The organism is Streptomyces sp. NRRL F-5727, from assembly GCF_000719555.1.
Taxonomy (GTDB): Bacteria; Actinomycetota; Actinomycetes; order Streptomycetales; family Streptomycetaceae; genus Streptomyces.
Genome location: NZ_JOGX01000038.1, coordinates 1 through 56,164 on the forward strand (window position 1 = coordinate 1; position 56,164 = coordinate 56,164).

Genomic DNA, 56,164 nt, shown 5'->3' on the forward strand with positions numbered 1-56,164 from the left:
CCGCCCCGCCCGCGCCGGCCCCCGCCCCCGCGCCCGCCCCCGTACAGGCGCCGGCGCCCGCCCGGCAGGCCGCGCCCGCGCAGGCTCCCGCGCCCGCTCCCGCCCCCGTACAGCACCAGCCGCAGCCGCAGCCGGTGGCGCCCGAGGACGACGTGCCGGAGGAGGACGATCCGGACCTCGTGGAGTCGGCGCTCTCCGGGCACGAGCTGATCGTGCGCGAGCTCGGCGCCACCGTTGTGGAGGAATACACGAACGACTAGGGCCGTCTCGCTCGGTGGCCCGCACAAGGACCTTCCCGGCCATCGGGCTACCCTGGCTGGCGTGAAGGTCCTCGTCATCGGCGGCGGCGCCCGCGAACACGCCCTGTGCCGCTCTCTCTCCCTCGATCCCGACGTCACCGCTCTGCACTGCGCGCCCGGCAACGCCGGAATCGCCGAGGTCGCCGAGCTGCACCCGGTCGACCAGCTGGACGGCGGCGCGGTCGCCGCGCTGGCCGGCGAGCTCGGCGCCGACCTGGTCGTCGTCGGCCCGGAGGCCCCGCTCGTCGCCGGTGTCGCCGACGCCGTCCGCGCCGCCGGCATCCCGGTCTTCGGCCCCTCCCAGGAGGCGGCGCTGCTGGAGGGCTCCAAGGCGTTCGCCAAGGACGTCATGGCCGGCGCCGGTGTGCCCACCGCCCGCAGCTACGTCTGCACGACCCCCGCCGAGATCGACGAGGCCCTCGACGCCTTCGGCGCCCCGTACGTCGTCAAGGACGACGGTCTCGCGGCCGGCAAGGGCGTCGTCGTCACCGAGGACGTCGAGGCGGCCCGCGCCCACGCGCTGGCCTGCGACCGCGTGGTCATCGAGGAGTACCTGGACGGCCCCGAGGTCTCCCTCTTCGCGATCACCGACGGCACCACCGTCCTCCCGCTCCAGCCCGCGCAGGACTTCAAGCGCGCGCTCGACGGCGACGAGGGCCCCAACACCGGCGGCATGGGCGCCTACTCGCCGCTGCCGTGGGCCGACCCGAAGCTGGTCGACGAGGTCATGGAGACCGTCCTCCAGCCGACCGTCGACGAGCTGCGCCGCCGCGGCACCCCCTTCTCCGGCCTGCTGTACGCCGGTCTGGCGATCACCAGCCGCGGTGTGCGGGTCATCGAGTTCAACGCCCGCTTCGGCGACCCCGAGACGCAGGTCGTCCTGGCCCGTCTGAAGACCCCGCTCGCGGGCGTCCTGCTGCACTCCGCCAACGGCACGCTCGCCGACCAGGCGCCGCTGGCCTGGCGCGACGACGCCGCCGTCACCGTGGTCGTCGCCTCGCACAACTACCCGGGCACCCCGCGCACCGGCGACCCCATCGAGGGTCTCGCCGAGGTCGCGGAGCAGGACGCGCCGCACGCGTACGTGCTGCACGCCGGCACCAAGCGGGACGGCGACGCGGTCGTCAGCGCCGGCGGGCGGGTCCTCTCCGTCACCGCCACCGGTTCGGACCTGGCCGAGGCCCGCGAGCGCGCCTACGCGGCAGTCGGCCGCATCCGCCTTGACGGTTCGCAGCACCGTACGGACATCGCGCTCAAGGCCGCCCAAGGCTGACCCGGACGGGAGCGCGGGCGCGGCCGGGAAGTCAAGCGACCGGCCGCGCCACCGGCACCACCTTTACCCAAAGCCATTCGATCGAGTGACGGCTCGGCCATCTGGATGACGCCCGCCGAAGCCCCAACTAGGGTGCGGCGCAGGCGTTCCGGCACTTGGCCCACCGGCATTGCGATGTCAGTGACGGGTGCCACAGTGGGGGAGTGAGCAACACCACCACGGGTAGTCCCGTCCTGGACGGGCAGAGGGGGTGAGGTACGGCGTGTCCGGCAGCGGCTTCGGAAACGGCGGCAGCGACAGCGGCCTCGGCGAGGAGTGGGGCGTGCGCGCCGCGCGCTCCCGCGCCCTCGCGGTCCTCCGCGTCCGGGGGCGGGCGCTCGGCGCCGCGATCCTCCCCGCCGCCGTCGCCGTCGTGCTGTACGCGGGCGAGGTCACCGGCCACTTCACGGGGTCGGGATGGGCCACCGCCCGCTGGATCGTGACCGTCCTCGCCGTCCTCGTCCTGCTCGCCGCCGCGGCCGTCGCCCTCGTCGTCGCCCGCGCCCGTCCGGCCGTGACGCCGACGGTGGAGCTCACCGAGACCGCGGCCCCCGATCTGCACCGCCTGGTGCGGGACCTGGCCGACCGGCTCGACGTGCCCGCGCCCTCCGCGATAGCCCTGACCCCGGACTGCGACAGCTGGCTGGAGGACCGCTCCCATCCGGCGCACGGGCGGGCGGCCGTCCCCGCCGGCAGCGGTCCCGTCCTCGTCATAGGCTCCCCGTTCCTCTGGTGGATGCGGGTCGGCGAGCTGCGGGCGGTCCTGGCCCCGGTCGTCGCCGGCACCGGCCCGGCCGCCGATCCCGACATAGCCGCCGCCCGCCGCTTCGTCCGCGGGCTCGACGCGGCCGTCGCCGTCCCCGGCGAGCCCGGCCTCGGAGCGCTGCGCCGGCTCGGCGCCCGGGGCGTCGGCCGGGTGGCCCGGCTGCTGCTGCGGGCCTGCGGCACGCACGCCGCCGAGATGGAGCGCGGGGTCGCCGCCGCCGGATCCGAGCGCGCCCAGGCCGTGGACCACGGGGCCCGGATCGTCGCCCAGGAGCAGGTCGGCCTCGCCTACGCGGGCTGGGACCGGCTCCTCACCCGGGTCGCGCTGCCCGCCTGGCGGATGGGCCGCTGGCCCTCCGGACTCGACGCCGGCGTGGTCTCCGCGCTGACCGAGCTGTCGAACCGCGACCGGCTCGCGGAGGGCTTCTCCTCCCGGCTCGGCGAGCGCCCGGCCTGCGACCTCCTGGAGGAGCCCGGCGCCGTGGACGAGGCCGCCTCGCTGCTCGCCGCCCGGCTCTTCCACGGCGGCCCGGCCGAGCCCGGCCCGGACTGGGCCCCGGTCGAGTGGAGCCGGTACCCGGAGGAGGTCGTCGACCGGAAGTGGCGCGCCGAGGCCGCCCGCCTCCACGACGTCCTCGACCGCATGGGGACGGGCACCGCACCCGGCGCCGCCGAGGGCCCCACCCTCACCCGCGTCCTCACCCACCTGACGGCCCCGCCCCCTGCCGCCGCGCCGGAGAAGGCCGCCGCCGTCACCCCGCACACCGGCGAGGCCGACGAGGACGACGACGAGGTCGGCAACCCCGCCGCCGACGCGCTCGCCGCCGCGCTCAGCGCCCAGGTGGCGCGCGAGGAGGCCCAGCGGGAGGCCAGAGCCGCGGCCGCCGCCCCGGCGGGCGGGGGCATCGCCGGCTTCTCCGGCCCCGACGGGCCCTGGCCGCTCTGTCCGCTGCTCCCGCCCCGAACCGGCCGGGACCTGCTCGCCGACCACGTGACCGCGCTGGTCTGCTGCGCCGCCGTCGACTCCACCGGTGCCGCGCCCGGCCTCGACTGGCTCGACGGGCCCGCGCTGCTCGTCGGCGGCGAGCGGGCGGCGGACCTCGGGCCGCGGGTGCTGGCCCTGGTCGAGGAGGGCGACCCGGCGCCGCTGCGGGCCTGGCTCAGCACCACCGGCGTCCGCCCGGAGAAGCCCGTCCGGCTCCTCTGACGCGCGCGCAGGACGACGCCTCCCGGACGGCCCGCCCGGACCGCCCTCCCGGACGGCCCTCGCGGACCGCCCCGGTACCGACTACCGGAGCGTCGTGTTCCACCTTCAACGATTTCACGACGAACGGTGACGGAGTGCGTGCGTTATGTGATGTGCTGGAGACCGGCACTGACAGAGGCACCATCCGCGGGCAGGGGCCCGCGGCACTGACCGGGGGAGTCGAGGGAGGGGCGCGCCATGGGGGCGGAGCAGATCAGGCGCTGGGAGTCGGGTGCGCTCGCGCACGCGGTCTCCGATCCCTTCGGCCAGGGCCCGCTGCCCTGGCTGCGCGGTTCGGAGAACTACTTCGACGACACGGGGCAGATGGTGCCCTGGTACGCGGACGAGACGCTGGCCCGCGGCGGCGCGGGCGGGCCCCGCACCGCCGACGACGTACGCCGCCAGATCAAGGGCTTCGCCTCCGGCGGCGCCGTGGCGCCCGGCGAGTCGATCGACTTCCACGTCACGGTGGACCCGCCGCAGCCGTTCTCGGTCGACGTCTACCGGATCGGGCACTACGGCGGCGACGGCGCCGCGAAGATCACCACCAGCCCGCGGCTCTCCGGCATCGTCCAGCCGCCGCCGCTCACCGCCGACCGCACGGTCTCCTGCCACCACTGGTGGCAGTCCTGGCGGCTCCAGGTCCCGAGCTACTGGTCGATCGGCGCGTACGTCGCCGTCCTCACGACCGCCGACGGCTACCGCTCCCACATCCCCTTCACGGTCCGCGACTCCCACCCGGCGGACCTCCTCCTCGTCCTCCCGGACGTGACCTGGCAGGCGTACAACCTCTACCCGGAGGACGGGCGCACCGGCGCCAGCCTCTACCACGCGTGGGACGAGGAGGGCCGGCTGCTCGGCGAGGAGGAGGCGGCGATCACCGTCTCCTTCGACCGGCCGTACGCGGGCGCGGGCCTGCCCCTGCACGTGGGCCACGCCTACGACTTCATCCGCTGGGCGGAGCGGTACGGCTACGACCTGGCGTACGCGGAGACCCGCGACCTGCACGCCGGCCGGATCGACCCGACCCGCTACCGGGGCCTGGTCTTCCCCGGCCACGACGAGTACTGGTCGGCGCCGATGCGGAAGGCCGCCGAGCGCGCCCGCGACCAGGGCACCTCGCTGGTCTTCCTCTCCGCCAACACCATGTACTGGCACGTGGAGCTGGGCCCCTCGCCGTCCGGCGTGCCGGACCGGCTCCTCACCTGCCGCAAGCGCCGCGGCCCCGGCCGCCCCGCCCTCTGGCGCGAGGTGGACCGTCCCGAGCAGCAGCTCCTCGGCATCCAGTACGCCGGCCGGGTGCCCGAACCGCACCCGCTCGTCGTGCGGAACGCGGAGCACTGGCTCTGGGAGGCGACCGGCGCCGGCGACGGCGACGAGCTGCCCGGCCTGGTCGCCGGCGAGGCGGACCGCTACTTCCCGCGCACCCCGCTCCCCGAGCACGACAGCCGCATCCTGCTCGCCCACTCGCCCTACCGGGACGGCGACGGGGTGCTGCGGCACCAGGAGACCAGCCTCTACCGGGCGCCGTCGGGCGCCTGGGTCTTCGCCTCCGGCACCTTCGCCTGGTCGCCGGCGCTGGACCGGCCGGGCCATGTGGACCCCCAGGTGCAGCGCGCCACCGCCAACCTCCTCGACCGGATCTGTAAGAGGGACTGACCGGGGCGAGCCCGCCCCGGTCGGCGGGCCCGCTCGCGCGTGCGAGAGAATCGGACCGTTCCTGGATCAACCTACGCGGAGGAACCGTGTCCGGATTCGTAGAAAAGCCCGAGCCCGTCGAGGTCCCGGGCCTGACCCACCTGCACACGGGCAAGGTGCGCGACCTGTACCGGAACGGGGCCGGCGAGCTCGTCATGGTGGCGAGCGACCGCATGTCCGCGTACGACTGGGTCCTGCCCACCGAGATCCCGGACAAGGGCCGCGTCCTCACCCAGCTCTCGCTGTGGTGGTTCGACCAGCTCTCCGACCTGGCCCCTAACCACGTGCTCTCCACCGAGCTGCCGGCCGGCGCCCCCGCCGACTGGGCGGGCCGGACCCTGATCTGCAAGTCCCTGGACATGGTCCCGGTCGAGTGCGTCGCCCGCGGCTACCTGACCGGCTCCGGCCTGGTCGAGTACGACGAGTCCCGCACGGTCTGCGGCCTCGCGCTCCCCGAGGGGCTGACCGACGGCTCCGAGCTGCCCGCGCCGATCTTCACCCCGGCGACCAAGGCCGCCGTCGGCGACCACGACGAGAACGTCTCGTACGAGGAGGTGGCCCGCCAGGTCGGCGCCGAGACCGCCGCCCTGCTGCGCCAGACCACCCTCGCCGTCTACGGCCGGGCCCGGGACATCGCCCGGGAGCGCGGGATCATCCTCGCCGACACCAAGTTCGAGTTCGGCTTCGAGGGCGGGACCCTCGTCCTCGCCGACGAGGTGCTGACCCCGGACTCCTCGCGCTTCTGGCCGGCCGACCAGTGGCAGCCGGGCCGCGCCCAGCCCTCGTACGACAAGCAGTTCGTCCGGGACTGGCTGACCTCCCCGGCCTCCGGCTGGGACCGGAAGAGCGAGCAGCCGCCGCCGGCCCTCCCGCAGGAGATCGTGGCCGCCACCCGCGCCAAGTACGTGGAGGCGTACGAGCTGCTGACCGGCAGGTCCTGGTCCGACAGCTTCTAGCCGCGCCCGGCCGTACGGGTCCCCTCGCCGGGGCCCGTACGGCTCCGGCTGTGTGGCCGCGCACACGAAGAAGGCCCCGGTTCCTGAGAACCGGGGCCTTCACGCTGAGCGGACGACGAGATTCGAACTCGCGACCCTCACCTTGGCAAGGTGATGCTCTACCAACTGAGCCACGTCCGCCTGCGCCGTAGCGCGCTGCTAACTATACCCAACCTTTCGACCGCGCGAGACGCACCGCGGCATGACGGTTCTCGGCACCGAGCTTCGCGGCGGCGGAGGAGAGGTAGTTCCGGACCGTGCCGGGGGAGAGCGCGGCCCGCCGGGCGATCTCCGTGACGGGGGCGCCGTCGGCGGCGAGTTCGAGCACCTCGGCCTCCCGGGCGGTCAGCGGGGAGTCGCCGGCCGCGATCGCGTCGGCCGCCAACTCCGGGTCCACGTAACGGTTTCCGGCGTGCACGGTACGGATCAGCTCGGCCAGCCGCTGGGCGCTGACGGTCTTCGGGGCGAAGCCGCGGACGCCCGCCGCGAGGGCCCGCTTGAGGTGGCCGGGGCGGCCGTGGCTGGTCACGATCATCGTGCGGCAGTCGGGCAGTTCGTCCCGGATCGATGTGGCCACCGTCACACCGTCCGCCCCCGGCATCTGGAGGTCGAGGACGGCGACGTCGGGCCGGTGGGCGCGGGCCATGGCGAGCGCCTCGGGGCCGGTCGCCGCCTCGGCGACGACGACCAGGTCGTCCTCCAGGGCGAGCAGGGCGGCGAGCGCGCCCCGGATCAGGTGCTCGTCGTCGGCGAGCAGCACGCGTACGGGCTCGGTCACGCGACCGTCTCCCTCTCCTGTCGGGTGCCGGTGTTCTCCGGCACGGCCAGCGGCACCCGGGCGGTGACGCGGAAGGAGTGCGGGTCCGCGAACCCGGCCTCCAGGGTGCCGCCCACCGCCCCGAGCCGTTCGCGCAGCCCGGCGAGGCCGGAGCCGGTACGGCCGGGGGCGCCGGCCCCGTCCCGTACGGAGGCCCCGTCGTTCTCGACGGTCAGCAGCACCTCGTCCGCCGTCCGCCGCAGGGCGATCGCGCAGCGGCGGGCGTCGCCGTGCCGCAGCACGTTGGTGGTGGTCTCGCGGACGACCCAGCCGAGCGCGGACTGCACCCCGGAGGGCAGGTCGAGGGCGGGGGCGTCGACGGCGCAGTCGATGCCGGCGGCGTCGAGGACGCCCCGGGCGCCCTCCAGCTCGACCCGCAGATCGGCCTCCCGGTAGCCGCGGACGACCTCCCGGACCTCCCGCTGGGACTCCTGGGCGATCCGCTGGACCTCGACCATCTGGTCCACGCCCTCGGGGCGGCCGCGCCGGGCGAGCTGGACGGCCAGCTCGCTCTTGAGCGCGATCACCGAGAGGTTGCGGCCCATGACGTCGTGCAGGTCGCGGCCGAAGCGGAGCCGTTCCTCGGCGACGGCGAGGCGGGCCTTCAGGTCGCGGGAGCGCTCCAGCTCCTGGACGACGCCGAGCAGCCAGGAGGAGAAGCCGCAGGCGCCGGCGGTCCCGCAGCCGCCGACGGCGACGGCGAGGACGGTGGCGGCGCCGGGCAGCAGGCCGTGGCCGAGCAGGACGACGGGCAGCGCGGTGACGAGTCCGGCGGCGCCCGCCACGTACAGCATCCGCCGGACGCCGTCGACGCAGAGGGCGAGCGTGCCCACGGTGAAGACGGCGGTGCCGACGATCACGCTCGCGTTGATGGAGGCGTCGGGCAGCACCCCGGCCGTCCACAGCACGACGACGATCAGGTTGCCCGTCGCGGTCGTGGCGGCGACGCCGGTCGCGAGCCGGACGGGCCGGGGCCGGATGCCGGTGGTGTGGTCGAGGCTGCGGGAGGCGAGGAAGCCGCAGAGCAGCGCGTGGACGAGGACCCACAGGCAGAGCCCGACGGCGCCGGCGGTGGAGAGCGGGCTGTCGTCGGAGCGGGAGAGCGGGATGCCTCCGAAGGCGAACAGCTCGATCGGTACGAAGAGGTGGAAGGTCCAGCGGGTGTACAGCTCGACCTTCCCGGCGACGCTGCGCCGTGACCACCATCCCGTCATCGCGGACATCCGTCCCCGTCTCCCCTCCGGTCCCGCCCTAGCGCCGCGGTTCCCAGCGGAACCAGTGGCGGACCGCCCACCCCGTCAGGACGCCCCAGGCCACTGTATTGAGCGCGGCGGTGAGCAGGCTGCCCGCGTGGGCGGTGCCGAGCCAGCCGGCCCGGACGAACTCCATGACGCCGCTGAGCGGGAGCAGCTGGGCGAGGTCGGCGGCGAGGCCGGGCAGGGCGTCGCGGGGGACGAAGAGACCGGAGCCGAAGGAGGAGACGAGGAAGAGCGGCAGGGTGGTGAGGCCGGCGCTCTCGACGGTGCGGGTGATGGTGGTGGTGACGGCGGCGAGCCCGGCGAGCAGCGCGATCGCGGCGGCGAGGCCGAGGACGAGCAGGTCGGGGCGGGCGGGGGCGTCGAGGTCGAGGAGGGCGACGCCGCCGACGGTGAGGATCGCGCACTGGGCGAGGGCGATGGCGGTGGCGGGCAGCGCGGCGCCGGCGAGGATCTCGGGGTCGGTGGCCTCGCCGGTGCGCAGCCGCTTGAGGACGAGTTCCTCGCGGCGGGCGGTGAGGCTGGAGGTGAGGCTCATGTAGACGACGAGCAGCAGGACCATGCCGGTGCCGCCGATGAGGGTGGCGGCGCCGAGGGAGATGCCGAGGGTGGCCTCGTCGACGCCCTTGAGGGAGGACCGCAGCAGGAAGATCATCAGCAGCGGCATGGCGGCCGCGACGAAGAGGTTGTTGCGGTTGCGGCCGAGGAGGGTGAGTTCGGCCCGGCCGAGGGCGGCGAGCCGGGTGAGGGTGGTGGACGGGCGGCCGGTGGCGGGTGCGGTGGTCTGTGGCGTGTTCATCGGGTCGCGGTCTCCTTCGGTCCGGCGCCGGCCGGGGCGTCCTCCGTGCGGGAGGCGATGTCGAGGAACGCCTCTTCGAGGGAGGCGGAGCGGGCGTCGAGTCCGTCGAGCCGGACGCCGTGGTCGCGGGCCCAGTCGAGGAGCGCGGTGAGGTCGTCCTGGAGGGCGTGGGTGCGGATCTCGACGCGGTCGGCGTCCTCGGCGGCCTTCAGCGCGAGCGGCAGCCGGGCGGCGGGCACGCCCGCGGGGAGGGCGAAGCGGATCCGGGCGGGCTGGGCGGCGGTGACCTCGGCGGGGGTGCCGGAGAGGACGATCCGGCCGCGGTGCATGATCGCGAGCCGGTCGGCGAGCGTCTCGGCCTCCTCCAGGTAGTGGGTGGTGAGGAGGACGGTGGTGCCCTGGTCGCGCAGGGCGCGGACGAGTTCCCAGGTGTCGCGGCGGCCCTCGGCGTCGAGCCCGGTGGTGGGTTCGTCGAGGAAGAGGACCTCGGGGCGGCCGAGGAGGGCGCAGGCGAGGTCGAGGCGGCGGCGCTCGCCGCCGGACAGCTGCTTGATCCGCACCTTCTCGCGGCCGGTGAGGCCGACGGCGCCGAGCGCCTCGGCGGCGGGCCGGGCGCCGCTGGTGCAGCCGGCCCACATGCGTACGGTCTCGGCCACGGTGAGGTCGGAGGGGAAGCCGCCCTCCTGGAGCATGACGCCGATCCGGGGGCGGACGGCGGCGCGTTCGCGGTACGGGTCGTGACCGAGGACGCGGGCGGTGCCGCCGGTCGGGGCGGCGAGGCCCTCCAGGAGTTCGACGGTGGAGGTCTTTCCGGCGCCGTTGGTGCCGAGGAGGGCGAAGATCTCGCCCCGGGGCACCGAGAGGGAGAGGCCGCGCACCGCCTCGAAGCCGCCGGCGTAGGTGCGGCGCAGGTCGGTCGCCTCGATCGCGTGAGTCATGGCTCCAGCCTTCCGCCCGGACGCGGCGGAGGGCAGTGCGCGCTGTCATCACCCCGACTGACAAATGTCATGGCCGGTATCCGGTATCCGGAAACGCAGAAGGACCCGGTTCCTGAGAACCGGGTCCTTCACGCTGAGCGGACGACGAGATTCGAACTCGCGACCCTCACCTTGGCAAGGTGATGCTCTACCAACTGAGCCACGTCCGCATTGCTCCCGACAGGCTTTCGCCGGTCGGTGCGAGCACCACTCTACCTGATCCACCGGAGTGGTCGGTAACCGTGATGCAGAGCGGGTGACAGGGATCGCACACTGCGCCTTCCCCCTGGAAGGGGGACGTTCTACTACTGAACTACACCCGCACGCTGCGTGGGACTCGGCTTTTCGGCCTCGCCCCTCGGCGTGATCCAGACTCTAGCCGATCAAGGGGGGTGGAACGCAAATCCGTTCCGCCCGCCCTCTCCGGCGGCGTCAGCTCGCCTCGCGGAAGGCCTCGTAGACCCGCTTGGGGATGCGGCCCCGGGCCGGCACGTCCATCTTGTTGGACTGCGCCCAGGCGCGGACCGCCGCCGGGTCGGGGGCGAGGGCCGTGTGCCTGTGCGGGGCGGCGGTGGTTCCGGTCACACCGGACGCCGCCTTGCCCGTCTGCTTCCGCCCGGCCGCGAGGTAGGGCGCGAGGGCCTTGCGGAGTTTCTTTGCATTGGCAGCATTCAGGTCGATCTCGTACATCTTCCCGTCGAGCCCGAACGCGACCGTTTCCGCCGCTTCTCCGCCGTCGATGTCGTCGGAGAGGGTGACCACCACTCGCTGCGCCACGGATATCGGTCCTTTCCTGTGGCCCGCCACCTGTCAACGGCTATGGGTACGCCTCTGACGTGCGGTGACACCAGGCCGCTGGCTGCCCGGGGACAATGCTGTTTCCCTCTGGATTCCTTTGTACAGCGACGGGTGTCGCATTGTGAAGCCCCGTCAATTGTCTCAGCGTGTCCCGGGGCAAAGGGGAACGCAATATTTCACGTGCATTTCATGTGCGGCCCGGGTGCGGGGGCTTTGGAGTGGATCAACGGGGTGCGTGGCTTCCGGCCTGGGCATTTGTAGGATCCTTCAGATCTCTACCCGCGTAGAATTTGGAGGCAGGTACGCTGAGGGAACCGCCCACGCAACACACCACCGGGAGTGCCAGTGGCACGCGTCGTAGTCGACGTCATGCTCAAGCCGGAGATCCTCGACCCGCAGGGACAGGCGGTGCAGCGTGCACTGCCCCGCCTCGGGTTCGCCGGGATCGCCGACGTCCGTCAGGGGAAGCGCTTCGAGCTGGAGGTGGAGGGACCGGTCGACGACGCCGCCCTCGCCCGCATCCATGAGATGGCCGAAACCTTCCTCGCCAACACCGTGATCGAAGACTTCGTCGTGAAGGTCGAGTCGTGACCGCTCGCATCGGCGTCGTCACCTTCCCCGGCACGCTCGACGACCAGGACGCGCTGCGCGCCGCCCGCCTCGCGGGCGCCGAGCCGGTCTCGCTGTGGCACCGCGACAAGGACCTCAAGCAGGTCGACGCCGTGGTCCTCGCCGGCGGCTTCTCCTACGGCGACTACCTGCGGGCCGGCGCCATCTCGCGCTTCTCGCCGGTGATGGAGACCATCATCGAGCAGGCGAAGGCCGGCATGCCGGTCCTCGGCATCTGCAACGGCTTCCAGATCCTCACCGAGGCCCACCTGCTGCCGGGCGCGATGCTCCGCAACAACCACCTCCACTTCATCTGCCGCGACCAGAAGCTGCGGGTGGAGAACGCGGAGACCGCCTGGACCTCGGACTACGTCCGGGGCCAGGAGATCGAGGTCCCGCTCAAGAACATGGACGGCCGGTACGTCGCCGACGAGCGCACGCTCGACGAGCTGGAGGCCGAGGGGCGGGTGGCCTTCCGCTACCTGGACATGAACCCCAACGGCTCGCTCCGCGACATCGCGGGCATCACCAACGCCGCGGGCAACGTGGTCGGCCTCATGCCGCACCCCGAGCACGCCGTCGAGCCGCTGATCGGCACCGGCAAGACGGACGGTCTCGGTTTCTTCACCTCGATCCTCAAGAAGCTGGTCAACGCCTGATGAGCCTCGACACCGTCAAGCACGCGAGCGAGACGCCGGACAGCGAGCAGCCCTGGAAGGAGCTCGGCCTCAAGGAGGACGAGTACGCGCGCATCCGCGAGATCCTCGGCCGCCGTCCCACCGGCGCCGAGCTCGCCATGTACTCGGTCATGTGGTCCGAGCACTGCTCCTACAAGAGCAGCAAGGTCCACCTGAAGCAGTTCGGCGAGAAGACCCCGCAGAACGACGCCATGCTCGTCGGCATCGGCGAGAACGCCGGCGTCGTCGACGTGGGCCAGGGGTACGCGGTCACCTTCAAGGTCGAGTCGCACAACCACCCCTCGTACATCGAGCCCTACCAGGGCGCGGCCACCGGCGTCGGCGGCATCGTCCGCGACATCCTCGCCATGGGCGCCCGCCCGGTCGCGGTCGTCGACCCGCTCCGCTTCGGCGCGGCCGACCACCCCGACACCAAGCGCGTGCTGCCCGGTGTCGTCGCCGGCATCGGCGGATACGGCAACTGCCTGGGCCTGCCCAACATCGGCGGCGAGGTCGTCTTCGACTCCTGCTACCAGGGCAACCCCCTGGTCAACGCCGGCTGCATCGGCGTGATGAAGCACGAGGACATCCACCTCGCCAAGGCGTCAGGACCCGGCAACAAGGTCATCCTGTACGGCGCCCGCACGGGCGGCGACGGCATCGGCGGCGTCTCGGTCCTCGCGTCCGAGACCTTCGACGACACCAAGCCCACCAAGCGCCCCGCCGTCCAGGTCGGCGACCCGTTCCAGGAGAAGCTCCTCATCGAGTGCACCCTGGAGATCTTCCAGGAGAAGCTCGTCGCGGGCATCCAGGACCTCGGCGGCGCCGGGCTCTCCTGCGCCACGTCCGAGCTGGCCTCCGCCGGCTCCGGCGGCATGCGCGTGGACCTCGACAAGGTGCACCTGCGCGACGCGACGCTCTCGCCCGAGGAGATCCTCATGAGCGAGTCGCAGGAGCGCATGTGCGCGATCGTCGAGCCGCAGCACGTCGACCGCTTCCTGGAGATCTGCGAGAAGTGGGACGTCATCGCGGTCGTCATCGGTGAGGTCACCGAGGGCGAGCGCCTGGAGATCTTCTGGCACGGCGAGCAGATCGTCGACGTGCCGCCGCGCTCCGTCGCCCACGAGGGCCCGACCTACCACCGGCCGTACGCCCGCCCGGAGTGGCAGGACGCGCTCCAGGCCGACGACGCCGGCAAGCTGCCCCGGCCGCAGAACGGCGCCGAGCTGAAGGACCAGGTCCTCAAGCTCGTCTCCTCGCCGAACCAGGCGTCGAAGTCCTGGATCACGGACCAGTACGACCGGTTCGTGCAGGGCAACACGGTCCTGGCGCAGCCCGAGGACGCCGGCATGGTCCGCATCGACGAGGAGACCAACCTCGGCGTGGCCATGGCGACCGACGGCAACGGCCGGTACGCCAAGCTCGACCCGTACACCGGCGCGCAGCTCGCCCTCGCGGAGGCGTACCGCAACGTCGCCGCCTCCGGCGCCAAGCCGCTCGCCATCTCGGACTGCCTGAACTTCGGTTCGCCCGAGGACCCGGCCGTGATGTGGCAGTTCGCCGAGGCCACCCGCGGTCTCGCCGACGGCTGCTTCCAGCTGGGCACCCCGGTGACCGGCGGCAACGTCTCCCTCTACAACCAGACCGGTGAGGTCGCCATCCACCCGACGCCCGTCGTGGCCGTCCTCGGTGTGATCGACGACGTCAACCGCCGCACTCCGATCGCCTTCGCGGAAGAGGGCCAGCTCCTCTACCTGCTCGGCGACACCAAGGAGGAGTTCGGCGGCTCGGCCTGGTCCGAGGTGATCCACCAGCACCTCGGCGGCATGCCGCCGGCCGTGGACCTCGACCGGGAGAAGCTGCTCGGCGAGATCCTGATCTCGGCCTCCCGCGACGGCATGATCGACGCGGCGCACGACCTGTCCGACGGCGGTCTCGTGCAGGCGGTCGTCGAGTCCTGCCTGCGCGGCGGGAACGGCGCGCGCCTGGTCGTCCCGGAGGGCCTGGACGCCTTCACGTTCCTCTTCAGCGAGTCGGCCGGCCGTGCGGTCGTCGCCGTCCCGCGCAGCGAGGAGCTCCGCTTCACCGACATGTGCGGCGCCCGCGGCCTGCCGGCGACCCGCATCGGTGTCGTCGACGGCGACGCGGTCGACGTGCAGGGCGAGTTCGCGCTCTCCCTCGCGGAGCTGCGCGAGGCGCACGAGGCGACCATCCCGGGCCTGCTGGCCTGACGTCCGTACGTGACACGGCCCCCGTCCCGAAGAGGGCGGGGGCCGTTCGCGTTCACTCGGCGGGGCCCCAGAAGGCGTCGGACTCGGTGATGTCCGCGACGCACTCGTCCACGTCGGTGATCTTGCCGCCGACCATGGTGAACCAGAGGCCGCCGTCCATCTCGATGCCCCGGTCACCCCGGTCGGCGTGCCACTTGTGGACGGACATGACGTGGCCCCTGCCGTCCGGGTAGATGCCCTTGAGCTCCACGCGGAAGGTGCCGTCGGTCAGCTCCATGAGCCTGCCGAAGTGGGCCAGGACGTTGTCGCGTCCCTTGAAGTGCCCGGACATCTGGCTCTCGCCGGGCGAGTGGTGCGTGCAGTCGCCGGTCATGAGGGAGGCGAGTGTCTCCGTGTCGCCGGCGGTGAACGCCTCGTACCCTCGGCGCACCAGAGCCGCGTCGGGGTGCTCGTGATGGGTCATGGTCCCGCCACTGCCTTTCGTGAGGGTTCGGCCCCCTCCTCCAAGTCTCGGCGTTAGCCTCGGCGCATGCCACCCGCCAGGAAACGCGCCCGCAGCTACGACCCCGCCAAGATCCGCGCCGCCGTCACCGCCCAGTTCGGGCACGTACGGGACGCGGTCCTCGCCCTGCCGCCGGAAGCCCTCGACGGGCCCACGCGACTGGGGCAGTGGACGGTACGGGAGCTGGCCGGGCACGTGACGATGGCGCTCGGCTCGGTCGTCCGCGGCCTGGAGGGCCCGGAGCCCGCCCGCCGCGAACTCGTCCTGCTGGACTGGCCCCTGGCCACCGCCACCGCCGCCGCGCGGATCGACGAGGACGTCCGGGCCCTGGACACCGCCGACCTGGCCGGGCTGTACGCGCGCGTGGCGGACGATTTCGCGAAGGCGCTGGCCGGCGCGGACGGCGAGCGGCTCGTCCCGACCCGCTTCGGCGCCATGACCCTCGCCGACTTCCTCGTCACCCGCACCGTCGAGCTGGTCGTCCACACCGACGACCTCGCCGCGGCGACCGGGGCGGAGATCCCGTACGACCGGCAGGCGCTCGCCGCCTGCACCCGGCTGCTCGCCGACGCCCTCGCCGTGAAGGCCCCCGGCGGCTCGGTCGAGGTGCGGATCCCGCCGTACGCGGTGGTGCAGTGCGTGGAGGGCCCCCGGCACACCCGGGGCACCCCGCCGAACGTCGTCGAGACGGACCCGCTGACCTGGATCCGGCTGGCCACCGGGCGTACCGGATGGGCGGCCGAGCGGGACGCGGCCCGGATCGCCGCCAGCGGCGAACGGGCCGATCTGGCGGGGCTGCTCCCCGTGATGGGCTGAGTCCGGGCCCCGGAGGGAACCCGGCACCGGCCGGCCGCGTCCCACCGGCATGCCGAAGCCGCGCAGCACCACCCTCGCCGCCGCCACCGCCCTCCTCGCCGCCCTCACCGCCCTCACCGCCTGCGCCCGGCAGGGGGACGCGGGCGGCGGCGCGGGCGATCCCGACCTGCCGCTCACCGGCACCCACTGGACGGTCGACGCGGTCACCGTCGACGGCGGGCGGTCGGCCGCCCCCGACGGGGCCCGGGTGGACTTCGCCGAGGGGGGCCGCGCCCAGGGCGACACCGGCTGCAACCACTTCGGCGCGTCCTTCGCCGTGGACGGCGCCACCGTCACCGTCTCCTCGGAGGAGGTCACCGAACGGGGCTGCCCCGACGACCTGCAGCGCTTCGAGAAAGCCTTCCTCGCCGCCTTCACCGGCCCCCTGAAGGGCACGCTGAAGGACGGGGCGCTCACCCTCGCCTCCGCGGACGGCAAGCGGAAGGTCGAGCTGACCGCCGAGCCGTCCGCCCCGCTCCGCGGCACCACCTGGAAGGTCGAAGGACTGGTCTCCCAGGACTCCGCCGCCTCCCTCCCGGCCGGCGCGGGGGAAAAGGCGCGCCTGGTGATCGGTGCGGACGGCAGGGTCACCGGCAATCTCGGCTGCAACGGCTTCTCCGCGACGGCGACGATCGACGAGAAGGCCCGCACCCTCACCGTCGACGGCCCGGCCGCGACGACCCGGATGATGTGCACCGGCCCCCAGATGGCGCTGGAGACGAAGCTCTACGAGCTCCTCGACGGCCCCCTCTCCTACCGGGTCGACCACCGGACCCTGACCCTCACCGACGGCGGCGGCGAGGGCCTGACCGCCCGGGCGGAGCCGGCTCAGTAGCGCAGCAGCCCCGCGTCGATCCGCTCCCACGCGGCCCGCAGCACGGCGAGCCGCTCCTGCTCGAAGGGCGCCCGGTCGGCCTGCTCGCGGGTGTCCTCGGCGAGGTGGAAGAGCTGGTCGCGGCCGGACTTGCCCCGGTAGTACTTCCAGTCGCCGCGGCGCAGCGCCCGCTCGCCCCGCACCCGCCAGAACAGGTCCCGTTCCGGCACGGGCTCGCCGCGCAGCAGGTGCCCGGCGAGGCTGGTGCCGTCGAGCGGATAGGCGGGGTGGGGGCGGGCGCCGGCCAGGTCGAGCAGGGTCGCCGTCCAGTCGGGGGTGAAGACCGGCAGGTCGCTGACCTGGCCGCCGTCGATCCGGGCGGGCCAGCGCAGGAGGGAGGGGACGCGGATGCCGCCCTCCTGGAGGGAGCCCTTGTGGCCGGCGAGCGGCCAGTTGTAGGAGAAGCGCTCGCCGCCGTTGTCGCTGGCGAAGAAGACGAGGGTGTCCTGCTCCTGGCCGGAGCGCCGGAGTGCGGCCAGGACCTGTCCGACGGAGCGGTCGAGGTCCTCGACCATCTCCTTGTACTTCTCGACCGAGCCGCCGTCCTGGTGCCAGAGCGCGGAGCGGTCGCCGGCCCTGATCCGGCGGACCAGCTCGGCGCTCTGCTCCTCGTCGCCGTCGGCGATCCACGGCCAGTGCGGGGTGGTGAAGTTCAGGTTGAGCAGCCACGGCCGCTCGTGGTCCCGGCTCACGTACTCGCTCGCCCGCTCGGTGAGGATCCGGGTGTAGTAGCGCAGGTCCTTGTAGGTGGCGTCCCCCTCGTAGAGGTCGTACTCGCCGCCACCGCTGAGCTTGGAGTAGTACTCCAGGGCCCCGCCGAAGTTGCCGAAGAACTCGTCCCAGCCGGACTTGGTGGGGGAGTGGTCGGGGAGGTAGCCGCAGTGCCACTTCCCGATGAGGGCGGTGGCGTAGCCGGAGTCGCGGAGCAGCGAGGCGAGGGTGGGGTGGGTGGGGTCGAGCCCGGTGGACTTGTCGGCGATCGGCTCGGCCAGTCCGCCCTGCGTACGCCCCGGATACCGGCCCGTGTAGAGGCTGAAGCGGGTGGGGGAGCAGGTCGCGGAGCCGGAGTAGGCGTCGGTGAAGCGGATGCCGCCGCGGGCGAGCCGGTCGAGGTGCGGGGTGCGGATGTGCGGGGAGCCGTACGAGGAGAGGTCGGCCCAGCCGAGGTCGTCGCCCAGGATGAAGAGGATGTTCGGCCGGCGCGAGTGGCGGCGCGGGTGGGCGGCCCGGAAGGGGCGTTCCGCGGGGGCGGCGGCCGCGGCGGGCGCGGCGCCCAGGGCGACCGCGGCGGCGGCGCCGGCGGCGGCCCCGCCGAGGGCGCGGCGGGACAGGGACGTGGACATGCGGGATCTCCAGACGGAGCGAAGAGAGGAGAGAAGAGAAAGAAGGAGGGGTGCGCGCTCAGGCGCGGCGACAGCCGGCGCTCGCGACACGGACGAGGTCCACGTGCCGGCGCTGGACGAGGGTGACCGAGCGGTCACGCGGGGGCTGCATGGGCCAGGAGCCTGGTCGAGCGGGAGGGGGGCGTCAACGCCGGTGGGGTGGGTTGACGCGCGTAGTTCGCGTGATCGAAACGCTCGCGAAACCACGGGTGCGTGCGTTCTGCGTCACATCCCGGGCGGTCTCCCGGGCGGGCGCGGGCGGGTGCGCGAAGGGGGTCGGCCGCCCGGAACCCTTCCCCCGCCTGCCTTGTAGGCCCCTCCAACTGGGCGACGATCTCTTGGTGCGATCCTACGGGCGCCGTCCGCGCCCCGCTCTCCCATTCGGACCAGCGGGCGAGGTCCCCTAGACTCGAAGACGTGCCACGCGGAGACGGTCGACTCAATCACGATCTGCTCCCCGGGGAGAAAGGCCCCCAGGACGCTTGCGGCGTCTTCGGTGTCTGGGCTCCGGGTGAAGAGGTCGCAAAGCTCACGTACTTCGGGCTCTACGCCCTCCAGCATCGGGGTCAGGAATCCGCGGGAATCGCGGTCAGCAACGGCTCCCAGATTCTCGTCTTCAAGGACATGGGCCTCGTGTCCCAGGTCTTCGACGAGACCTCTCTCGGTTCCCTCCAGGGTCATATCGCGGTCGGTCACGCCCGCTACTCGACCACCGGAGCCTCCGTGTGGGAGAACGCCCAGCCGACCTTCCGGGCCACCGCCCACGGTTCGCTGGCGCTCGGCCACAACGGCAACCTGGTGAACACGGCGCAGCTGGCCGAGATGGTCGCCGACCTTCCCAAGAAGGACGGCCGCGCCACCCAGGTCGCCGCCACCAACGACACCGACCTGCTGACGGCGCTCCTCGCCGCCCAGGTCGACGAGGACGGCAAGCCGCTCACCATCGAGCAGGCGGCCGCGAAGGTCCTCCCCGACGTCCGGGGCGCCTTCTCCCTCGTCTTCATGGACGAGCACACGCTCTACGCCGCCCGTGACCCGCAGGGCATCCGCCCGCTGGTCCTCGGCCGGCTGGAGCGCGGCTGGGTGGTCGCGTCCGAGTCCGCCGCCCTCGACATCTGCGGCGCCAGCTTCGTCCGCGAGGTCGAGCCGGGCGAGCTGATCGCGATCGACGAGAACGGCATCCGTACCTCGCGATTCGCGGAAGCGAAGCCCAAGGGCTGTGTCTTCGAGTACGTGTACCTGGCGCGTCCCGACACCGACATCGCCGGCCGGAACGTCTACCTCTCCCGCGTGGAGATGGGCCGCCGCCTCGCCAAGGAGGCGCCGGTCGACGCCGACCTGGTCATAGCCACGCCGGAGTCCGGCACCCCCGCCGCCATCGGCTACGCGGAGGCGTCCGGCATCCCGTTCGGCGCCGGCCTGGTGAAGAACGCCTACGTCGGCCGCACCTTCATCCAGCCCTCGCAGACCATCCGCCAGCTGGGCATCCGGCTGAAGCTGAACCCCCTCAAGGAAGTCATCAAGGGGAAGCGGCTCGTGGTCGTCGACGACTCGATCGTCCGCGGCAACACCCAGCGCGCCCTGGTCCGCATGCTCCGCGAGGCCGGCGCCGCCGAGGTCCACATCCGGATCTCCTCCCCGCCGGTCAAGTGGCCCTGCTTCTTCGGCATCGACTTCGCCACCCGCGCGGAGCTGATCGCCAACGGCATGTCCGTCGACGAGATCGGCAAGTCGCTCGGCGCGGACTCGCTCTCGTACATCTCCCTGGAGGGGATGGTCGAGGCGACCACCATCGCCAAGCCGAACCTCTGCCGGGCCTGCTTCGACGGCGAGTACCCGATGGAGCTGCCCGACCCCGAGCTCCTCGGCAAGCAGCTCCTGGAGACGGAGCTGGCCGCCGGCCCCGCCGCGACCGCGGCCGCCGACGCCCTGCGTCGCCCGTAGCCCCGTAGTACGACACGAAAGCTCTCATCACCATGACCGAGACCACTGGTGCCTCCTACGCGTCCGCGGGCGTCGACATCGAGGCGGGCGACCGCGCCGTCGAGCTCATGAAGGAGTGGGTGAAGAAGACGCAGCGCCCCGAGGTCCTCGGCGGCCTCGGCGGCTTCGCCGGCCTCTTCGACGCCTCCGCCCTCAAGCGCTACGAGCGTCCGCTGCTCGCCTCGGCGACCGACGGCGTCGGCACGAAGGTCGACATCGCCCGCCAGATGGGCGTGTACGACACCATCGGCCACGACCTGGTCGCCATGGTCATGGACGACATCGTCGTCTGCGGCGCCGAGCCGCTCTTCATGACCGACTACATCTGCGTGGGCAAGGTCCACCCGGAGCGGGTCGCCGCCATCGTCAAGGGCATCGCCGAGGGCTGTGTCCTCGCCGGCTGCGCCCTGGTCGGCGGCGAGACGGCGGAGCACCCGGGCCTGCTCGGCCCGGACGACTTCGACGTGGCCGGTGCCGGCACCGGTGTCGTCGAGCACGACCGGCTGCTGGGCGCCGATCGCATCCGTACGGGGGACGCGGTCATCGCCATGGCCTCCTCCGGGCTTCACTCCAACGGGTACTCGCTCGTCCGCCACGTGGTCTTCGACCGTGCCGGCATGACCCTCGACCAGCGGGTCGACGAGCTGGGCCGCACCCTCGGCGAGGAGCTCCTGGAGCCCACGAGGATCTACTCGCTGGACTGCCTGGCGCTCACCCGGACCACCGAGGTGCACGCCTTCAGCCACATCACCGGCGGCGGCCTCGCGGCCAACCTGGCCCGGGTCATCCCGGACGGGCTGCACGCCACCGTGGACCGCTCCACCTGGGCCCCGGGCGCGATCTTCGACCTCGTCGGCACCGCCGGCCGGGTGGAGCGCCTGGAGCTGGAGAAGACCCTCAACATGGGCGTCGGCATGATGGCCGTCGTTCCCGCCGAGTCGGTCGACGCCGCCCTCACCACGCTGGCCGACCGTGGGCTCGACGCCTGGGTCGCCGGCGAGATCACCGAGCGCGGCGACAAGGACTCCGGCGCGGAGCTGGTCGGCGACTACGCGAAGTAGGCACCACCCGGACGTACGAGGAAGGGGCACCCCGCCCGGCGGGGTGCCCCTTCCTCGTGTTCCTGGTCTCTCGTGTTCCTGAGCCGCCTGTACCGCCCCTGAGCAGCACAAAACCCGGTCCGGTGGCCCGGACCGAGTTTCGGCGTTCAGAAGGTCAAGCGCGACGCTGCGGCGACTGCGGACCGGACTCGTCGTCCTCGTCGTCGTCGTCCGTGTTGTAGAGATCCGCGTACTGAGCGTACGGGTCGTCTTCCTCGTCGTCGTCCTCGAACGGCTCGCCATTCGGCGGCTGACTCGAAGTCGAAGCGCCCAGCTCGCTGGCCAGACGCGACAGGTCAGTCCCGCCGCTGCTGTACTTCAGCTGGCGGGCGACCTTGGTCTGCTTGGCCTTTGCCCGGCCGCGCCCCATGGCTCGACCCCCTCGGTGACGGGGCTCGCTGGCCCCAGAGTCTTGACACGCGTTCATGATGCGAAACGGGCTCTCGACGGAGAGACCGGTCCGTAGGGCTTCAACGGTACCTGTTTCCTCGGGTCTACGGTACGCCGCGCGCATCACATACCCCGGTACAGAACCATCGAGGTGCCCTTTCCTCGCTGGTCAATCGCGATTTTAACCTCTTCTGGGGGGCCGACCCGCCGATCGGCGTGAGGGAAGTCTCCCGGACGTCGGGCGGGCCGGCCCCCCAGGAGCGTCAGGCGTGGGCCCGGCGCGCCTCGGCCATCCGCTGCTCGGCGATGCGGTCGGCGGCCGCGGCCGGCGGAATGCCGTCCGCCTTCGCACGTGCGAAGATCTCCAGGGTGGTGTCGAAGATCTTCGCCGCCTTCGCCTTGCAGCGGTCGAAGTCGAAGCCGTGGAGCTCGTCGGCGACCTGGATCACGCCGCCGGCGTTCACCACGTAGTCCGGGGCGTAGAGGATGCCGCGCTCCTCCAGGTCCTTCTCGACGCCGGGGTGCGCGAGCTGGTTGTTCGCCGCGCCGCAGACGACCTTCGCGGCGAGGAACGGGACGGTGCCGTCGTTCAGGGCGCCGCCCAGCGCGCAGGGGGCGTAGATGTCGAGCCCCTCGACACGGATCAGGGCCTCGGTGTCGGCGACGACCTGGACCTGCGGGTGCTTGTCGGTGATCCGGCGCACCGACTCCTCGCGGACGTCGGTGATGACGACCTCGGCGCCGTCCTCCAGGAGGTGCTCGACGAGGTAGTGGCCGACCTTGCCGACGCCGGCGACGCCGACCTTCCGGCCGCGCAGGGTCGGGTCGCCCCACAGGTGCTGGGCGGAGGCGCGCATGCCCTGGAAGACGCCGAAGGCGGTGAGGACGGAGGAGTCGCCGGCGCCGCCGTTCTCCGGGGAGCGGCCGGTGGTCCACTGGTTGGTCCGGGCCACGACGTCCATGTCGGCGACGTAGGTGCCGACGTCGCAGGCGGTGACGTAGCGCCCGCCGAGGGAGGCGACGAAGCGGCCGTAGGCGAGGAGCAGCTCCTCGGTCTTGATCAGCTCGGGGTCGCCGATGATCACGGCCTTGCCGCCGCCGTGGTCGAGCCCGGCCATGGCGTTCTTGTACGACATGCCGCGTGAGAGGTTGAGGGCGTCGGTGACGGCCTCGGCCTCGGTGGCGTACGGGTAGAAGCGGGTGCCGCCGAGGGCGGGGCCGAGGGCGGTGTTGTGCAGGGCGATGACGGCCTTGAGGCCGGTGGCGCGGTCCTGGCAGAGCACGACTTGCTCGTGGCCTCCCTGCTCCGAGTGGAACAGGGTGTGCAGGACGCCGTCAGTTGCGGTCACGGTGGTGACTCCCAAGGAAGAAGCGGCGGGAGGTCCCCCCTGCGGGTGGGGGAGGACCATTGCGCCATGAGATTAAGTCCTACCTGGGCGTAGGAAGGGCGGAGTGGGCCGGATCACCCCCTCGCGGAGTACCCGCGTGGAAGGATTCGCGGCATGTCGGTCGACTCCACGTTGCTCGTCCCGTACGCCTCTTATCTCCGGGTGTACGAGCCGCTGGCCGCGTTCCCCGAGCCGGAGCGGACCCACTGGTCGCGGTACGCCCGCCGGCCGCGCACCCCGGGCGCCCAGGACGAGCTGCGGCGCTCGCTGGCGGACCTGGTGCCGGTGCCGCCGGTCCCGGTGCCGGTGCACGAGAGCGGCGAGGCGTTCGTGGCGCATCTGGACGGGGTGGTGGTGGTCTGCCCGTGGCGGACCCGGCTGCGGGGCTGGCTGGCGCTGCGGGAGCTGGTGGCGGGGAACGGGCTGCCGGCGTCGGTCCTGGACACGATGCTGCCGCCGGTGGTGCGGGCCCAGGTGGAGGCGGACCACGAGCGGTGGCTGGAGCGGAACCCGGACGCGCGGCCGTGGATCAGGACGGCGGTGTGGCAGGTGCCGCTGCGCTGGTTCGCGCTCTTCGGGGACGAGGAGCGGTGGTACGAGGCGGGGGATCGGGCGGCGGGGCGGGCGCCGGTGCTGCGCTACCGGACCACGATGGCGCAGGCGCGGCGGCGGCTGGCCCGGACGCTGCGGGCGCTGCGGGACTCGGTGGACGAGGGCGCGCTGACGCAGGGGCTCGTCGATGTGGGCCGCTGGCTGGAGGAGTTCCATCCGCGGGCGCTGGTGGAGCTGGACTACGGCGGTCTGGTGCACGCGGTGGCGGAGGAGCGGCTGGCCGCGGACCGGTCGGCGGCGGACGTGGCGGAGGGGCTGGCGGCGCTGCGGGCGGGGGACGACGCCACGGCGGCCGAGGTGTACGCGCGGCTGGCGGAGCGATGGAGGTCCGTCAGGGACCTGCGCCACGCGAATTGACATAGGACGGGCATCTTCGTCAGGTGTGCATGGACAAGACACGCCGCGTCGGGGTAAATGATCTTCATGGTGACTGGCCGGATCGTTCTGGCCGGATCCGGCGGGACGTTGGTCCTGAACCGGGCCTTTGGCTCAAGGGTGACGGACAGCACTAAACGCACCCTTGCGTCGATCACCTACCCTCGTGCCAAAATAGGACAAGGAGTCCGGGGAGGGTTCCTTCCGTCCAACTTTGGGCGGAACGCTCAGCATTGCACTCTATGGGGGGTCTGAGGACTCCTGATCGCTCTGTGACTGATCGTCACAGTGGCGTGACTGTCCGTTATGGCATGGTCAGTCGACTTCCGCCGCTGATGAACACCTGCGAGGGCAATTCCATCGGTTTGGCCGACGCGGCTGGACGGATGGTGTAGTTGTAGTGCCGAGGACAAGCCGTTCGTCCTATAACCGACTCGACCCGCTTCTGCCATTTCGGGCAAGGCGGGTCAAGGTGCAGAATTTAGAGGAAAGAACCGAGAAGGTTCGGTTCTCCCGAGGAGGCCGCTCATGACCGCTCGCACCCCTGATGCCGAGCCGCTGCTGACCCCTGCCGAGGTCGCCACGATGTTCCGCGTGGACCCGAAGACGGTGACCCGCTGGGCCAAGGCCGGCAAGCTCACGTCCATCCGCACCCTGGGTGGGCACCGCCGGTACCGCGAGGCCGAGGTTCGCGCTCTGCTGGCGGGCATTCCGCAGCAGCGCAGCGAGGCCTGAGGCATACGCGAGACACGCAACACCCCGTAACACCGGGCCTGTCCGGGTCCCCCAATCCGGTCGCCCATCCCACAGCTCTGCCGGCGGTTCCTGCCCCAACAGGCCACCGTCACCGATCGCGCTGGACTCCGCCGGGTCCAGCGCGATCGTCTTTTTGGGCCCGCTCCCACTCGTCGAACATGGGTGCAATTGCACGTATTAAATTGAGCTGTTGTAGGAGCGGCGTAAACGAGGGGGTTCCGGAAGGGCTTCGAGTGACTCCCGTCACATCGCCGAAGCCTTGCCACGGAACCAGCCTGCCACCCCGGAAGTGTCCCCCAACGCGCCGTTGGTCACCGGCAGGTGGGACTTTCGTCCCCCGTTCGAGTGGAGTCGAAGCCTCGGGACGGCAGCCGGAAAGACGGCAGCCGGAAAGACGGCGCACGCCACGACATGACGAAGAAGGCCCGCATCGAGACGATGCGGGCCTTCTTCCAGCGCGATCCTGACGGGACTTGAACCCGCGACCTCCACCTTGACAGGGTGGCGAGCTAACCAACTGCTCCACAGGACCCTCGCAACCGATCGTGCGTGGCTGCGAGAAGAACTGTACAGCAGGTCAGCGGTCCGGTCGAACTCACCGACGGCGAGGGGCCCGCTACCGCGCCGGAGCCGGGACGGCCGCGTCGATCGCCTTCACGATCCGCTTGTCCGACACCGGGTGGGCGGTGCCCAGCGCGTGCGCGAAGTAGCTCACCCGCAGCTCCTCGATCATCCAGCGGATGTCCGTGACCTCGGCCGGCACCGGCCGCCCCTTCGGCAGCTGCTCCAGGAGCCACGCGTACTCGTCGAGCATCTCGTGGACCTTCTCCATCCGGGTGGTGTCCCGCTGGACCCCGGTCGGCATCTGCTGGAGCCGCCGGTCCGCCGCCACCAGGTAGCGCATCAGGTCCGGCAGCCGCTTCAGCCCCGTACGGGTCACGAAACCGGCCGGCATCAGCCACGCCAGCTGCTCCCGCACGTCCTGGAGGTTCGGCAGCAGCGCCGGGCTCGCGGTGGCCTTCAGCCGCCGCTCGCACGCCTGCCAGGCCGCCAGCACCTGCTGGACCTGGCCCACCGTGCGGACGGTCAGCTCCACCAGGTCGGCGCGGACCTTGTCGTACAGCTTCCGGAAGGACTCCTCGTCCCAGACCGGGCCGCCGTGCTGCGCGATCAGCCGGTCGGCGGCGGCGGTGGCGCAGTCGTCGAAGAGGGCCTGGATCGAGCCGTGCGGGTTCGCCGACAGGGCCAGCTTCTGCTGGTTGGTCAGCTTGTCGGAGGCGAACTTCGCCGGGTTCACCGGGATGTTCAGCATGATCAGCTTCCGGGTGCCCCGCCACATCGCCTGCGCCTGCTCGGCCTCCGAGTCGAAGAGCCGGACGGCGACGCTGTCGCCCTCGTCGACCAGCGCCGGGTACGCCTTCACCGGCTGCCCGCCACGCTTGGTCTCGAAGACCTTGGTCAGGGTGCCGATGCTCCAGTCCCTGAGCCCCGTCCGCTCCAGGGAGGGCCCGGAGCCGTCCGGGCCCGCCGTGGCCGCCTGGGCGGCCTTGGAGAGCGCCTGACGGGCCTTGGGGCGCAGCTTCAGCCGCAGCGTCTCCAGGTCCTTGTCCTCGGCCAGCTTCCGGCGCCGCTCGTCGACGATCCGGAAGGTGATCTTGAGGTGGTCGGGCAGCTTCGCCCAGTCGAAGTCCTCGGGGGTGAGCGGGACGCCGACCATCCGCTGGAGCTCGCGCGCGAGCGCCGTCGTCAGCGGCTCCTGCACGGGCACGACCGTGTCCAGGAACCGGCCGGCGTAGTTCGGCGCGGGCACGTAGTGGCGGCGGATCGGCTTCGGCAGCGAGCGGATCAGCTCGGTGACGACCTCTTCCCGCAGACCGGGGATCTGCCAGTCGAAGCCCTCGTCCGTGACCTGGTTCAGCACCTGGAGCGGGATGTGGACGGTGACGCCGTCCGCGTCCGCGCCCGGCTCGAACTGGTACGTCACGCGGAACTTGAGCGCGCCCTGCCGCCACGAGTCCGGGTAGTCGTCCTTGGTGACGGCCCCGGCCTTCTCGTTGATGAGCATCTCGCGCTCGAAGTCGAGGAACTCCGGCTCCTCGCGCCGCTTGTGCTTCCACCAGGAGTCGAAGTGGGCGCCGGACACGACGTGTTCGGGGACCCGCTTGTCGTAGAAGTCGAAGAGCGTCTCGTCGTCGACGAGGATGTCCCGGCGCCGGGCGCGGTGCTCCAGCTCCTCGACCTCGGTGAGCAGCCTGCGGTTGTCGGCGAAGAACTTGTGGTGGGTACGCCAGTCGCCCTCCACCAGCGCGTTCCGGATGAACAGCTCGCGGGAGACCTCGGGGTCGATCCGCCCGTAGTTCACCTTGCGGTCGGCGACGATCGGGACGCCGTAGAGCGTCACCTTCTCGTACGCCATGACGGCCGCCTGGTCCTTCTCCCAGTGCGGCTCGCTGTACGTCTTCTTCACCAGGTGCTGGGCGAGCGGCTCGACCCACTCGGGCTCGATCCGGGCGTTCACCCGGGCCCAGAGTCGTGAGGTCTCCACCAGCTCGGCGGACATCACCATCCGCGGCGGCTTACGGAACAGCGCCGAGCCGGGGAAGATCGCGAACTTGGCGTTCCGGGCGCCCAGGTACTCGTTCCGGGTGCCCTCGCGCCTGCCGTCCTTGGCGGCGCCCTCCTTGGACTCCTTCACGTCCTTCAGGCCGATGTGGGAGAGCAGGCCGGAGAGGAGGGAGACGTGCACCGCGTGCTCGGGGGCGTCCTCCTCGTTCAGGTGGATGCCCATCTGCTTGGCGACGGTCCGCAGCTGGGAGTAGATGTCCTGCCACTCGCGGATGCGGAGGAAGTTCAGGTACTCCTGCTTGCACATCCGGCGGAAGGACGACGAGCCGCGCTCCTTCTGCTGCTCGCGGACGTACCGCCACAGGTTGAGGAAGGCGAGGAAGTCGCTGGTCTCGTCCTTGAAGCGGGCGTGCTGCTGGTCGGCCTGGGCCTGCTTGTCGGAGGGCCGCTCGCGCGGGTCCTGGATGGAGAGGGCGGCCGCGATCACCATGACCTCGCGGACGCAGCCGTTCTTGTCGGCCTCCAGGACCATCCGGGCGAGCCGCGGGTCGACGGGGAGCTGGGAGAGCTTGCGGCCCTGCTCGGTGAGCCGCTTCCTGGGATCCTTCTGCGCCGGGTCGAGCGCGCCGAGCTCCTGGAGGAGCTGGACGCCGTCCCGGATGTTGCGGTGGTCCGGCGGGTCGATGAAGGGGAACTTCTCGATGTCGCCGAGGCCGGCCGCGGTCATCTGGAGGATGACGGAGGCCAGGTTCGTGCGCAGGATCTCCGCGTCCGTGAACTCGGGGCGGGTGACGAAGTCGTCCTCGGAGTAGAGCCGGATGCAGATGCCGTCGCTCGTACGGCCGCAGCGGCCCTTGCGCTGGTTGGCGCTGGCCTGCGAGATCGCCTCGATCGGCAGGCGCTGCACCTTGGTGCGGTGGGAGTAGCGCGAGATGCGGGCGGTGCCCGGGTCGATCACGTACTTGATGCCGGGGACGGTCAGCGAGGTCTCGGCGACGTTGGTGGCGAGCACGATCCGGCGGCCGGAGTGCGCCTGGAAGACCCGGTGCTGCTCGGCGTGGGACAGCCGGGCGTACAGGGGGAGGATCTCGGTGTCGAAGAGCTTCTTCTTCGTCAGCGCGTCCGCCGTGTCGCGGATCTCCCGCTCGCCGGAGAGGAAGACCAGGATGTCGCCCGGTCCTTCCTTCTGGAGCTCGTCGACGGCGTCGCAGATGGCGGTGATCTGGTCCCGGTCGGCCTCGTCGGAGTCCTCTACGAGGAGCGGCCGGTAGCGGACCTCCACCGGGTACGTGCGGCCGGAGACCTCGACGATCGGGGCGTCGCCGAAGTGGCGCGAGAAGCGCTCCGGGTCGATCGTCGCCGAGGTGATCACGACCTTGAGGTCGGGGCGCCGGGGGAGCAGCTGGGCCAGATAGCCGAGCAGGAAGTCGATGTTGAGGGACCGCTCGTGGGCCTCGTCGATGATGATCGTGTCGTAGGCGCGCAGCTCGCGGTCCGTCTGGATCTCGGCGAGCAGGATGCCGTCCGTCATCAGCTTCACGAAGGTCGCGTCGGGGTTCACCTGGTCCGTGAACCGGACCTTCCAGCCGACGGCCTCGCCGAGCGGGGTCCTCAGCTCCTCGGCGACCCGCTCGGCGACCGTGCGGGCGGCGATCCGGCGGGGCTGGGTGTGCCCGATCATGCCCCGGACGCCCCGGCCCAGCTCCAGACAGATCTTCGGGATCTGGGTGGTCTTGCCGGAACCGGTCTCACCGGCGACGATCACGACCTGGTGGTCGCGTATCGCCTCCAGGATCTCGTCCTTCTTCTGCGAGACCGGGAGCTGTTCGGGATAGGTGACGGCGGGCACGCGGGCGGCGCGCCCGTCGACGCGGTCCTTGGCCTTGGCCGCCTCTGCGGCGATCTCGTCCAGGACGGCGGCGCGGGCCTCGGGCTTGCGGATGCGGCGGGCGCCTTCGAGACGGCGGCCGAGCCGGTGGGAGTCCCGCAGCGAGACCTCGGCCAGGACGGACTGGAGGGCGGCGAAGGAAGTAGACATACGGAATCCAGGATCGCACCTGCGGCCGAGAAGCGGCGAACCGATTTACGAGGGGGGCCGCGCGGCGGTGCGTAGTATTCCGGACATCTGGCCCGGACCGGAGAGGTTTCGCATGTTCCGCACCACCCGCGCGCCGGCGGCGTTCGCCGCGCTGCTGGGCCTGGTGCTCGGCCTGCTGGTCTGCGGCGTCCCGGGTCCCGGCGGCGGCACGGCTCCGGGGGCCTCCCCGGTCGTCCTGGGCGCCGCCGTGCCGGGCTGCGACCCGGGCCGTCCGGCCGACCCGGGCGACGAGGGTCCCGTCGTACCGCCGCGGGCGCAGGGCTTCGCCGAGCTGCTGGCCGTGCCGGCCGCCGACCGGCCCGCGCCCGGCGTCCGGCAGCCGGACCCGTGCGACCCGGCCGCGTCGCCGGGTCGGGAGCCGCCCGCGCGCGTGCCGACCCCCGTGGAGCTGTCGGTCCTGAGGGTGTAGACGGACGGCCGCCTCCAGCCGTCCTTCCGTTCGTCCGCCTTCAGGAGCACTTCCGCATGTCCACGTCCACGTCCAAGTCCAAGCCGATCCTGATCGTCGCCGGGGTGGCGGTCGCCGCCGCGCTGCTCGGCGTCGTCTCGTACACCGCCACCAAGCCCTCGTCGCCCGGCGCCGCCGGCTCCTCGTCCGTCGCCGAGGTCTCCGCCGACCCGTCCGCCGGCGTCTACGCCGAGCTGGAGGCGTACGCCCGCCGCGACCCCGCGGACAAGCTCGCCCTGGGCCGCGCCGACGCGCCCGTCGTCCTCATCGAGTACGCCGACTTCAAGTGCGGCTACTGCGGCAAGTTCGCCCGCGACACCGAGCCCGCCCTCGTGAACAAGTACGTCGACAAGGGCATCCTGCGCATCGAGTGGCGCAACTTCCCGATCTTCGGCGAGGAGTCGGAGGCCGTCGCCCGCGCCTCCTGGGCGGCCGGGCAGCAGGGCAGGTTCTGGGAGTTCCACCGGGCCGCCTACGCCGAGGGAGCCAAGGAGAAGGGCTTCGGCGAGGAGCGGCTCGCCGCCCTCGCGAAGGAGGCGGGCGTCCCCGACGCCGCCCGGTTCGCGAAGGACCGCGACAGCGAGGCGGCCCGGGAGGCGGTACGGAAGGACCAGGAGCAGGGGTACCAGCTCGGCGCCTCCTCCACCCCGTCGTTCCTGGTCAACGGCCGGCCGATCGCGGGCGCCCAGCCCCTGGAGACCTTCACGGAGGCCGTCGAGGCGGCGGCGAAGGCGGCGCGGGACGAGGCCGGCCGGTGACCTCCGGCATCGGCTACTTCGCCGCCTTCCTCGGCGGACTGCTCGCCCTCCTCAGCCCGTGCAGCGCCCTGCTGCTGCCCGCCTTCTTCGCGTACTCGATCGACACCCGCGCCAAGCTCGTGGCCAGGACCGGCATCCTCTACGCGGGCCTGGCGACCACCCTGGTGCCGCTGGGCGCGGCCGGGTCCCTCGCCGGCCGGTTCTTCTACGGCCACCGGGACCTGCTGGTGACCGCCGGCGGCTGGCTGATCATCGGGCTCGGCGTCCTCCAGGTCCTCGGCCTGGGCTTCACCTCCCGCCGGATCGCCGAGGCGAGCGGCCGCATCCGGCCCACCTCGGCGCTCTCCGTCTACGCCCTCGGCCTGGTCTACGGCCTCGCCGGCTTCTGCGCGGGCCCGATTCTGGGCAGCGTCCTGACGGTGGCGGCGCTGAGCGGCAGCCCGGCGTACGGGGGGCTGCTCCTCGCCGCCTACGCGCTCGGGATGGCGGTCCCGCTGTTCGTCCTGGCGCTGCTCTGGGAGCGGTACGACCTGGGGCGGCGGCGCTGGCTGCGCGGGCGCCCGCTGCGGGCGGGCCGCTTCGAGGTCCACTCGACCTCGCTGGTCTCGGGCCTCTTCTTCGTCGCCCTCGGCACGCTCTTCCTCGTCTTCGACGGGACGACCGCCCTGCCGGGGCTGCTCTCCGTCGACGACTCCTTCGCGGTGGAGGAGCGGGTCGCCGAGCTGGGCCGCGCGGTGCCGGACTGGGCGCTGCTCGTCGCCGTGGTGGCGGCGGTGGCGGCGGTGCTCGCGCTGCGGGGCCGCCGGGGGCGCCGGCGCGAGGAGGTCTGAGCGGTACGGGGGAGGGGCGCGGGCCCTTCCCCCGTACGGCCGCGTCTCTTCCTCCCCAGGGAACGAGAAAGGCCCCGTTCTTGCGAACGGGGCCTTCTCTTTTGTGGCTGGGGCCGGGGTCGAACCGGCGACCTATCGCTTTTCAGGCGATCGCTCGTACCAACTGAGCTACCCAGCCACGAGGCCATTGCTGACCTCAGCGATCCTGACGGGACTTGAACCCGCGACCTCCACCTTGACAGGGTGGCGAGCTAACCAACTGCTCCACAGGACCTTGCGTTGTGTGCGATCACTAGTCTCGCACACCGTAATGCGTGCCCCCAACGGGATTCGAACCCGTGCTACCGCCTTGAAAGGGCGGCGTCCTGGGCCACTAGACGATGAGGGCTAGGGGCTCACCTGGGCGCTTCTCAGCGCGTCGGGGACGTGAGAAGCATATGGGATGGCGGGCGGTATCGCCAAAACGGTTTCCGAGGAGGAGAGAATGGGCCCGTGCTGGAGATGACGCGCGAGGAGTTCGAGGAGCTTGTCGCCGAGGCCCTGGACCGGATCCCGCCGGAGCTGACGCGGCTGATGGACAACGTCGCGGTGTTCGTGGAGGACGAGCCCTCTCCGGACGACCCCGAGCTGCTCGGGCTCTACGAGGGGACGCCGCTGACCGAACGCGGCGAGTGGTACGCCGGCGTGCTGCCCGACCGGATCACGATCTACCGGGGGCCGACGCTGCGGATGTGCGAGTCCCGCGAGGACGTCGTGGCCGAGACGGAGATCACCGTGGTCCACGAGATCGCCCACCACTTCGGCATCGACGACGAGCGGCTGCACGCGCTGGGCTACGGCTGAGCCGAGCCGGTGCCGGTGAGTCGAGCCGGTGCCGGTGAGCCGGTGCCCGTGAGCCGGTGCCCGGCCCGGTCCGGGTGATCGCCGGGTCGAACAAGGGGTCGTCGTGCCGTGTCCCTTGTGGCGCCGGGGGAGTTGGGCAGGGGGACGCGTTCCTTCCCCGCCTTCTGTGTCCTGGAGGTGCCTCCGTGCGCCCTTTCCCCACCCGCGTTCGATGGGCCGCCGCCGCCCTCGCGGTCGCCGCGTGCGCCGGCCTGAGCGGCTGTATGAGTGTGAGCGACGAGAGCGCCCGGCCGGCGCCCGGCGCGACCGGGGGGAAGCCGGGCGCGTCGGCCGAGCCGGACGGCGGCTCCGGAGCACCGGACGGCGGCGGGGGCGCGTACGGCGGCGGGCACGGCGACCGGCCCGGCGCGCCCGACGCGAAGGGCGGCGGCGGGAAGTCGCCGGTGCCGAGTGGCTCGCCCTCCGCCTCCGCCTCGCCCAGCGCGGGTGCCCGGACCCCCGACCCGGCCGAGCCCGGCGGGCCGGCGACGCACCGGACGCCCCCGGACGCCGGCGGCACGGCCGGCGGGCAGGCCGGGGCGGGCGGCGCGTCCGGGAGCGCGGGCGGCGGCGGGGACACGGGCGGAACGGCCGGAGGCGGCGGCGGGAGCGCGGGCGGCGGCCCCGGCGGGACCGGCGGGGAGGCCGGAGGCGCGCCGGGCGGCGGCGGGAGCACCCCCTCGCCGGAGCCCACGCCGGAGCCGACCCCGACGCCCGAGCCGACCCCGGAGCCGACGCCGGAGCCCACCCCCGAGCCGACCTCGAACCCGACCGATCCGCCGACCGAGGGACCCTCCACCCAGATGGGTGGCGTGCGCGCGGCCGGATCGCCCACCGAACCGATGGCATCGCCGCAGGTGAGCCCGGTGTGACCGGCTTCGGTTTGCCATAGGCGGGGGGGAGTGCGTATGGTGGTAGATCGTTTGATCCCATTTGCCCGGCGCCACGACCGAAGAGCGCCGCGACTGGCGCGTACTCTCCCTTGCCGTGGCTGACCGCATAGAGGCGGTCTTGTGCGAAACACGGAGTTGACGGGCGCGTGCCGAGACTCCGGAAGGTTTCGCATTTCGCATGTCCATTTCCAGTTCTGACCACGCCGTCATGCCCGAGAACGACGAGATCACCGAGATCGTCGAGCTGGCTGACGACGCCGAGATCACCGACGAGCTCACCGACGGCGCCGACCTGGCCGACGAGGCCGACGAGGCCGACGACGCCGACCTGACCCCCGAGATCACCTTCGGTGACCTGGGTCTGCCCGAGGGCGTCGTGCGCAAGCTCGCGCAGAACGGCGTGACCACCCCCTTCCCGATCCAGGCCGCGACCATCCCGGACGCCCTGGCCGGCAAGGACATCCTGGGCCGCGGCCGCACCGGCTCCGGCAAGACCCTCTCCTTCGGCCTCCCGCTGCTCGCCACCCTGGCCGGCGGCGAGACCGAGAAGAAGAAGCCCCGCGGCGTCATCCTCACCCCGACCCGTGAGCTCGCGATGCAGGTCGCGGACGCCCTCCAGCCCTACGGCGACGTGCTCGGCCTCCGCATGAAGGTCGTCTGCGGCGGTACGTCGATGGGCAACCAGATCTACGCCCTGGAGCGCGGTGTCGACATCCTCGTCGCCACCCCGGGCCGCCTCCGCGACATCATCAACCGCGGCGCCTGCTCCCTGGAGCAGGTCCAGGTCGCCGTCCTCGACGAGGCCGACCAGATGGCCGACCTGGGCTTCCTGCCCGAGGTCACCGAGCTCCTCGACCAGGTCCCGGCCGGCGGCCAGCGCCTCCTCTTCTCCGCCACGCTGGAGAACGAGATCGACAGCCTGGTCAAGCGCTACCTGGTGAACCCGGTCACCCACGAGGTCGACCCGTCCGCCGGCGCCGTCACCACCATGACCCACCACGTCCTGGTCGTGAAGCCGAAGGACAAGGCCCCGGTCACCGCCGCGATCGCCGCCCGCAAGGGCCGCACCATCATCTTCGTCCGCACCCAGCTCGGTGCCGACCGCGTCGCCGAGCAGCTGCGCGAGTCCGGCGTGAAGGCCGACGCGCTGCACGGCGGCATGACCCAGGGCGCCCGTACCCGCACCCTGGCCGACTTCAAGGACGGTTACGTCAACGTCCTCGTCGCCACCGACGTCGCCGCCCGCGGCATCCACGTCGACGGCATCGACCTGGTCCTCAACGTGGACCCGGCCGGCGACCACAAGGACTACCTGCACCGCTCGGGCCGCACCGCCCGCGCCGGCCGCTCCGGTGTCGTGGTCTCCCTGGCCCTGCCGCACCAGCGCCGCCAGATCTTCCGCCTGATGGAGGACGCGGGCGTCGACGCCTCGCGCCACATCGTCGGCGGCGCCGGCGCCTTCGACCCGGAGGTCGCCGAGATCACCGGCGCCCGTTCGCTGACCGAGGTCCAGGCCGACTCGGCGAACAACTCGGCCAAGCAGGCCGAGCGCGAGGTCGTCGACCTGACCCGTCAGCTGGAGCGCCTCCAGCGCCGCGCCGTCGAGCTCCGCGAGGAGGCCGACCGCCTCGTCGCCCAGGCCGCCCGCGAGCGCGGTGAGGACCCGGAGACCGCCGTCGCCGCCGTCGCCGAGGCCGCCGAGGCCGAGGTCGCCGCGGCCGCCGCCGAGGCCGAGCGCGCCGCCCGCGAGGAGCAGCGCCGCGAGGAGCGCCCCGCCCGCGACGAGCGGGGCAACTACGAGCGCCGCGACCGCGGTGGCGACCGTGGCGGTTTCCGCCGCGACAACGACCGTCCGTCGTTCCGCGACCGTGACGACCGTCCGTCGGGCGGCTTCCGCCGCGACGACCGTCCGTCCGGTGGTTTCCGCCGGGACAACGACCGTCCGTCGTTCCGCGACCGTGACGACCGTGGTGGCCGTCCGTCCGTCCGGTGGTTTCCGCCGGGACAACGACCGTCCGTCGTTCCGCGACCGTGACGACCGTGGTGGCCGTCGCCGGGACAACGACCGTCCGTTCAACCGCGACCGTCGTGACGACCGCCCGTCGGGCGGCTTCCGCCGCGACGACCGTCCGTCCGGCGGCTTCCGCCGCGACGACCACCGTCCGTCCGGCTCCTCCTTCGGTGGCGGCCGCCGCGACGACAAGCCCCGCTGGAAGCGCAACGGCTGACACCAGGCCCGCGTGACCTGACACACCGACGAACCCCCGTGACACCTGATGTCACGGGGGTTCGTCGCGTCCGGCGTACAACCATTCGGGCGGCGGGCCCGTCTCGTACAGGGAGACGTGGGACGCGTACGCGTCCGACCACCCGTCACAGCGATGGATCACCCCCCGGGGAGGGGCCCTCTTGTCTCGTACCGCACCCACGCGGCGGACCCGCACGCGCGCGGCCCTGCTCGCCGCCGTCCTGGCCGCCACCGGCGCGGGCCTCGCGCCCGGCGCGGTCGCCGCGCCCGGCGCGCCCGTGGTCGGCATCGACCAGCTCGACGTCGACCCGACCTGGCGCACCGCGCCCCGCGCGGAGACGGTCGTCGCCGTCGGCGCGGGCGGGTACGCGCACCGGGCGGAGGACTCCGACCGCTCCTCCGGCGAACTAATGGAGTGGACGGACTTCGCGACCGGCGCGAGCCGGTCCCTGGGGTACGGCGACGGCAACGACGCGTACGCGGAGTTCGGCACCGGCGGCCGGTACGCCTACGTGGACGGGGGCTACGGCTCCTCCTCCCTCCTCGACCTGGAGACCGGCTCGGCGACGGCGCTGACCGTCCCCGAGGACAGCACCTACGAGGGGCTCGTCGGCGACCGGCTGATCTTCCGGGAGTACGAGCCCGGCACCTCCCTGGAGACCGTCCGGGGATACGCGGTCCGCGCCGCGAACGCGCCCGGCGGCCCCTCGGTCCCCGTCACCGGCTGGCCGGACGGGACGAACCTCCGCACGGCGCGGCTGGTGGCCGGGGCGCCGGGCGTGGCCGTCTTCCGGTTCACCCGGGGCGAGTCGGGCATGAGCCGCGACTACCTCCTGGGGGTCGTCGACCTGACGACCGGGCGGGTGCAGGTGCTGGAGGCGCCGACCGTCACGGACGGCCTCTCCGCCGCGGGGGTCACCGTCACCGCCGAGCGGATCGCCTGGGTGGACCCCGACCGGACCGTCCACATCCGTTCGCGCGCCGACCTCACCGGGCCGGAGACCTCCTACCCGCTGCCGGAGGGGCTGAGCGCCACCCGGATCGGGCTCGTCGGCGACTGGCTCCTGACCACGGCCGACACCGGGTCGACGCTGGAGGACCTCACCCGCCGGCTGGTCGCCGTCAGCCCCGCAGGGGAGCAGCGGACGCTCCTCGCCGGCGCGGAGGAGCGGATCACCCAGGTCGGCGACGGCTCGGGCACGGCGGCCGTCACCGGCGGCACGTCCGCGACCGACTGGGCCGTCCTCAAGGCCGTCCCGGGCAAGGGCGGCGGCGCCCCGGTGCTGGAGAAGCTGCGCAGGGTGGCGCCGCTGCCGACCGACGTGGTGGCCCTCGCGCTGGGCATGGGCCGGCTCACCACGCTGGAGCAGGACAGCGGGAAGGAGGCGGGCTTCCAGACCCGTACGCTCCCGGTCGGCCCGCTCCACACCGGTCAGTCCGCGCCCATGTCCGCCGGGACGGAGGCGGGCGCACAGTGGTACGAGACCCCGCTCTTCGACGCCGGCGACGGGCGGACGGTCTCCTCGCCGAGGATCACGTACACGCCCCGCGCGGTCGTCTCCCGCAAGGCCGACGGCCGGACCACCCGGGTGAGGGTGGACCAGAACGGCCAGGTCGGCCAGGTCGCCGACGCCTTCGGCCGGTGGGCGGTCTACCAGACCGGCACGCCGGGCGGGTACGGCGAACTCGCGGGCGACGGCGAGACGCTCGTCCTGGACATGGACGGGCAGAGGATCGTCTCCCGTCAGAAGCAGGTCGCGGCCGCGCTCTGGGGCGACACCCTCTTCACCGGCACGAGCACCACCGGCCAGGTCGCCCGCAAGGACCTCGCCACCGGCAAGACCCTCGGCACGCTCGCGACCGGGTCCGGCTGCCCGCTGACCGAGCTCCAGACGGCCGGCCGCTGGCTCTACTGGGCGTGCGCCGGGTACGCGAAGCAGGGCGTCCTCGACCTCAGGAACCCGTCCACGCCCGTGGCCGTCGCCCTGCCCAGGGGTTCGTACCGGGGCGGACTGCTCGGCGACGGCTACTTCGTCGACGAGAACGGCTCGTACCTGCGGGTCACGCCCTTCGCCACCGGGAAGGCCGGCGCCCCCTACGACCTGACCCGTGCCGAGCCGGTCTCCGGCGTGCGCCGCACCACCTGGACCGTCGACCGGTTCGGCGGCGCCGTGGCCTACCGGGGCGCCGACCAGCGGGTGCACGCGGTGTGGACCGACATCCCCACCTCGGACCTGACCGCCGCCTCCTCCTCCGTCCCGGCGAGCCTGCGGCTGCCCGGCACCTGGAAGGGGTCCTGGACGCTGTCGAAGCCGGCCGGGTCGTACGAGGTGAACATCCGGGACGCGTACAGCTGGAAGGCCGTCCGCACGGTCCGCGCGAACGAGACCCGTGGCCGGATCGACGTCACCTGGGACGGCCGGAACGCGGCGGGCCTGCCGGTGCCCAACGGGCCGTACGTCTGGGAGCTGCGCGCCACCACCGCCGACGGCAAGGGCCGCGACCTGGTCGCCACCGGCCGGTTCCCGGTCTCCGGCAGCCGGCCCGCCTTCCGCGACCTCGCCGGGAACGACGCCCTGGGCGACCTGCTCGCCGTGGACACGGCCGGCGCCGTCTCCCTCTACCGCGGCAACGGCTACGGGAAGTTCGGGGCCCGCACCGCGGGTTCCGGCGGTGCCTTCCCGGGCGGCACGCTCCTCGTGCCCTTCGGCGACGTGAACGCGGACGGCTGCGCCGATGTGCTCGGCCGCGTCGGCGGCGAGCTGCGGGCCTACCGCCCGGGCTGCGGCAAGGTCGTCACGGCCTCGGCGCCGTACACCCCGGTCGGTTCCGGCTGGAGCCAGTACGACGTGCTGACCTCGCCCGGCGACGTGAACGGCGACGGGTACGCCGACCTCATCGCCCGTCAGACCACCACCGGCGACATGTACTTCTACGGCGGCACCGCCGACCACCGCCTGAAGACCCGGGTGCGGATCGGCACCGACTGGAAGCTGTACAAGAAGGTCACCGGCGCGGGCGACCTCGACGGCGACGGCCGCGGCGACCTCCTCGCCGTCGACGGCTCCGGAGTGCTCTGGTCCTACTTCGGCACCTCGACCGGCGGCGTCACCCCGCGCGCGAAGGTCGGGGGCGGCTGGCAGGTCTACTCCGCCGTCCAGGGCGTCGGCGACCTCGACGGCGACGGCGACAGCGACCTCGTCGCCCGCGACACCTCCGGCCGTCTGTACGCCTATTACAGCTACGGACGCGGCCGCACGGGCGACCGCTTCGGCTACCGCGAGCTCGTCGGCTCCGGCTGGAACACCTTCCGCGCCCTGTTCTGACCCTCCGTCGCCGCGCCCCTCCCCGGGGCGCGGCACGGCGGCCGACGGATACCCGATCGGTTCCGGGGGCCTGTCGGGCTATGCTGCTCGGTGTGCTCGCACACGGGCCGTTAGCTCAATTGGCAGAGCAGTGGACTTTTAATCCATTGGTTGTGGGTTCGAGTCCCACACGGCCTACCGATGGCAGGGGAGGGGCAGCCCCCGACCTGCAGTGAAGCGCCCCGACCGGTTTCGGCTGGTCGGGGCGCTTCGTCGTCCGGGGGCGTCCGCTACTTCGGGATGCGGCTCGCGACGCCCTCGATGAAGGTGTTGAGGCCGTAGGCGAACCGCTCGGCCGGGTCGGTGTGCATGAGGGACTCGATGGCCTCCGCGTACTCGGGTGTCAGCGTGCTCGCGAGCTGGTTCTCACTGCTCTGCCACCCCTCCGGCGGGTGGGCCTGGTTCTGTTCGTCGAGGGTGTGGCCCAGGACGTAGTAGTAGAGGGAGAAGGCCAGCGAGCCGGCCTGGGCGGGGGCCAGGCCCGTGCCGCAGAGGACGTCGACGACGAGGCTCCCGGCGGTGATCGAGTTGGCACCGGTGGCGTGGGTGCCGCTGACCAGGCGCGCCCCGTCCCGGTGGGCCAGCATGGCCGCCCGGAACCGCTGGCCCAGGACGTAGATCTGATCGCGCCAGGGGGCCTCGGGCAAGGGGGCCCCGACCCCCTCGGTGAGCTTGTTGGCCATCGCCTCCAGCAGGGCCGCCTTGTTCGGGAAGTGCCGGTAGAGGGCTCCTCCGTGCACGTTGAGCGCAGCGCCGAGCTTGCGCATGGTCAGCCCGTCGAGCCCTTCGGTGTCGAGAAACTTCAAGGCCCCTTCGACTACGTCGGCCTTTCGCAGCAGCATGCGTCGCTCCATCGATTGACAACCCCCGAATCATACAGCTAACGTAAACGCTGTTCACAGTAAACAACGTTCACGGTGAACGACGTTCACCTGGAGGCGCGTGATGTCTGCATCCTTAGAGTCACCACCCACCCCCGCGGTCCTGCGGCCGAATCTGTCGCTCGGCGTCGTGGTGGCCATCTCGTGCGCGGCGCTCTTCATGGTGGTGCTGGACACGACGATCGTCACGCTCGCGCTGCCGCAGATGCGTGAAGCGCTGGACATGTCGGTCAGCCAGCAGCAGTGGGTCGTCACCGGCTATCTGGTCACTCTCGGCGGCCTGTTGCTGCTGGCCGCCAGGGCGGGCGACCTGTTCAGCCACAAGCGGGTGTTCCTGTTCGGCATCGTCGTCTTCACCGCCGCCAGCCTCACCGGCGGCCTGGCGACCGACCCGACCATGCTGATCGTGTCCCGCTTCATCCAGGGCATCGGCGCCGCCGCGCTCACGCCCACCAGCCTGAGCCTCATCACCACGAGTCACACCGACGAGACCCAGCGGCAGCGCGCCCTGGCCCTGTGGAGCATCACCGTCGCGTTCGCCGGCACGGCCGGCGTCCTCCTCGGCGGCGTGCTCACCAGCGAGCTGAACTGGCGGTGGGTGCTCTTCATCAACGTGCCCGTCGGCGTCGCGCTGTTCGCCGCGGCACTCTGGGCCCTGCTCGCCGCCCGGATCGGCACCAAGCCCGTCCGGCTCGACATCCCCGGCACCCTGTGCGTGACGCTGGGCATCGGGTCGCTCACCTACGGGCTCTCCCAGGCGGAGGCCGACGGGTGGGGGTCCTCCAACGTCCTGATCGCCCTCGGCGCGGCGGCGGTCCTCATCGGGGCCTTCGTGGCCGTGCAGCTCACCAGCTCCCACCCGCTCATCCCCCGGGCGCTGCTCCGACTGCGCAGCCTGCTGCTCGGAAACGCGATCATGCTGATGCTGGGAGTGGTCCTCAACGCGGCCTTCTTCTTCATCTCCCTGTACCTGCAGCAGGCCATCGGCTACGGCCCCCTGCGCGCCGGTATGGCCATGGTCCCGGTGACCCTCATCGTCATCGTCGGCGGCTTCGTCTCCCGCAAGCTCGTGCTCGTCCTCGGCCCCCGGAACCTGATCATCATGGGTGGGCTCGTGGTCGCGGCCGGCATGGCCTGGCTGGCCGCGGTGCCCGCCCGTCCGCCGGTCTTCCTGGCCCACATCCTCGGGCCGACGCTGATCGTCGGCATCGGCCTCGGCTTCCTGATGCTGTCGATCACGCTCACCGGCACCTCCGGTGTCGACCCCGAGAACGCCGGCGCGGCCTCCGGTCTGCTCAACACCTCACGCCAGGTCGGCGGAGCCGTCGGCGTCTCCGTACTGTCCACCATCGCCGCCACCGCGACCACCGACGCGATCGGCGACTCCGATCCCGTCGAGGCGCTCGTACACGGCTACAGCGTCGCCTTCCTGATCTGCGCGGGCGTCATGGTGGTCGTCTCCCTGCTCGCCCTGGCCCTGCCGAACATCAAGGCGCCCGGGGCCGAGACCGAGGCGAAGGCCGGCGAAGCCGGCGGGGAACGGGCGGCGAACGCCACGTCATGAACCGGATCTCACGCGTCGACGACGGTCCCGCCCGGCAGGGCGGGCAGGCCGGACGCCGCTCCGTCGACACCCGGGCGGGGGCCGGTCCTGACCTCCCGCTGAGTGACGGCGAGCGGCCCCAGCCCCGCCAGGGCGTCGAGCACCTGGGGCATCAGCGCCCCGGGGGCCGACCGGGCGGGAACCACGCCGATCGCGTTGACACCGGTCAGCCAGGCGGCCGTGAGCTCGCTCGCGGCCGCCAGGCGGCGGACGGCCCGGCCGCCCGCGGCGGCCTCCGCCTCCAGATGAGCGGCGTCCGGATCGTCGGCGGCCCCCAGGACCAGCACCAGGTCGACGGCCCCGGCCACCGAGCGGACGGCCGCCGCCCGGTCGGTGGCGGCGTAGCAGAGCGCGTCGTAGTGCTGGCCGCGCACACGGGGGTAGCGCTCGCGCAGAGCGGTGATCATCCCGGACGCGTCATCGACGGAGACGCCGGTCTGCACCACCAGGGAAAGCCTCTCCGGATCCACCCCGAACCGCTGAAGATCGGACGCCTGTGCGGCATCCCGCATCGTCAGCACCGACTCCGGGGCCTGCGACACCGAAATCCATTCCCCCGCGGTGTCGCGGGCCCCGGTCATCAGCACCACCGTGTCGCCGCGGTGGGCGTAGGCCGCGACGTCACGATGGGCCAGAGCGGCCAGCGGGCAGGTGGTGTCCACCACCCCGAGCCCGCGAGCGGCGGCCTCCGCCCGCACCGGCAGGGGGACGCCGTGCGGCGGGAACACCACCACGCCGCTGTCCGGTACGGCGTCCAGATCGTCCGTGAACCCGACACCGGCCTCGGTGAGCCGCGCGAGCCGGTCCACCGCGGCGACCGGCCGGCCGTACACGTACACCGGCCTGTCCCGCCCCGCCTCGCGGGCCGCCCGGAGGGTCGCCTCGACACCCGCCCGGGCACCCGCGCAGTCGGGCTCGGGCGCCGCCACCAGCAGACGGCGCGACCGCAGCAGCCCGGCCCACTGGGCGACGAGCTCCGCGCAGAGGTCCACGGCCGCGCGGTCGTCCGCGTGGGCGGCCGCGCCCAGGCCGACGGGCCGGCCGTCCCGCTCCAGGTAGGAGGCCGTCACGAGTACCGCGTCGCCGGTGCCGGAGGCCTCCGCCGTCGCGTCCACCGGATGGAGCCGGATCCGGCGTCCGCCGGCATCGGGTTCGCCGCGTCCCAGCGCCGCGGCGAGCAGCGGGGCCGCGGGCGAGCCGACCGTTCCCCGCTCGGGATGCGTGATTCCGGTGGCCACCACGAGCTCCCCCGGCCGGACCCCGCTGACGGAGAAGCGCTCCACCCGCATCGTTCGATTCATGCTCGTTCACCTCTGTTGGCTGAAGGGGATGTCGTCGGTACTCACGAGGCCACCGTCTCCGGAGTCCAGGCGGTGGCGGTGCGGATCAGCAGCTGCTCGACGGCACGGTGGGTGCGCTGCGGATGAAGCCGGGACCGCAGGGCGTTCATCGCGGTGGTGGCGCGCCCGCACGTCAGGAAGGTCGAGTCGTCGAGAAAGGCGTGCCAGAGGGTGACGGCCTGGTCGAGGTCGCCCTGGTCCAGATGCAGCCCGGCGAGCCGGGCGTGGCCGAGGGCGCGCGAGCGGCGCTCCCGCTGCGGCCGGTGGCGGGCGGCTTCGGTGAGCGTGGCGATCGCTCCCTTGCGGTCACCGAGCAGCGCGCGCACGGCCGCCTCCTGGTTCGCCAGCGACGCGGGGTGGTACCGGCCCATGGCGCCCCCGCCGCCCGCCGCCGTTCCGGAGCACGCCTGGTCCAGACGCCGTTCCGCGGCCGAGATCGCGGTCAGCGCGTGGTGCCGGTCCCCCGCGGCGGCGGCGGCCACCGCGACCTGGCCCAGGAAGAACGCCTGGCGGGCGGGTTCGGCGGCGGCCCTGCTGATGGCCGCCGCGGACTCGGCGAGGTCGACGGCGTGCTGACGGTGCCCCAGACTCTGCGCCTGCACCGACATGCCCCGCAGGGCGACGGCGTAGCCGGCCGGGTCGTTGTTCTCGCCGGCCAGCCGCAGAGCGGCCCGGTAGTACTGCTGCCCCAGTCCGTGGCACCCGTCGTCGAAGCACATGAACGCGGCCAGGTAGGTGAGCTGCGTGGCGGCCTTGAAGAACCTGCGTCGCAGCGCCGGAGTCCCCGCGGCATGGAGCCGGGGCGCGATGTCGAAGGCCAGGTAGCAGGACAGTTCGGCGCGGGCGTGGCCGCCGCCGAAGGAGTCGTCGAGGTCGGAGAAGAGCCGGACCATCTGCTCGGCCGTGGCCACCTGGCCCGGCTCCAGCCGCTGCGCGCCCGTCGGGTCCGGCCAGGGCGGCAGCCCGGGAGGGCCGGCCGCGGCCTGCGCCCATCCGGGCACGTCGAGGGCGGCGACGCGGTAGGCGGTGGCGGACAGCATCCGGCGGCGGCTCTCGCTGGACTGCGCCAGGCCGGTCAGCACCGAGCCGACGTCGCGGGGCGGGGCATCGGCGTCCGGCGTCCGGTCGCCGGCGGCGGGGGAGGGAGGTTCCGGCTCCGGCTCCTCCCGGGCGGCCGGACCGGTGGCCGGCCTGGCGAGCCCCAGGTCGGCGAGGCCGACCGGGCGTCGCAGCCGACGCGAGAGCGCCTCGGCGATCAGCTCGGGCACGGGGGAACGGGGGCGGCGGCCGGCCAGCCAGTGGGTCACCGAACGCCGGTCCAGCCGCATCGCCACACCGGACTCGGCGGCCACCGCGTTGACCTGCCGGGCGAAAAAGTCCTCGGTCCAGCCCGCCTCGGCCAGCAGTCCCCGTAACAGCCTGTTCGGTTCCTTGGACTTCGTCATGACGCGTACCAGCCCCCCCCACTGCCGCGCATTTCCCGAGCCTGCTGCAGGCCCTTGTCGGCCAAACGGGAGGCTATCAATCTGTTTGATCGGGAAATAGTGACGATTGCACCCGTGATCGTGAGTTGTGGAGAACTCACCCGGGCGCAATGGCCACGGCGAGCGACAGCTGCTCGTCGGAGTCGACCCACACGGTGGCCGGAACTCCGCGATAGGACGCGTGCAAAGCACCTCCGGCCGGGCGCAGTTCGATCCGCCAGAACAGGAAATCGCCCAGCGACCCGAGGCCGGACAGTGCTTTGAAAGCCGCTTCCTTGGCCGCGAACAACTCGCGCGGCGTGTAGGTCCCGGCCGGCGGCAGCAGGTTCCGTCGCTCCCGCGCGCTCAGGACGAAGGCGGTCACGCGGGGGCTGATGACCGCGCTCTCGATGTCCACGCCGACCGCCGCCGTGCCGGGGAGCACCACCGCGACCGCCAGGTGGTCGGTGTGGGAGATGGACCCGGCGAATCCGCGCGGGAAGCGCGGCCGGCCACCGGGCTCACGGGGGACGACCAGATCGGCGGCGCCGGCCGCGGCCAGTGCCGCCGAGGCCGCCCGGCGGCCGGCCGTGAACTGCTGCCGGGGCCCGAACGGCCGGTGTACCGGCCGCCATCGGGCCCGTACACCGGCCGCGGCCGCGCCGGCGGGGACCTCAGGCCCCGCCGGTCCGTACGTCTCGGTCAACGCAGCGATACGACGTGGTCGGCCAGCGACTCGATCGAGCGGAGCGCCTCCGGCCGGACGTCCTCGTCCCATTCGAAGCCGAACGCGTCCTCCATCGCCACCAGCAGGCTGACCAGCGCGGTGGAGGACATGCCCGCCTGACGGAGGGACACGGAGTCCGACACCTTGTCCACGAAGAGGTCGTTGCCGAACAGGTCGACGAGCAGCTCCCGGATGCGCTGCCGGACCTCGACTGTCGACTCAGCCACGTGCTTCCACGTCCTTGACCCATTCGAGGATGACCGACTGGAAGGCCGCGGCGTCGTCGAAGAAGGGCTGGTGGCCGGCCTTCGGGATGATGCGGCAGGTGCCGTTCTGGAACTGGTCGGCCAGCTCCTGGGCGCCCGTCGGGCTGAGCAGCATGTCGTCGTCGCCCACGACGACCAGCGTGGGGGCGGCGATCTGCGGCGGCAGGTCGGGGCTGTGGGTGTCCTGCGCGGCGGCCCGGAAGCTCTGGGCCAGCTCCTCCGGGTCGGAGACGGCCATGAAGGCCTCGCGCAGCCCGAGGAAGCCGGGGGTGCCGAGCGCCTCGTTCATCTCCGTGCTGAACATCTCGGGGTAGAGGTGGTCGAACACGGCCGCGAGACCGTTGGTCTCCAGCGTCCGCAGCCAGTTGCGCTGCAGCTGCTTCTGGCGGCGCATGCCCTGGGGGCCGAAGACCGGGCCCGACAGCACGATGCCCTTGACGCGGTCCGGGTGCCACAGGGCCATGTCCCGGGCGAAGACGGTGGTGGTGGACGAGCCGATCAGATAGGTCGACTCGATCTCCAGCGCGTCGAGCATCGCGATCAGGTCGGCCGCGTGCTCCTCCCAGGTCGGCTCCTTCTCGACGCGGGAGGAGGCCCCGTGGTTGGCGATGTCGTAGACCAGGACGCGGTGGTGCTGGGCCAGTTCCTCGGTGAACCCGCGCCAGATCGGCGCGGTCGCGACGAGGTTGGGGAGCGGGGTGATGACGGTGCCCTCACCGCGGGACTCGCAGTAGAGCTCCACGCCCTCCCGGGTGCGAATGCGCTGCGCGTCGTCGCGGTAGGACAGATCCAGCCGGGACATGTTCTCGACGATTGACATGGAATCTCTATCCTGTTCCTGTTTCGAAGATTTCGACGCCTTGCAGGATGCGAGCGAAGTCGGCGACGATGTCGGCCGCCGGCCGTCCGCCGGAAATGGTGTCGCAGGAAAGCCCGCAGTACATCGCCATTTCCTCGACGCGGCCGCTGGTCGCCTCCGTCGGTGCCGCGGCGCTGAACCGCGGTATCAGATACCGCTGTCCCTCGACCTCCGTCCGGCCGATGAATTTCCTGGCCTGTTTCGGGTCGCGGGTGGCGGACGTCTCCAGCACGCGGTGACGCCTGCCGGGCCATCCGATCTCGTAGACGTCGGAGATGACCGTGTCGGACCCGTCGGCGGTGGCCACCGCTCCCTTGAAGTAGGAGTGGGCCCGTGACTCGTCCGCGACGACGAAGGCCGTGCCGAGCAGGACGCCGTCGGCGCCGGCGGACAGGGCCCGGGCGGCCTGGTCCGGTGATCCGATGCCGCCGGCGGCGACGATGCACGCCTCCGGCAGCTCCTCGCGCAGCGCGGTGACCAGGGCGTCCCGGCCCCCCTCGCCCAGGAGGTGGCCGCCCGCCTCGGTGCCCTGCGCCACCACGACGGAACCGTGTCCGGCGGCCCGCACGCCGTCCGGTACGGTCCCGACCTGGACGACGAGCTGCCGTCCCGCCGCGTTGACGCGGTCGAACACGGCGTCGTCCGGCATGCCGAAGAAGGACAGGTACACACGCCGGGGCGTCTCGTCGAGCACCTGCGCGACCTGCCGGTCCAGCTCCTCCGGCCCGACCACCTCCGGGATGAGGTTCACGCCGACGGGCCGGTCGGTTCCCGCGGTGAGCCGGGCGAGCGCGGCCGACATCCCGTCGCCGACCAGCTTGTAGCCGCCGAGGCAGCCGGCCGCGCCGGCGTTGGACACCGCGCACGCCAGTTCCGTCCCCGCGACGCCTCCCATGCCCGACTGGAGGAGGCTCACTTCGATGCCGAGCGCCGCGGCCAGCGTCTTCCGCATCAGCCCAGACGCTCCACCGCCGACACGGCGGCCTCGGTGCTGCCGAACCGCTGCGTCAGGACGTGCACCCAGCGCTCCAGGCCGAAGGCGAGGCAGCTGGTGTGCGCCAGGTCCTCGCCGGCCCGGATCGAGCACCGCTCGCCGAAGAAGTTCCGGTGGTAGTTCACCGAGCCGATCGCCAGCCCGTCGACGACGAACTCCTCCTTCACCGGGAAGAGCCGCTGCATCTTGGCCTTGCCGCCGTTCTTGTCGAAGAACGGGTCGGTGGCGACCTCCAGCCGGAAGTCGAGCCCGAGCTCGCCGCACAGGGTCGTCACGGCGTCCTTGGCGCGGAGCAGGTGCTGCTTGGCACCCTCCTCGGGACCGATGAAGACGATCTCCCGCATGGAGAAGCCGAGGAGGCGCTGCAGGCCGTCGTAGTGGTCCTCGTTGCGGAAGCAGGTGCCGAGCGTGGTCCGCAGCGATCCCTCCGCGGGCAGCTCGGTGCCGGCCAGATCGAGGTAGATCGCGTAGCAGGCGGCCGACGGCAGCGCGAGGCCGGTCGGCTCCATCACCTCGGCCGGGACCCGGTCCAGCGGCCGGGGCGCTTCGGCCAGCAGGGCACCGAGGCGCTTCGGGTCCAGCCGGGTGGCCGCCAGTCCCAGGTGGGGGAAGTTGTCGAAGTAGTCGAAGGTGTCGAGGTCCTTGGTCCCGATCAGGAACGGGAACCGGAACTCCGGGGCCTCCCAGGTGCGGGCCAGGCGCAGGAACGTCGCGTCGATGGCCCGCAGCAGCCGCAGCTGACCGCCGTCGAGTACCTTCAGGCCGTTCTCGGTCGTCGTGGTCATTGCACTGCCTTCTGCTTGAAGAATCGGGCCTCGATCGCGTCGAGGGTGCGGAAGTCGTCCAGGTCCAGGTCTTCCGGGTCGATCAGCTCGCCGGTCAGCTCCTCCAGCAGGAAGATGAAGTCGACGAAGGCCAGGGAGTTGATGGCCCGGCTGTCGATCAGATCCATCTGGGGGGTGAGCGGGCCGACCGCCGGGTTGCGCTCGAGGATGAAGGAGCGGACGTCCTGCATCGGATCGGCCGTCATGCGATCAGCTCCCTGCCGGCGCCCGCCTTGGTCAGGAACTTCCGGGTGCGCTTCAGGATCTCCTCGTGCGCCTCCAGCCGGGCGGGGTGCTCCAGCGCGCGCCGCCGCAGCGCCAGCGCGTCCGGGATGCCGGCGTCGCGGTAGGCGGCGGGGTTGTAGAGGGTGCCGATGCTGTACTGGAGGTAGCTCTCCAGGTACGCGGCGACCGCCGGCACCTCCTCCGGGTCGCGCTTGGCCACCTGGCCCAGCAGGTCGGTGAAGATCATCCGGCCGAACGCGACGTGCCGGCTCTCGTCCTGGTGGTGCACGCGGTTGATCTCGCGGGCGATGTGCGGCAGGGCCTCGTCGGTCGCCATGTGCGCGTTGAAGTAGTCGACGATCTCCTCGAAGATGAGGATGCGCGCGAAGATGATCGCCTCACGGGCCACCGGCGAGAGGTGCGACACGGAGTCGGCCTGCAGCGTCGGCTGCGCCGGGTACAGCTTGCCGCCGTACCGCAGGCAGAATCGGGAGAAGAACCACATGTGCTCGTTCTCTTCGCCGATGAAGTGGTGCAGGAACTCCGAGACGCCGGCGTAGGCCCGCTCGTGGATGCGCATCACCACTTCGCTCATCAATTCACGGATGCCGTGAACGTTGAGGCTGAAGAAGTTGATCGCCTCGTACCGGGTCAGATCCAGCTGCTGCTCGCGGGTGAGCTCGTCCCACATCGGCGTGCCCGCCAGCGTGGTCAGGTTCTCGCTCATCCACGGCTTGTCGGGCTCGATCTTCTCGGGCCAGTCGAAAATCGTGTACGGATTGTAGTAGCTGGACTCGGCCATGTTCTCCAGCCGATCCAGATCGAGCTCGATCGGCTCTATGCCTTGCGCGACCATGTGTTCTCATCTCCCCGCAGAGTGACGCGAGCTTCCGTATTCAACGCACTGCCTGGATATCCGTGTGAACCTGGATCGGCAGCTGCGAACCGCAGTCGTGATAGCCGAAGGGCGCGTTTCCGGACGCCGTCGACGGGATCACCTTGTTGTAGATCGACCCGAGGCACAGTTCCTGGAACTGCTCGGTGTCAGGCGAGAGCCGGGCGGCCAGCTGGGACTTGGCGATGTCGACGGTCTTGACCGCACCGTCGTCGTCCTCGACCTCGACGCACGCGTGCGGCAGGTCGAGGGCACCGCCGAGCACCCCGCAGAACCAGCCCCGCTTCGCCTCGGCCCGGTACCCGGCCGCGCGAAAGCTCTCGGCCAGGTGCAGACTCGCCGCGATGCAGCTCGTGGCGCCCATGGCGTGCACCTGATCCGGGTGCGCCTGCATGGGTACGGGGATCATCTGCCAGCGGTAGCCGGCGTCCAGGTACTCGCCGGTCAGCCGCCGCAGCACGGGGGAGACCACCGGGGTCCGGGCGCCGGTCGTCGTCACCGTCGCCGTGAACCTCGCCGAACCCCGGCTCACCGAGGGCCGCGTGACGCCGGCGAGGCTCCCGCCGAACCGGAGGACGTCCGGCTCCTCCAGACGCCAGGGGGCCTCCTCCGGGCAGTCGACGCACTCCAGCGCGACCCGGAAGTCCCACTCCTTGGCGCGCAGGAGGTCGTCCACCGGCCGCCGGGCGAAGCGGAACAGCAGACGGAACGTCAGCTCCGGCTGCGTCCTGCCGCTGTTCGAGTACATGCCGAGGTTGTACAGGTCATTGGCGTCGAAACAGCGCACCCCGGAGCGCAGCTCGAACGGAAGCCCCGCGTCGATGAGCCTGTCGATCTCCTCCGGCTCGCAGCGCAGCATTTCCTGAGCCACGGATTCCGGTTGGTTCCTGACGGAATACTCGGCGGGTATGAACTCGATGGAGTTCGCCACCTTCTCCCAGGCGACGCCTTCGGTGGCAGCATTACGCGACACAGTCAATCTCCCGAACAGAACGACCGCGCCGACGGCTTGGCGTCCGTCATCAAAGACGCGAGGTCACGGTGAATCTGCGGACAGCCTGACAGTAACGGCCGGGCGATCCCGTACAACAGATCGGTTCTCCACGGAACCCTATGGATTTCACATGCCACTTCCCTCACCACTCGACCAGCGCGAATCCCGCCGCCATGCCGCCGCCGAAGCCGGCCATGAGGATCAGATCGCCCGGGGTGAAGGCGCCGGCGCGGGCGGCCGCGTCCAGGGTGATCGGGAGGGAGGCCGCTCCCGTGTTGCCGTAGTGCGTCAGCGTGCGGTGCATGGTCGCGCGGGGCAGGTCCAGGTCGGCGAAGACGCTGTCCAGCATGGTGCCGTTGGCCTGGTGCGGTACGAAGTGGTCGATGGCGTCGGGCGTGACACCGCAGTCGTGCAGGAAGCCCTTGACCAGCCGCGGCAGGTGGTCGCCGACGAAGTCCCGCACGCCCCGCCCGTCCATCGTGAAGTACTGGAGCTCGGCGTCGAGGACCGTCCGGTCCACGGGCATGCGACTGCCGCCGGCGGGCACCTCGATGAGCCCCGACAGTTCGCCGAACGAGTGCAGCGCGACGTGCCGGACACGTGCGCCCCGGCCGGCGGACGCCCCCAGGACCACCGCTCCGGCGCCGTCGCCGAAGAGGATCACGGTCCTGCGGTCGGCCCGGTTCAGGATGCGGGAGTACACGTCCGCGCCGATGACCAGCGCGTGGCCGCCGGTGCGGCTGAGGACGCCCTCGGCCGCGGAGAGCGCGAACACCGTGCCGGAGCAGACCGCGTTGACGTCGAACGCCGCCGCGCCGGTCGCGCCGAGCCGCTGCTGGACGTAGGCGGCGGTGGGCGGTTGCGGCCGGTCCGGTGTGGACGTGGCGACCACGATGACGGACAGGTCCGCGGCGCTGAGACCGGCCGACCGCAGCGCGGCCCGCGCCGCGGCGGTGGCCAGGTCCGAGGTGGCCTCGTCGTCGGCGGACCAACGCCGTTCCCGGATCCCGGTCTTGGCGGTGATCCACGCGTCGTCGACCCCCGCCGCCGCGGCGACCTCGTCGTTGGACACGATGCGCTCCGGCACATAGGCACCCGTACCGAGGATCCTGACGTCGGTCATACGGCTGCCCTCCCCTCAAGTGGTGTGGACAACGGTGTGTGAAGAACTGGGTGCGGCCGTGGCGGGGGCGGCCGGGCGGGCCGCCCCCGTACCCGCGGGACCGGAGGGTGTCTAGCGCGCCTGGTAGATGCGCTTGTGGCCGCTGAGGCCGGCCAGACGGAAGGGACCGGTGGTCTGCCGCGGGGTGAGGTGCTCCCCGCCGTCGGCGGGGAAGGACCGCTCGTGCAGCTCGCGGTAGCGGGCGTGGTCGACCGGCTCGCGCCGGGCTATCGCCTCCAGGTTCGCCTCGGTCCGCAGGTGGGCGCGGTAGCCGGGGACGACGGTGCCGGCGAAGAACTCGGCGACGCTGCCGGAGCCGTAGCTGAGGAAGCCGACGGGCTTGTCGGTGAGGTCGTCCGCCTGGTCGAGCAGCGCGGCGAGGGCGAGGTACACCGAGGCGGTGTAGCTGTTGCCGATGGTGGCGTTGTAGGCCACGGTCTGCCCGATGGCCTGCTCGATGACCGCCTTGTCGGTCTCGTGGCCCGCGTGGTTGAGCAGGTGGTGGTGCGCCTTGTAGGCCATCTTCGTGAACGGCTGGTGGTAGCAGAACGCGGCGAACTCCTCGAGCGCGCGGCCGCCCTGCTCGCCGTAGTCCTTCCAGCTGCTCGCGACGGCCTGCAGGTACGCCTGGACGGACTCCTGCCCGTCGACCAGGGCCGTGGTGAGGTAGTTCGGCCGCCAGAAGTCCATGACGTCGGCGGTGAACAGTCCCGAGGGGTTCTCGATGCGGACCAGGGCAGGGTCGGCGGCGACCAGCATGGCCACGGCGGCGGCGCCCTGGGTCGCCTCGCCGGGGCTGTCCAGTTCGTACCGGGAGACGTCGCTCGCGATCACGAGGACCTGCTGGTCGGGGTCGCGCCGGACGAGTCCGATGGCGAACTGCAGGGCGGCCGTGGCCCCGTAGCACGCCTGCTTCAGCTCGACGACGCGGCAGGCCGACGGCAGCCCGAGCAGGGAGTGCACGTACACGCCCGCCGACTTCGCCTGGTCGATCGAGGACTCCGTCGCGAAGACCACCGTGCGGATCCGCTCGGAGCCGTGCCGCGCGATGATCGGGGCCGCGGCGGTGGCGCCCAGCGTCACGATGTCCTCGTCCGCGGCGGGCACGCTCATCGACCGCTGGCCGATGCCGATGTGGTACTTGCCGATCTCGGTGCCGTTGTACGCGGCGAGGTCCTCGTGCGAGAGGACGTACTGGGTCGTCGCGAACGACAGATCGTGGATTCCGAAGGAGGAGTTGCTGGACATGTTCAGACACCGACCTTTGCTGTCGTGTTGTCGCGCTCCAGGGCCACGTGCGCGCGCATGAGTTCGCCGGGGTTGGTCTGCGCCGCGAGCAGGGAGAGCTCGCCGCAGAGGACGGTCGCCGCCGCGAAGACGGCGAGCCGGCGCGCGTTCTCGCCGGGTGCGCGGTCCTCACGGCAGCCGAGGCGGTTCAGGTTCGTCTCCACGAACTCCAGGCCCTTGCCGTTGCCCACGGTGCCGACGATCAGGTTGGGCAGGTTGCAGGAGAAGTAGAGGTCGCCGTCGCGGTCCTCGGCCAGGGTGACGCCCTGGGAGCCCTCGACGATGTTGGCCGCGTCCTGGCCGGTGGCCAGGTAGAACCCGAGCAGCATGTTGGCGTAGTGGGCGTTGGCCGAGCGGATGCCGCCGGCCAGCAGGGTGCCGAGCAGGTTCTTGCGGATGTTCAGTTCGACGATCTTGGCGGCGGTGGTGTGCAGGACGCCTTCCACCACGTCCCGCGGCACGAGCAGCTCCGTGACCACGTTCTTCCCGCGGCCGAGGATGCCGTTGATCGCGGTCGCCTTCTTGTCCGTGCAGTAGTTCCCGGAGATCGATCCGTAGGAGATTCCCGGCACGGTCTGCAGCAGGTGCGTCAGCAGGGCGTCGGAGGCGAGGGTGGCCATGTTGTGGCCGGAGGCGTCGCCGGTGCTGAACTCGAACCGGATGAACAGCAGGTTGCCCGCGATCTCGTGCCGGACCTGGAGCAGCTCGGCGAACCGGCTGCAGGTGCGGACCACGGCGCGCAGTTCCTCGATCCGCGCCTCGATGGTGCGGGCGGCCATGTACGCGGTCTGGGCGTCGGTCGCCTCGACGAGCACCGAGCGGGTCATGCGCTCGTCGACGAGGGTGGCGACGATGCCCTGCTCGGTGAGCATGGACACCTTCGCGCCGCGGCCCACCGAGGGCCACAGCGGCGTCTCGTAGGTGGCGAGGGGGACATGGGTCTCGGTGGTGGCGACGTTCCCCGAGATGCGGAGGGGGCCGACCCACTTCATGGGAACCCTGGCAACGGCGTGCGTTTCGGTCATCGTGCTCTTCCCGTCGAATCGTGGAGGGCGTCGGCCGAGCGGGAACGCCGGGCGAGGCGCCCCGTGTCGATGTCCCGGTCGGCGCAGAAGGAACGGAGGGTGCCGTGGATCAGCAGGTCCTTGCTGGCCAGGTCGGCGGGGGTGCGCGCGCCGAGCATGGTCTGCAGGGCCGCGAGCTGGTCGAGCCAGTTCGTGATCTGGGCGATCAGCGACTCGACACCGCCGTCGAGCAGGGTGCGCAGGAACACCCCGGAGGCCCCGACGCCGGAGGCGCCCAGGGCCAGGGCGCGGGCGACGTCCAGGGGATGGCGGACGCCGCCGGAGGCGAGCACGGGGAGACCGGCGCCCTGCGCGTCCAGGAGGCAGGCCGCGGTGGACTGGCCCCAGTCGTGCAGGAAGGCGTAGTCGCCCAGCGGGCGCCGGCCGTTCTCGATGCGGGCGAAGTCGGTGCCGCCCCGGCCGCCGAGGTCCGCCACGCGGACCCCCAGCTGCCGCAGCGTCAGGACGGTCTCGCGGCTGAGGCCGTTGCCGACCTCCTTGACGATCACGGGCAGGTCGACGGCGGCCGTGATCTTCTCGATCTGCGAGACCCAGGAGCCGAAGGACCGGTCGCCCTCCGGCATCGCCGTCTCCTGCGCCGTGTTGACGTGGATCTGCAGGGCGTCGGCCTCCAGCAGGTCGATGGCCCGCTGGGTGTCGGCGACGGATGCCGTCGCGTTCACGTTGGCCATGACGAACCCGTGGGGGTTCTCCCGGCGCAGGACACGGAAGGTGTCGGCGCACGTGGGGTCCTTGAGGTAGGCGTGCACGGAGCCCGAGGCGATGGGTACCCCGGTCTCGCGGGCGGCCGTCGCCAGGCCCCGGTTGATCTCGCCGGTCTTGGCGGTGCCGCCGGTCATCGCGTTGATGTAGAGCGGCACCTGCCAGGAGATCCCGGCGAAGGTCGTGCCCAGGGACACCTGCGGCCGGTCGATGCCGGCCAGGGCGTGGTGGACGAAGGACACCTCGTCGAACTGGTTGATCCCGCTACGGCCGTCCTGCTGCTCGATGGCGAGCCGGACGTGGTCGTCCTTGCGCTGTGCGCTCATTCCTCGATCCCTTCGGGGGCGGGCCGGAGGGGCAGGGGCAGTACCCCGGCCGCGGCCCACCGTTGCCGTACCTGCGAGATGTCGTGCGTGGCCCCGGCGTCGAGCAGGGCTATGCCGCAGTCGCCGCCGCCCGCGCCGGACGGTTTGGCGGCGCCGCCGACCGCTTCGGCGGCCGCGCACAGCGCCGTCAGCTCGGGCGTGAAGATGCCGAGCCCGACCTCGTCGTCGAGACGGGCCAGCTCCTGCCGGGCGCGGAGGATCTGGCGCAGCAGGCCCGGGTCGTCGCCGGCGTCGAGGGCGGCGATCGCACCGCGTACGAGATCGGTGGAGGTCTCCACGAACGCGCGGTGCGAGGCGGTGCCGCGCCAGGTCCGGCGGTGCAGACCGGACACGAGCGAGGTGGTCGAGGCCGGGTTGCCGGTCCAGCCGACTTCGAGGGCGAGGCCGCGCGGGGCCGGAAGCCGTCGGACCGAGAGGCCCGGCCAGGGCGTGCGCAGCGCTTCCCCGACGCCGTGACGGCGGGCGAGGTCGAGCACGAACGCCCGGTCGGGCGACTGGTACGCGATCCAGCCGCCCCAGGTGCTGGCGGCGAGGTCGCCGCCGGAGCCCTTGGGGTCGATCCCGGCCGAGGAGATCACGGCCAGGCGGTACCGGGCGTCGAGCGAGAGGTCCAGTCCGCACAGGGACGTGAGGGCGTCGATCGTCGCCACGGTCACGGCACCGCTCGACCCCAGGCCGTACTTGCGGCCGTTGTCGTGCAGCCCGCTGCTGATCGTCAGGGTCAGCCCGGGCAGCGGCAGGCCGCGTTCGTCCAGCAGCCGTCGTACGGTCTCGACCGCTGACACCACGTGCCCCAGCGCGCCGGGCCCGTCGGTCTCCGCGTACCGGAGCCGGCCGTCGATCCAGCGCCAGGTCTCCGCCCGGGGGACGAGATCGGAGTGGATGACGACGTCGGCCGCGTCGGAGGCGGTCGCCGTGACGGTGATCTCCCGGTCCACGGCCACCAGGACGGCCGGGGTGCCGGGCTCCACCACCGCGTACTCGCCCGCGACGAACAGCTTGCCGGGCGCGCTGCGGACGACCGTCGGCCCGGAGGTCATCGTCCGCTCTCGTCCACCAGGCGGGCGCCCTGCCCCGGCCCGGCGATGTGCACGCTGCCGCCCGCGGCGGCGTCGCGGACGGCCTCGGCGACCCGTTCCGCGTCCGTACGACGGCAGAGGACCTTGACGTTCGGTCCGGCGTCCATGGTCGCGTAGGCCGCGATGCCGTCCCGCCGCAGCCGCAGCACGCTGTCGAGGACGGTGAGCGTGGCGGGCGAGAGGTAGCGCACGGCGGGGCGCGCGCCCAGCATGGTCGCGTGCATGCCGAGGGCGTTGCGCTCGGCGATCTCCCCCACCGCGTCGAGGTCGGCGCGCAGGAGCGCCGCCCTCATCTCGGTCAGGTCGTCCCGGCTGGACGCGGCCCAGGGCTCGAACAGGGGCGAGGTCTCGACGGTGCGGCGCATGGCCGCACGGCTGGACACCTCCTTGGGGCCGGCGTTGACCACCGCGATGACGAGCGCGGGGTCGAGGTCGCCGGCCACGACCGGCTCGGCGTAGGAGCTGTGGTCGGCCTCCTCGGCGGGCGCCGTGGGGGTGCCGGCGTGCCAGACGGCGAAGCCGCCGAAGATCGACCGCGAGGCCGAGCCGGAGCCGCGGCGGGCCAGGCGGGAGAGACCGGTCTCGTCGAGGCCGAGTCGGTACGCGCCG

48 protein-coding genes, 8 tRNA genes and 2 pseudogenes (1 of these 58 cut by a window edge) are annotated in these 56,164 nt (G+C 72.2%); 23 read left to right on the top strand and 35 right to left on the bottom strand.

The genetic code is table 11. The features are described from left to right. The 5 genes and pseudogenes from IF73_RS0123770 to IF73_RS0123790 form a co-directional block, all read left to right on the top strand. Positions 1 to 260 (top strand): annotated as a pseudogene (locus tag IF73_RS0123770) (DNA polymerase III subunit gamma and tau); the annotation flags it as partial. A gap of 61 nt (positions 261 to 321) precedes the next feature. Continuing rightward, complete coding sequence (gene purD, locus IF73_RS0123775) at positions 322 to 1,572, top strand: phosphoribosylamine--glycine ligase (protein WP_031011440.1); 1,251 nt, start codon at positions 322 to 324, stop codon at positions 1,570 to 1,572. Positions 1,573 to 1,834: 262 nt separating this feature from the next. Next, positions 1,835 to 3,583, top strand: a complete 1,749-nt coding sequence (locus tag IF73_RS0123780; protein WP_234338326.1) for a hypothetical protein — start codon at positions 1,835 to 1,837, stop codon at positions 3,581 to 3,583. A 237-nt stretch (positions 3,584 to 3,820) separates the two neighbouring features. Further along, positions 3,821 to 5,281, top strand: coding sequence for a N,N-dimethylformamidase beta subunit family domain-containing protein (locus IF73_RS0123785; RefSeq protein WP_031011444.1), 1,461 nt, complete (start codon positions 3,821 to 3,823; stop codon positions 5,279 to 5,281). Between the two features lie 86 nt (positions 5,282 to 5,367). Further along, complete coding sequence (locus IF73_RS0123790) at positions 5,368 to 6,276, top strand: phosphoribosylaminoimidazolesuccinocarboxamide synthase (protein ID WP_031011445.1); 909 nt, start codon at positions 5,368 to 5,370, stop codon at positions 6,274 to 6,276. A 107-nt stretch (positions 6,277 to 6,383) separates the two neighbouring features. On the opposite strand, the gene IF73_RS0123795 is transcribed toward IF73_RS0123790, so the two are convergent. From IF73_RS0123795 to IF73_RS0123830, 8 genes are all read right to left on the bottom strand, one after another. Further along, a tRNA-Gly gene (locus IF73_RS0123795) sits at positions 6,384 to 6,456 on the bottom strand. 22 nt (positions 6,457 to 6,478) lie between these two features. After that, entirely contained in the window at positions 6,479 to 7,093 is a 615-nt protein-coding gene (locus IF73_RS0123800; protein WP_031011447.1) for a response regulator transcription factor, read from the bottom strand. Further along, a complete protein-coding gene (locus IF73_RS0123805; protein WP_051717210.1) occupies positions 7,090 to 8,355 on the bottom strand; it encodes a sensor histidine kinase in 1,266 nt (421 codons plus the stop codon). The genes IF73_RS0123800 and IF73_RS0123805 overlap by 4 nt, the downstream gene beginning before the upstream one ends. A 28-nt stretch (positions 8,356 to 8,383) precedes the next feature. Next, the gene (locus IF73_RS0123810; protein ID WP_031011451.1) at positions 8,384 to 9,187 is read right to left on the bottom strand and encodes an ABC transporter permease; all 804 of its coding nucleotides are present in this window, start codon (positions 9,185 to 9,187) and stop codon (positions 8,384 to 8,386) included. Further along, positions 9,184 to 10,125 carry an ABC transporter ATP-binding protein gene (locus tag IF73_RS0123815; protein WP_037880253.1) on the bottom strand — a complete coding sequence of 314 codons (942 nt, stop codon included), beginning with the start codon at positions 10,123 to 10,125 and terminating at the stop codon, positions 9,184 to 9,186. Before IF73_RS0123815 ends, IF73_RS0123810 begins: the two co-directional genes overlap by 4 nt. 136 nt (positions 10,126 to 10,261) lie before the next feature. Further along, positions 10,262 to 10,334 (bottom strand) — tRNA-Gly (locus tag IF73_RS0123820). Positions 10,335 to 10,415: 81 nt separating this feature from the next. Continuing rightward, positions 10,416 to 10,487 (bottom strand) — tRNA-Gly (locus IF73_RS0123825). A 109-nt stretch (positions 10,488 to 10,596) separates the two neighbouring features. Next, entirely contained in the window at positions 10,597 to 10,941 is a 345-nt protein-coding gene (locus IF73_RS0123830; protein ID WP_031011454.1) for a histone-like nucleoid-structuring protein Lsr2, read from the bottom strand. Between the two features lie 366 nt (positions 10,942 to 11,307). Between IF73_RS0123830 and purS the strand changes: the two genes are divergently transcribed. From purS to purL, 3 genes are read left to right on the top strand one after another with little or no spacing between them, the layout of a single operon-like run. Next, a complete protein-coding gene (purS, locus tag IF73_RS0123835; protein WP_015035032.1) occupies positions 11,308 to 11,553 on the top strand; it encodes a phosphoribosylformylglycinamidine synthase subunit PurS in 246 nt (81 codons plus the stop codon). Then, a complete protein-coding gene (purQ, locus tag IF73_RS0123840; protein WP_031011457.1) occupies positions 11,550 to 12,230 on the top strand; it encodes a phosphoribosylformylglycinamidine synthase subunit PurQ in 681 nt (226 codons plus the stop codon). The genes purS and purQ overlap by 4 nt, the downstream gene beginning before the upstream one ends. Continuing rightward, a complete protein-coding gene (gene purL, locus IF73_RS37985; protein ID WP_037880258.1) occupies positions 12,230 to 14,479 on the top strand; it encodes a phosphoribosylformylglycinamidine synthase subunit PurL in 2,250 nt (749 codons plus the stop codon). The genes purQ and purL overlap by 1 nt, the downstream gene beginning before the upstream one ends. Before the next feature lie 52 nt (positions 14,480 to 14,531). Here the strand turns inward: purL and IF73_RS0123850 are convergent, their stop codons facing one another. Beyond that, positions 14,532 to 14,942, bottom strand: a complete 411-nt coding sequence (locus IF73_RS0123850) for a nuclear transport factor 2 family protein (protein WP_031011458.1) — start codon at positions 14,940 to 14,942, stop codon at positions 14,532 to 14,534. 66 nt (positions 14,943 to 15,008) lie between these two features. Here IF73_RS0123850 and IF73_RS0123855 point away from each other — a divergent pair, with 66 nt between their 5' ends. Continuing rightward, entirely contained in the window at positions 15,009 to 15,797 is a 789-nt protein-coding gene (locus tag IF73_RS0123855) for a maleylpyruvate isomerase family mycothiol-dependent enzyme (protein WP_031011459.1), read from the top strand. 49 nt (positions 15,798 to 15,846) lie between these two features. Then, positions 15,847 to 16,671 carry an META domain-containing protein gene (locus tag IF73_RS0123860; RefSeq protein WP_031011460.1) on the top strand — a complete coding sequence of 275 codons (825 nt, stop codon included), beginning with the start codon at positions 15,847 to 15,849 and terminating at the stop codon, positions 16,669 to 16,671. On the opposite strand, the gene IF73_RS0123865 is transcribed toward IF73_RS0123860, so the two are convergent. Together IF73_RS0123865 and IF73_RS42760 are read right to left on the bottom strand one after the other, a co-directional pair. Beyond that, a complete protein-coding gene (locus IF73_RS0123865) occupies positions 16,665 to 18,053 on the bottom strand; it encodes a sulfatase (protein ID WP_031011461.1) in 1,389 nt (462 codons plus the stop codon). The genes IF73_RS0123860 and IF73_RS0123865 overlap by 7 nt on opposite strands. Positions 18,054 to 18,111: 58 nt before the next feature. After that, positions 18,112 to 18,204, bottom strand: coding sequence for a putative leader peptide (locus IF73_RS42760; protein ID WP_324616102.1), 93 nt, complete (start codon positions 18,202 to 18,204; stop codon positions 18,112 to 18,114). Positions 18,205 to 18,509: 305 nt separating this feature from the next. On the opposite strand from IF73_RS42760, the gene purF reads away from it, so the two are divergent. Then, positions 18,510 to 20,036 (top strand): amidophosphoribosyltransferase, encoded by a 1,527-nt coding sequence (gene purF / locus IF73_RS0123870; RefSeq protein WP_031011462.1) that lies wholly within the window; start codon positions 18,510 to 18,512, stop codon positions 20,034 to 20,036. Between the two features lie 32 nt (positions 20,037 to 20,068). After that, positions 20,069 to 21,136, top strand: coding sequence for a phosphoribosylformylglycinamidine cyclo-ligase (gene purM / locus IF73_RS0123875; protein WP_031011464.1), 1,068 nt, complete (start codon positions 20,069 to 20,071; stop codon positions 21,134 to 21,136). Between the two features lie 154 nt (positions 21,137 to 21,290). On the opposite strand, the gene IF73_RS0123880 is transcribed toward purM, so the two are convergent. Together IF73_RS0123880 and IF73_RS0123885 are read right to left on the bottom strand one after the other, a co-directional pair. After that, positions 21,291 to 21,545, bottom strand: coding sequence for a DUF3073 domain-containing protein (locus IF73_RS0123880; protein WP_031011466.1), 255 nt, complete (start codon positions 21,543 to 21,545; stop codon positions 21,291 to 21,293). Between the two features lie 283 nt (positions 21,546 to 21,828). Beyond that, positions 21,829 to 22,974: a Leu/Phe/Val dehydrogenase gene (locus tag IF73_RS0123885; RefSeq protein ID WP_051717212.1), complete on the bottom strand. Its 1,146-nt coding sequence runs from the start codon at positions 22,972 to 22,974 to the stop codon at positions 21,829 to 21,831. Between the two features lie 93 nt (positions 22,975 to 23,067). Between IF73_RS0123885 and IF73_RS0123890 the strand changes: the two genes are divergently transcribed. Both IF73_RS0123890 and bldC read left to right on the top strand, forming a co-directional pair. Next, on the top strand, positions 23,068 to 23,922 hold the full coding sequence (locus IF73_RS0123890) for a hypothetical protein (RefSeq protein ID WP_031011470.1): 855 nt from the start codon (positions 23,068 to 23,070) through the stop codon (positions 23,920 to 23,922). Between the two features lie 546 nt (positions 23,923 to 24,468). After that, entirely contained in the window at positions 24,469 to 24,675 is a 207-nt protein-coding gene (gene bldC, locus IF73_RS0123895; RefSeq protein ID WP_003949541.1) for a developmental transcriptional regulator BldC, read from the top strand. Between the two features lie 479 nt (positions 24,676 to 25,154). Here the strand turns inward: bldC and IF73_RS0123900 are convergent. Beyond that, positions 25,155 to 25,228 (bottom strand) — tRNA-Asp (locus tag IF73_RS0123900). Between the two features lie 84 nt (positions 25,229 to 25,312). Beyond that, positions 25,313 to 29,299: an ATP-dependent RNA helicase HrpA gene (gene hrpA, locus IF73_RS0123905; RefSeq protein WP_031011472.1), complete on the bottom strand. Its 3,987-nt coding sequence runs from the start codon at positions 29,297 to 29,299 to the stop codon at positions 25,313 to 25,315. Between the two features lie 112 nt (positions 29,300 to 29,411). Between hrpA and IF73_RS0123910 the strand changes: the two genes are divergently transcribed. Genes IF73_RS0123910 through IF73_RS0123920 form a run of 3 tightly spaced genes read left to right on the top strand, consistent with a single transcriptional unit; the run spans position 29,412 to position 31,395 of the window. After that, positions 29,412 to 29,768: a hypothetical protein gene (locus IF73_RS0123910; RefSeq protein WP_031011474.1), complete on the top strand. Its 357-nt coding sequence runs from the start codon at positions 29,412 to 29,414 to the stop codon at positions 29,766 to 29,768. 56 nt (positions 29,769 to 29,824) lie between these two features. Next, positions 29,825 to 30,565, top strand: a complete 741-nt coding sequence (locus tag IF73_RS0123915) for a DsbA family protein (RefSeq protein WP_031011476.1) — start codon at positions 29,825 to 29,827, stop codon at positions 30,563 to 30,565. Then, entirely contained in the window at positions 30,562 to 31,395 is an 834-nt protein-coding gene (locus IF73_RS0123920; protein WP_031011477.1) for a cytochrome c biogenesis CcdA family protein, read from the top strand. Before IF73_RS0123915 ends, IF73_RS0123920 begins: the two co-directional genes overlap by 4 nt. 104 nt (positions 31,396 to 31,499) lie before the next feature. Here IF73_RS0123920 and IF73_RS0123925 read toward each other — a convergent pair. From IF73_RS0123925 to IF73_RS0123935, 3 genes are all read right to left on the bottom strand, one after another. Beyond that, a tRNA-Phe gene (locus IF73_RS0123925) sits at positions 31,500 to 31,573 on the bottom strand. A 22-nt stretch (positions 31,574 to 31,595) separates the two neighbouring features. Next, positions 31,596 to 31,669 (bottom strand) — tRNA-Asp (locus IF73_RS0123930). 41 nt (positions 31,670 to 31,710) lie between these two features. After that, positions 31,711 to 31,783: transfer RNA gene (locus IF73_RS0123935), tRNA-Glu, on the bottom strand. A 104-nt stretch (positions 31,784 to 31,887) separates the two neighbouring features. Between IF73_RS0123935 and IF73_RS0123940 the strand changes: the two genes are divergently transcribed. From IF73_RS0123940 to IF73_RS0123960, 5 genes and pseudogenes are all read left to right on the top strand, one after another. Then, positions 31,888 to 32,238, top strand: a complete 351-nt coding sequence (locus IF73_RS0123940; RefSeq protein WP_030496497.1) for a metallopeptidase family protein — start codon at positions 31,888 to 31,890, stop codon at positions 32,236 to 32,238. Between the two features lie 185 nt (positions 32,239 to 32,423). Beyond that, a complete protein-coding gene (locus tag IF73_RS41160) occupies positions 32,424 to 33,149 on the top strand; it encodes a hypothetical protein (RefSeq protein ID WP_158822120.1) in 726 nt (241 codons plus the stop codon). Positions 33,150 to 33,378: 229 nt separating this feature from the next. Continuing rightward, a pseudogene (locus tag IF73_RS37990) lies at positions 33,379 to 35,398 on the top strand (DEAD/DEAH box helicase). A 181-nt stretch (positions 35,399 to 35,579) separates the two neighbouring features. Further along, positions 35,580 to 38,744: an FG-GAP-like repeat-containing protein gene (locus IF73_RS38820; protein ID WP_051717213.1), complete on the top strand. Its 3,165-nt coding sequence runs from the start codon at positions 35,580 to 35,582 to the stop codon at positions 38,742 to 38,744. Between the two features lie 104 nt (positions 38,745 to 38,848). Then, positions 38,849 to 38,921, top strand: a tRNA-Lys gene (locus tag IF73_RS0123960). Positions 38,922 to 39,013: 92 nt separating this feature from the next. Here the strand turns inward: IF73_RS0123960 and IF73_RS0123965 are convergent. Next, a complete protein-coding gene (locus IF73_RS0123965; RefSeq protein ID WP_031011484.1) occupies positions 39,014 to 39,625 on the bottom strand; it encodes a TetR/AcrR family transcriptional regulator in 612 nt (203 codons plus the stop codon). 103 nt (positions 39,626 to 39,728) lie between these two features. Between IF73_RS0123965 and IF73_RS0123970 the strand changes: the two genes are divergently transcribed. After that, the gene (locus IF73_RS0123970) at positions 39,729 to 41,228 is read left to right on the top strand and encodes a DHA2 family efflux MFS transporter permease subunit (RefSeq protein ID WP_078868210.1); all 1,500 of its coding nucleotides are present in this window, start codon (positions 39,729 to 39,731) and stop codon (positions 41,226 to 41,228) included. Between the two features lie 8 nt (positions 41,229 to 41,236). Here the strand turns inward: IF73_RS0123970 and IF73_RS37995 are convergent, their stop codons facing one another. From IF73_RS37995 to mvaD, 16 genes are all read right to left on the bottom strand, one after another. Further along, positions 41,237 to 42,568: a hypothetical protein gene (locus IF73_RS37995; protein WP_107049324.1), complete on the bottom strand. Its 1,332-nt coding sequence runs from the start codon at positions 42,566 to 42,568 to the stop codon at positions 41,237 to 41,239. Positions 42,569 to 42,609: 41 nt separating this feature from the next. After that, positions 42,610 to 44,052, bottom strand: a complete 1,443-nt coding sequence (locus IF73_RS0123980) for a hypothetical protein (protein ID WP_051717216.1) — start codon at positions 44,050 to 44,052, stop codon at positions 42,610 to 42,612. A 136-nt stretch (positions 44,053 to 44,188) separates the two neighbouring features. Then, positions 44,189 to 44,776, bottom strand: a complete 588-nt coding sequence (locus IF73_RS38825) for a 4'-phosphopantetheinyl transferase superfamily protein (protein ID WP_051717218.1) — start codon at positions 44,774 to 44,776, stop codon at positions 44,189 to 44,191. Further along, positions 44,773 to 45,024 (bottom strand): phosphopantetheine-binding protein, encoded by a 252-nt coding sequence (locus tag IF73_RS0123990; RefSeq protein WP_031011491.1) that lies wholly within the window; start codon positions 45,022 to 45,024, stop codon positions 44,773 to 44,775. The genes IF73_RS38825 and IF73_RS0123990 overlap by 4 nt, the downstream gene beginning before the upstream one ends. After that, positions 45,017 to 45,883 (bottom strand): alpha/beta fold hydrolase, encoded by an 867-nt coding sequence (locus IF73_RS0123995; RefSeq protein ID WP_078868212.1) that lies wholly within the window; start codon positions 45,881 to 45,883, stop codon positions 45,017 to 45,019. Before IF73_RS0123995 ends, IF73_RS0123990 begins: the two co-directional genes overlap by 8 nt. Before the next feature lie 7 nt (positions 45,884 to 45,890). Then, positions 45,891 to 46,874 (bottom strand): NAD(P)H-dependent flavin oxidoreductase, encoded by a 984-nt coding sequence (locus tag IF73_RS0124000; protein WP_031011495.1) that lies wholly within the window; start codon positions 46,872 to 46,874, stop codon positions 45,891 to 45,893. Further along, entirely contained in the window at positions 46,874 to 47,701 is an 828-nt protein-coding gene (locus IF73_RS0124005; RefSeq protein WP_031011497.1) for a hypothetical protein, read from the bottom strand. Before IF73_RS0124005 ends, IF73_RS0124000 begins: the two co-directional genes overlap by 1 nt. Beyond that, positions 47,698 to 47,946, bottom strand: a complete 249-nt coding sequence (locus tag IF73_RS0124010; RefSeq protein ID WP_051717220.1) for an acetylxylan esterase — start codon at positions 47,944 to 47,946, stop codon at positions 47,698 to 47,700. Before IF73_RS0124010 ends, IF73_RS0124005 begins: the two co-directional genes overlap by 4 nt. Beyond that, complete coding sequence (locus tag IF73_RS0124015) at positions 47,943 to 48,821, bottom strand: diiron oxygenase (protein WP_031011501.1); 879 nt, start codon at positions 48,819 to 48,821, stop codon at positions 47,943 to 47,945. The genes IF73_RS0124010 and IF73_RS0124015 overlap by 4 nt, the downstream gene beginning before the upstream one ends. Positions 48,822 to 48,861: 40 nt before the next feature. Beyond that, positions 48,862 to 49,731: a hypothetical protein gene (locus IF73_RS0124020; RefSeq protein WP_158822122.1), complete on the bottom strand. Its 870-nt coding sequence runs from the start codon at positions 49,729 to 49,731 to the stop codon at positions 48,862 to 48,864. Between the two features lie 265 nt (positions 49,732 to 49,996). Beyond that, positions 49,997 to 50,977 carry a 3-oxoacyl-ACP synthase III family protein gene (locus tag IF73_RS0124025; protein WP_031011505.1) on the bottom strand — a complete coding sequence of 327 codons (981 nt, stop codon included), beginning with the start codon at positions 50,975 to 50,977 and terminating at the stop codon, positions 49,997 to 49,999. A 111-nt stretch (positions 50,978 to 51,088) separates the two neighbouring features. Further along, complete coding sequence (locus IF73_RS0124030) at positions 51,089 to 52,264, bottom strand: hydroxymethylglutaryl-CoA synthase (RefSeq protein WP_031011507.1); 1,176 nt, start codon at positions 52,262 to 52,264, stop codon at positions 51,089 to 51,091. A gap of 2 nt (positions 52,265 to 52,266) precedes the next feature. Beyond that, positions 52,267 to 53,328, bottom strand: a complete 1,062-nt coding sequence (locus IF73_RS0124035; protein WP_031011509.1) for a hydroxymethylglutaryl-CoA reductase — start codon at positions 53,326 to 53,328, stop codon at positions 52,267 to 52,269. Further along, a complete protein-coding gene (gene fni, locus IF73_RS0124040; protein ID WP_031011511.1) occupies positions 53,325 to 54,416 on the bottom strand; it encodes a type 2 isopentenyl-diphosphate Delta-isomerase in 1,092 nt (363 codons plus the stop codon). The genes IF73_RS0124035 and fni overlap by 4 nt, the downstream gene beginning before the upstream one ends. Further along, the gene (locus tag IF73_RS0124045; RefSeq protein WP_031011513.1) at positions 54,413 to 55,516 is read right to left on the bottom strand and encodes a phosphomevalonate kinase; all 1,104 of its coding nucleotides are present in this window, start codon (positions 55,514 to 55,516) and stop codon (positions 54,413 to 54,415) included. The genes fni and IF73_RS0124045 overlap by 4 nt, the downstream gene beginning before the upstream one ends. Then, positions 55,513 to 56,164 carry the 3' portion of a diphosphomevalonate decarboxylase gene (gene mvaD, locus IF73_RS0124050; protein ID WP_031011515.1) on the bottom strand. Its footprint extends 401 nt past the window's final position, so only the last 652 of its 1,053 coding nucleotides appear in the window; its start codon lies off the right edge, out of view; the stop codon is at positions 55,513 to 55,515. The genes IF73_RS0124045 and mvaD overlap by 4 nt, the downstream gene beginning before the upstream one ends.

What these genes read in the sequence shown, in the direction of transcription:
- IF73_RS0124025 (WP_031011505.1), bottom strand. Translation starts at nt 50,977, where the DNA reads ATGACCGACGTCAGGATCCTCGGTACGGGTGCCTATGTGCCGGAGCGC.
- IF73_RS37995 (WP_107049324.1), bottom strand. Translation starts at nt 42,568, where the DNA reads ATGAATCGAACGATGCGGGTGGAGCGCTTCTCCGTCAGCGGGGTCCGG.
- fni (WP_031011511.1), bottom strand. Translation starts at nt 54,416, where the DNA reads ATGAGCGCACAGCGCAAGGACGACCACGTCCGGCTCGCCATCGAGCAG.
- IF73_RS0123890 (WP_031011470.1), top strand. Translation starts at nt 23,068, where the DNA reads ATGTCGGTCGACTCCACGTTGCTCGTCCCGTACGCCTCTTATCTCCGG.
- IF73_RS0123910 (WP_031011474.1), top strand. Translation starts at nt 29,412, where the DNA reads ATGTTCCGCACCACCCGCGCGCCGGCGGCGTTCGCCGCGCTGCTGGGC.
- IF73_RS0123855 (WP_031011459.1), top strand. Translation starts at nt 15,009, where the DNA reads ATGCCACCCGCCAGGAAACGCGCCCGCAGCTACGACCCCGCCAAGATC.
- IF73_RS42760 (WP_324616102.1), bottom strand. Translation starts at nt 18,204, where the DNA reads ATGCAGCCCCCGCGTGACCGCTCGGTCACCCTCGTCCAGCGCCGGCAC.
- IF73_RS0123865 (WP_031011461.1), bottom strand. Translation starts at nt 18,053, where the DNA reads ATGTCCACGTCCCTGTCCCGCCGCGCCCTCGGCGGGGCCGCCGCCGGC.
- IF73_RS0123995 (WP_078868212.1), bottom strand. Translation starts at nt 45,883, where the DNA reads ATGTCAATCGTCGAGAACATGTCCCGGCTGGATCTGTCCTACCGCGAC.
- IF73_RS0123805 (WP_051717210.1), bottom strand. Translation starts at nt 8,355, where the DNA reads ATGTCCGCGATGACGGGATGGTGGTCACGGCGCAGCGTCGCCGGGAAG.
- IF73_RS0124035 (WP_031011509.1), bottom strand. Translation starts at nt 53,328, where the DNA reads ATGACCGAAACGCACGCCGTTGCCAGGGTTCCCATGAAGTGGGTCGGC.
- IF73_RS0123850 (WP_031011458.1), bottom strand. Translation starts at nt 14,942, where the DNA reads ATGACCCATCACGAGCACCCCGACGCGGCTCTGGTGCGCCGAGGGTAC.
- IF73_RS0124005 (WP_031011497.1), bottom strand. Translation starts at nt 47,701, where the DNA reads ATGACCACGACGACCGAGAACGGCCTGAAGGTACTCGACGGCGGTCAG.
- IF73_RS0124045 (WP_031011513.1), bottom strand. Translation starts at nt 55,516, where the DNA reads ATGACCTCCGGGCCGACGGTCGTCCGCAGCGCGCCCGGCAAGCTGTTC.
- bldC (WP_003949541.1), top strand. Translation starts at nt 24,469, where the DNA reads ATGACCGCTCGCACCCCTGATGCCGAGCCGCTGCTGACCCCTGCCGAG.
- IF73_RS0123810 (WP_031011451.1), bottom strand. Translation starts at nt 9,187, where the DNA reads ATGAACACGCCACAGACCACCGCACCCGCCACCGGCCGCCCGTCCACC.
- IF73_RS0123880 (WP_031011466.1), bottom strand. Translation starts at nt 21,545, where the DNA reads ATGGGGCGCGGCCGGGCAAAGGCCAAGCAGACCAAGGTCGCCCGCCAG.
- IF73_RS0124000 (WP_031011495.1), bottom strand. Translation starts at nt 46,874, where the DNA reads ATGCGGAAGACGCTGGCCGCGGCGCTCGGCATCGAAGTGAGCCTCCTC.
- IF73_RS0123885 (WP_051717212.1), bottom strand. Translation starts at nt 22,974, where the DNA reads ATGGTCCTCCCCCACCCGCAGGGGGGACCTCCCGCCGCTTCTTCCTTG.
- IF73_RS0124015 (WP_031011501.1), bottom strand. Translation starts at nt 48,821, where the DNA reads ATGGTCGCGCAAGGCATAGAGCCGATCGAGCTCGATCTGGATCGGCTG.
- IF73_RS0123980 (WP_051717216.1), bottom strand. Translation starts at nt 44,052, where the DNA reads ATGACGAAGTCCAAGGAACCGAACAGGCTGTTACGGGGACTGCTGGCC.
- IF73_RS0123915 (WP_031011476.1), top strand. Translation starts at nt 29,825, where the DNA reads ATGTCCACGTCCACGTCCAAGTCCAAGCCGATCCTGATCGTCGCCGGG.
- IF73_RS0124030 (WP_031011507.1), bottom strand. Translation starts at nt 52,264, where the DNA reads ATGTCCAGCAACTCCTCCTTCGGAATCCACGATCTGTCGTTCGCGACG.
- IF73_RS0124010 (WP_051717220.1), bottom strand. Translation starts at nt 47,946, where the DNA reads ATGACGGCCGATCCGATGCAGGACGTCCGCTCCTTCATCCTCGAGCGC.
- hrpA (WP_031011472.1), bottom strand. Translation starts at nt 29,299, where the DNA reads ATGTCTACTTCCTTCGCCGCCCTCCAGTCCGTCCTGGCCGAGGTCTCG.
- IF73_RS0123860 (WP_031011460.1), top strand. Translation starts at nt 15,847, where the DNA reads ATGCCGAAGCCGCGCAGCACCACCCTCGCCGCCGCCACCGCCCTCCTC.
- IF73_RS0123815 (WP_037880253.1), bottom strand. Translation starts at nt 10,125, where the DNA reads ATGACTCACGCGATCGAGGCGACCGACCTGCGCCGCACCTACGCCGGC.
- IF73_RS0123785 (WP_031011444.1), top strand. Translation starts at nt 3,821, where the DNA reads ATGGGGGCGGAGCAGATCAGGCGCTGGGAGTCGGGTGCGCTCGCGCAC.
- IF73_RS0123965 (WP_031011484.1), bottom strand. Translation starts at nt 39,625, where the DNA reads ATGCTGCTGCGAAAGGCCGACGTAGTCGAAGGGGCCTTGAAGTTTCTC.
- purM (WP_031011464.1), top strand. Translation starts at nt 20,069, where the DNA reads ATGACCGAGACCACTGGTGCCTCCTACGCGTCCGCGGGCGTCGACATC.
- IF73_RS0123970 (WP_078868210.1), top strand. Translation starts at nt 39,729, where the DNA reads ATGTCTGCATCCTTAGAGTCACCACCCACCCCCGCGGTCCTGCGGCCG.
- purL (WP_037880258.1), top strand. Translation starts at nt 12,230, where the DNA reads ATGAGCCTCGACACCGTCAAGCACGCGAGCGAGACGCCGGACAGCGAG.